The sequence below is a fragment of the Janibacter anophelis NBRC 107843 genome, assembly GCF_001570945.1.
In the GTDB taxonomy this organism is placed as follows: Bacteria; Actinomycetota; Actinomycetes; order Actinomycetales; family Dermatophilaceae; genus Janibacter; species Janibacter anophelis.
This window is the reverse complement of the sequence record NZ_BCSQ01000025.1, coordinates 1-48,386: the sequence shown is the minus strand read 5'-3', so window position 1 is coordinate 48,386 and position 48,386 is coordinate 1. Positions and strand designations below refer to the sequence as shown.

The following is a 48,386-nucleotide window of genomic DNA, read 5'->3' as shown; positions in this document are numbered from 1 at the left end:
TGGCCGACAGTGGCGGCTTGGTGACTCAGAACCTGACGTCACCGAGCCGTACGTTGAGGTGCCGCAATTGACGATTTTGCCGTGCAAGCACCTTCATCCGCTTCGGGCCTAGATCATTCAGCATCTGCTGTATAGTTCACCAGATGCTGACCATTAATACCCGGCTGGACGCGATGCACCGTCTTGGCCGTGCACTGGCCGACCCGACCAGATCCCAGATCCTCCTGACCCTGCTCGACAGTCCCGCCTACCCGGCAGAGCTGGCCCGGGACTTGGACCTGACTCGCTCGAACGTGTCCAACCACTTGGCCTGCCTGCGCGACTGCGGCATCGTAATTGCTGAGCACGAGGGCCGCAGGACGCGCTATGAAATCGTCGACTCACATCTCGCACAGGCACTGGCGGCGCTGGTCGACATCACCCTGGCTGTCGACGAAAGCTCCCCATGCATCGATCCAGGCTGCTTGGTCCCGGACTGCTGCGCAGGAGAGGTGGACGCCTGATGCTCACCACGACACTCCAGGCCATCGGCCTGTTCATGGCCACCAACATCGACGACATCATCGTGCTGTCACTCTTCTTCGCTCGAGGCGCGGGCCAGCGCGGCACCACCACCCGCATCCTGGTCGGCCAGTACCTCGGGTTCGCTGGCATCCTCGGCGCGGCAGTGCTGGTGACCATCGGAGCCGGCGCCTTCCTGCCCTCCGAGGCCATTCCCTACTTCGGGCTCATTCCCCTCATCCTCGGTCTCTGGGCTGCATGGAACGCCTGGCGCGGCGACGATGATGATGACGACGCCAAGGTCGCTGGCAAGAAGATCGGCGCGTGGACCGTCGCCGGTGTCACCTTCGCCAACGGCGGAGACAACATCGGCGTCTACACCCCCGTCTTCCTCAGCGTGGATCCCCTAGCGGTCGTCGCCTACTGCATCGTCTTCCTCGCGCTGGTCGCCGTCTTGGTCGCACTCGCCAAATTCGTCGCCACCCGCCCACCAATCGCTGAAATCCTCGAACGCTGGGAACACATCCTGTTCCCCATCGTCCTCATCGGCCTCGGCATCGTCATCCTCGTCACCGGCGGAGCATTTGGTCTCTAGCAATGAACGAGACCGGTCAGGTCCGTCCGGTGGCGGTCCGGCACAGGATCGCCGAGGCACACGGCGGGCGTGTCGGGCTCGACTCGACCGAGGGCGAGGGGACCACGGTCACCCTCGTCCTGCCCGTCACGGACTGAGCGGACGAAGGGGGAGGACGCGTCAGTCCTCCTCCGGCACCGCCCGCTCCAGGCGCAGCCGCATCTCGGGGAAGGTCGAGGCCGCGAACCCGAAGTCGTCGTAGATGTCGCGCCCGGCCTCGGTGGCGTTGAGCGTGATCAGCTCGACGTCGGTCTCCTCCTCGAACCACTCGAGCAGGGCCCCGAGGACGGCGTGGGTGAAGCCCAACCGGCGGTGTCGGGGGAAGGTCGCGACGTTGGTGACCAGGCCCCCTTCGCCCTGCCGGCCGGGCGCGGGCATGAGGTCGAGCACCTGGCCGATGGCGCACGAGACGACGGTGCCGTTGGCCTCGGCCACGACGACGTGGGTGCGCTCGTCGTGGAGGTGCTGCTGCAGCCAGCGGGCGGCATCCTGCTGCCAGGCCATGTCGGAGATCTGCTCCGCGAGCGTGCCCATGGCCTCGAACATCAACGCCCGCAGCGCGACGATCGTCGCGATGTCGCCGGCGACGGCCGGGCGGATGACGGAGCCCTCGACGGGGCCGGGGACCGGCTCCCTTCGTCGGTCACGGGCGGCGCGGCGTGGCAGGCGGTGGGAACGAGGAGCCATGGGGCCATCCTGCCGCGTCGCTGGCTGAGGTGCGACGGAGGAGCCTCGAAGCCTGGGTCTCGAGGCTCGGGCGCGGACGCCCTCGCACCGCCCACGCGAACGTGGGACCCAGACCCACGTGGGGAACAACCGTGGCCTCGGCGCTGTTTGGAACCCCTGTGTCAGGTCTGGCACAATCCCATGGTTGGTCCGGTTCACGGCAGGCGGCACAGATGCCCGCAGTCGTGGGTCCCGCAGAGGGCGCGACGCCGACCCGGACACTCAGACACCGAGGAGCACCACGTGAAGAAGGACATCCACCCCACCTACGAGACCACGACCGTCTCGTGCACCTGCGGCAACACGTTCACGACCCGCAGCACCAAGTCCGACGGCCAGATCAAGGCCGAGGTCTGCAGCAACTGCCACCCGTTCTACACGGGCAAGCAGAAGATCATGGACACCGGTGGCCGCGTGGCCCGCTTCCAGAAGCGCTACGCCAAGAAGGCCGAGGCCAAGTAGTTCTTCCGATGCGCCGGTCAGCCCACTGCGGGCTGGCCGGCGCATCTGCGTCTCCACCCACCACCCGTCGCCCCGGAGGTCCCCGTGCTCGAGTCCGTCGAGTCCCTGCTCGCCGAGCACGCCCGCCTGGAGGCATCGCTCGCCGACCCCGACGTCATCGGCGACCCCGACCGGCTGCGTGACGTCAACCGTCGCTACGCCGAGCTGACCCCGGTCGTCACCGCGCAGCGCGAGCTCGACTCCGCGAGTGGCGACCTCGAGGCGGCGCGCGAGCTGGCCGCCGAGGACGCGGCCTTCGCCGAGGAGCTGCCCGTCCTCGAGGAGGCGGTCGCGACGGCCGAGGACCGGCTGCGCCGGCTGCTCATCCCGCGCGACCCCGACGACGACCGCGACGTCATCCTCGAGATCAAGGCGGGCGAAGGGGGAGAGGAGTCCGCCCTCTTCGCCGGCGACCTGCTGCGCATGTACCTGCGTCACGCGGAGAAGCGCGGCTGGCGCACCGAGCTGCTCGACTCCACCGAGTCCGACCTCGGCGGGTACAAGGACGTGCGCGTGGCCGTCTCCGCGAAGGGGGCGAGCGAGCCCGGCTCCGCGCCGTGGGCCCGCCTCAAGTACGAAGGGGGAGTCCACCGCGTCCAGCGCGTCCCCGTCACCGAGAGCCAGGGCCGCATCCACACCTCGGCCGCGGGCGTGTGGGTCATGCCCGACATCGAAGACACGGCCGACGTCGACGTGCTGCACCCCAACGACCTGAAGATCGACGTCTACCGCTCCTCCGGCCCGGGCGGGCAGTCGGTCAACACGACCGACTCCGCCGTGCGCATCACCCACCTGCCGACCGGCACCGTCGTCTCCTGCCAGAACGAGAAGTCCCAGCTGCAGAACAAGGAGTCGGCGATGCGCGTCCTGCGCGCCCGCCTGCACCAGATGGCGATGGAGGAGGCCGCGGCCGAGGCCAAGGAGGCGCGCGCCTCGCAGGTGCGCACGGTCGACCGCTCCGAGCGGATCCGCACCTACAACTTCCCGGAGAACCGGATCAGCGACCACCGCACCGGGTTCAAGGCCAACCGGCTCGACGCCGTCCTCGACGGTGACCTCGACGCGGTCGTCGACTCCGCGGTGCAGGCCGATGAGGAGGCGCGCCTCGCGGCCCTCGCGGGGGAGGGGGAGTGACCACCTCCCTTCGCTCCGCCGTCGACGCGGCCACCGCCACGCTGGACGAAGGGGGTGTCCCCACCCCTCGTATCGACGCGCTCGTCCTCGCCGGGCACGTCCTCGGCTGCGACCGGGGCGAGGTGGAGCGCCGGATGCTCCTCGGGGGTGAGGTCGACGCGGGGTTCGTCGATCGCTTCGCCGGTCTCGTCGAGGAGCGCGCGACCCGGGTGCCGCTGCAGCACCTGACGGGCAGCGCCCCCTTCCACCACCTGGAGCTGCACGTCGGGCCGGGGGTCTTCGTGCCGCGACCCGAGACGGAGCAGGCCGTCGACCACGCGCTCGCCGCCCTCGACGGCATCGCCGAGCCGGTCGTCGTCGACCTGTGCACGGGGTCGGGGGCGCTCGCGTTGGCGGTCGCCGACGAGGCGCCGCACGCGCGGGTGGCTGCCGTCGAGCTGAGCGAACTCGCCCTCGCCTGGGCCGCACGCAACATCGAGACGACCGGGCTGCCTGTCGAGCTCGTGGCAGCCGATGCGACCGCCGACCCCGCGAGCGTCCCTGCGCTCGCGGACCTCGTCGGTCGGGTCGACGTCGTCGTGAGCAACCCGCCGTACATCCCCGTCGGGATGGTGCCGCTCGACCCCGAGGTCGCCGAGCACGACCCCGACATCGCGCTCTACGGCGGCAGCGAGGACGGGCTCGCGATCCCGCTGGGGGTCGCCGCCACGGCCGCCACCCTGCTGCGGCCGGGGGGCCTGCTCGTCATGGAGCACGCCGATGGTCAGGGGGAGTCGCTGCCGCGGGCGCTCGCGGCCACGGGTGCGTGGGTCGAGGTGTCCGACCACGACGACCTCGCCGGGCGGCCGCGCACGACGACCGCCCGGCGAGCTCAGTGACCGCTCAGAGGATGTAGATGAGCAGGGCGATGATGAGCAGGACACCGACGATCGTCCAGATCAGGCTGGATCCACGCATGTTGTTCCTCCTGTGGTGCGAGGGGACAGGTCCTGCCCGCACTACCCGCTCCACGCGCGGGTATGCATGGCGTCGGGTGGGAGCACGAAGTCCGGAGTCATAGGGTGGGGCCCATGAGTCCAGTCGTCGATGCGACCTCCGACGAGCGCGCCGCGAGCGTCGCCACCACGGTCGACGCCGTCCGCCGCGGCGAGATCGTCGTCATCCCCACCGACACCGTCTACGGCATCGGGGCCGACGCCTTCGACGTCACCGCGGTGGCCGACGTCCTCGAGGCGAAGGGGAGGGGCCGGGAGATGCCCCCGCCGGTCCTCATCCCCGACACCCGCACCGTCGACGGCCTGGCCCGGGCGGTCCCGGACTGGGCACGTCGGCTCATCGACGAGCTGTGGCCCGGCCCGCTCACCCTCGTGCTCCACGCGCAGCCGTCGCTGCACTGGGACCTCGGCGAGACCGCCGGCACCGTCGCGCTGCGCATGCCCGACGACGAGATCGCGCTGGAGGTGCTGCGCGAGACCGGCCCGATGGCCGTGACGAGCGCCAACCGCACCGGCGAGCCGGCCGCGACGACCGTCACCGAGGCCGCGGTCGCACTCGGCCCGGCCGTGAGCGTCTACCTCGACGGCGGACCCCGCAGCACGCAGGAGCCGTCGACGATCATCGACTGCACCGGCGAGGTGCCCGAGGTCCTGCGGCTCGGCGCCATCGGGCGCGAGCGGCTCGAGGAGATCCTCGGCGCGGACTTCGACCGGGCACCGGCGGCGGCCGCGGACGTCACGGATGTCGCCGACGACGAGGCGGCTCACGTCGACGAGCCCGGCGAGGTCGACGAGGTGACCCGGGCCGACGAGGTCGGCGAGGTCGACGACGAGCCCTTCGACGACCCGCAGCCGGGCGACCGGCCCGAGTTCCACGACGAGGACCCGGTGGTCGCCGCTGCCGAGGAGGAGCGCCTGCGCGCCGAGGCGCGCTCGTCCGGCACGGACGACACGGCCGCCACCTCGCAGGGGTGGGAGGATCTCCCTTCGACCGCCGACGACGGCCCGCACGACCCCACGACCGACCCGATCACCCACACCCCCAGCGACACGGAGGCCCAGCGATGACCGACGACACCTTCTACGGCTCCGACTTCGGCGCCCTGAGCGCCTTCGACCCGGAGATCGCGGGTGTGCTCACCAGTGAGCTCGACCGCATCCGCGGCGGACTGCAGCTCATCGCCAGCGAAAACATCTCCTCGCCGGAGGTGCTCACCGCGCTCGGGTCGACGCTGAGCAACAAGTACGCCGAGGGCTACCCGGGGCGTCGCTACTACGGCGGCTGCTCCGAGGTCGACAAGGCGGAGAACCTCGCGATCGAGCGGGCCAAGAGCCTGCTGGGTGCCGAGCACGCCAATGTCCAGGCCCACTCCGGCGCGAGCGCCAACCAGGCCGTCTACGGCGCCTTCCTCCAGCCGGGGGAAAAGATCCTGGCGATGTCGCTGCCGCACGGTGGCCACCTGACCCACGGCACCAAGGTCTCCTTCTCCGGCAAGTGGTTCGACGCTGTCCACTACGGCGTGCACCCCGAGACCGAGGACGTCGACTACGACGAGATGGAGCGCCTGGCCAAGGAGCACCGGCCCAAGGTCATCTGCTCCGGTGGTTCGGCGATCCCGCGCCTGATCGACTTCGAGCGGATCCGCGCGATCTGCGACGAGGTCGGCGCGATCATGTGGGTCGACGCCGCCCACTTCATCGGCCTGGTCGCCGGCAAGGCGATCCCGAGCCCCGTCCCGCTGGCCGACGTCGTGACCTTCACGACGCACAAGGTGCTGCGTGGCCCCCGCTCCGGCGCGCTCGTGTGCAAGGAGGAGCACGCCAAGGCGCTCGACAAGGCGATCTTCCCGATGATGCAGGGCGGCCCGCAGATGCACACCATCGCGGCCAAGGCGGTCAACTTCAAGGAGTGCGCGACCCCCGAGTACCAGCAGTACGCCCAAGACGTCATCGCCAACTCCAAGGTGCTGGCCGACGAGCTGCTCCAGCGGGGCATCCGGCCGACGACCGGCGGCACGGACACGCACCTGTCGCTGCTCGACCTGCAGGGCGTCGGGGTCACCGGCGTCGACGCCGAGGCGCGCTGCGACGCGGCCGGCATCACGCTCAACAAGAACGCCATCCCCAACGACCCGCAGAAGCCGTCGATCGCCTCCGGCATCCGCGTCGGTACCCCCTGCGTCACGACGCAGGGCATGGGCACCGACGAGATGGTCAAGATCGCCGAGCTGATCCACACCGCGGTGACGACGGGTGACGCCGACCCCGAGCACGAGGTCTCCCGCGCGGTGCGGGCCGAGGTCACCGACCTCGTGACCCGCTTCCCCGCCTACCCGCGCTGATCCCGCTCGCAGCCGGAGGAGGGGTGCCGTGAGGGAGTACGTCTTCGTCTTCCTCGTGGCGCTCGTCTCGACCTACCTGCTCGTCCCGCTCGCCCGCACGGTGGCCATCCGCGTCGGTGCCTTCACCGAGGTGCGCGAGCGGGACGTGCACGTCGTGCCGATCCCGCGCATGGGTGGCGTGGCGATGTTCCTCGGCTATGCCGTCGCCACGCTCGTCGCGTGGCGGATGCCCTTCCTGCGGCAGGTCTTCGAGTCCGGTGAGCTCGTCGGCATCCTCATCGGGGCCGGAGTCGTGTGCCTCGTCGGCGCGATCGACGACATGCGAGAGCTCGACGCGCTGACCAAGCTCGGCGGCCAGCTCGTGGCCGCAGCCGTCATCGCCTTCTCCGGCGTGCAGCTCTTCTCCCTGCCGCTCGGGGTCGTCACGGTGCTGCCCGCGCCGCTGCTCGTGCTCATGACGATCTTCATCGTCGTGCTGTGCATCAACGCGGTGAACTTCATCGACGGCCTCGACGGGCTGGCCGCCGGACTCGTCGCCATCGCCGCGGTCGCCTTCTTCATCTACAGCTACCTCATCTCGGCGAGCTACGCGCCGCCCAATGTCTTCTCCTCGGCGACCTTCGTCTCCGCGGCGCTTGCCGGTGCCTGCCTCGGCTTCCTGCCCCATAACGTCTTCCCGGCGAAGCTCTTCATGGGCGACTCCGGCGCCCTGACGCTCGGCCTGCTCCTCGCGGCCGCGACGATCCTCAACGTCGGACAGATCAACCCCGCGCAGGTCAGCCAGCTCGGCGCCAACCAGCTCGCCGCGACCGTGCTGCCGCTGCTCATCCCCATCTCGATCATGATGCTGCCGCTCATCGACGTCCTCTGGGCCGTCGTGCGGCGCACCGCGCGCGGCCAGCGCCCGTGGCAGGCCGACAGCCAGCACCTGCACCACCGGATGCTCAAGATCGGGCACGGGCACCGTCGCGCCGTGCTCCTGCTGTGGCTGTGGGCCTTCGTCGTCGCGATGGGCTCGGTGAGCTTCGTCGTCCTGCCGTGGTACGTCGCCGCCGGCGCGGGAGTGGTGATGCTCGCGCTCGCCGCCGGCCTGACCGCCTGGCTGCCGCGGTTCTCCGCCCCCGGCCACCGGCCCAAGGAGTACGACACCAAGGGACGCCGCCTCGACGCGTAGGTCTGGTCTCGAGGTTCGGGCCCGGGGGCCCTCACACCTCGACCAGCGTGGAAAGGCGCAGGCGCCCGGGGAAATGCGCGCAAGGGCGCGCAGGCGCCCGGGGAAATGCGCGCTTGGAGGTGCAGGATTGGTGGGCCTCCGGGCGCTTGTGTAAACTTTCACAAGCGCCCGCCGGACCCTGTGGTCCGACCAGCAGAGCACCTCGTGCTCCCGTCCCGAAGTGAGCCGATGACGACGACTCAACGCCGCAGCCCCGTGCAGGGCATGCGCCGCGGCGTCCTCGTCGCCGGGCTCTGCGGCACGGTCGCCCTGACCGTCGCCGGAGCGGTGGCGAAGGGGGCCGACGGTGCCCTCAGTGCCCTCGCCGGAGCGCTCCTGTCGTTCGTCGTCCTGCTGCTCGGCCTCGTCGCGATCTCCGCGGTCGTCGCAGGGGACCCCGGCGCCTCCATGGCGGGTGCCGGACTGGTCTTCATGGGCCAGCTCATCGTCCTCGTCGCCGCGATCGCGCTGCTGCGCCAGCAGCCATCCCTCGACGGGCCGGTCATCGCGGCCGCCGCTATCGTCCAGGTCGTCCTCATCCAGGTGGCCCAGCTGCGTGGGTACGTCCGTGCCCGGCACGCCATCGACCCGCAGGCAGGCCGCGCATGAGCGCGCTCACGCGGCGGAGCCCGGACCGGACCCCCCGTCTGGTCACCAAGGCCGACGCCGACCCGGAGCAGGTGCGGGCGGTCAGCGAGCGCTACGCCCACGACCCGAGCCGACCCAACCCCACGGCCCAGGCCGATGCCATGGGTTCGACCGTGCTGGCCTACCTCATCACCGGTCCGCTGCTCTTCGGCGCGATCGGCTGGGGCATCGACCGGTGGCTGGGCGTGACGGGTTTCATCGCGGCCGGGATCATCGCCGGGATGGGTCTGTCGCTCTACACCATCTGGCTCCGCTACGGTACGTCCCAGGCACCCACGCACGATGACCCCGAGCAGGGGTCGACGACGGCTGCCCAGCCACACAACGAGGAGATTCAGTGACCCTGCCTGCGCTCACTTCTGCGCTGCCCGCTGCCGGTGGCGGCGAGGGCTACCAGCCCCCGACGCCGGAGATCTTCTGGCAGCCGCTCTTCGAGATCGGTGGCCTGACCGTCACCAACCAGATGGCGTGGGCCGCCATCATCACCGCGGTGCTCTCGATCGGCCTGGTCGCCCTGAGCAAGAACGCCTCGGTCGTCCCGAGCAAGGCCCAGTGGCTGCTCGAGGGTGCCTACAACTTCCCGCGCAACTCCATCGCCCGAGACATGATCGGGACCAAGGAGTTCAAGAAGTTCGTGCCCCTGCTGGTCACGCTCTTCTTCATGGTCCTCTTCTACAACTTCGCCGGTTCCTTCTTCGGCGCGATGAACCCGGTCAACGGCAAGATCGGCTTCCCGATCGCCCTGACGCTCGTCGTCTACGTCGTCTACCACTGGGTCGGCTTCCAGAAGATGGGCTTCGTCGGCTACTTCAAGCACATGGTCCCGCCGGGCCTGCCGGGGTGGATCGCACCGGTCATTTTCCTGCTCGAGGTCATCACCTACTTCGTGACCCGTCCGCTGACGCTCGCGCTGCGACTCTTCGGCAACATGTTTGCCGGCCACATGATCATCTACCTCTTCGTCACCGGAGCCTTCTACTTCCTGCTCCACGGCGACGGGATCCTCATGCAGGCGATGTCGCTGCCGACCTTCCTCATGGCCGGCATCATGCTGATCTTCGAGCTCCTGGTCCAGTTCCTCCAGGCCTTCGTCTTCACCCTCCTGGCGGCCAGCTACATCGCCGGCGCCGTCGCCGACGACCACTGATCGTCGACCTCGTACCCACAACTGCATAGCACCCACCCAGTACTTCCCCGCGGGACAGACCTCGCGGCGGATCACAGAAACACGAAAGAGGAATCATCGTGGAAATCACCGGCTCGCTCTCCCTGATCGGTTACGGCCTCTCCGCCATCGGCCCGGCCATCGCCGTCGGCCTGATCTTCGCGGCGTACATCAACGGTGTCGCCCGCCAGCCCGAGGCCCGTGGCCTCCTGCAGCCGATCGCCATCCTCGGCTTCGCCCTCGCCGAGGCCCTCGCCATCTTCGGTCTGGTGCTCGCGTTCGTCCTCTGATCTGCCGGTCACGGCACCAGTCATCGGCACCAGTAACTAGGAGTACCCGTGCACATCACCGCAACCGTCTCATCGGTCGTGGGGCTCGCCGCGGCGGGTGAGGGCGAGACCATGCCCCTCATCCCGCACTGGGAGGAGCTCGTCTTCGGGTTGATCATGTTCGCGATCCTCTTCTGGGTCGTCGCGAAGAAGGTCGCCCCGAACCTCGAGAAGGCCTACGAGGAGCGCCACGCTGCGATCGAGGGTGGCATCGCCCAGGCCGAGAACGCCCAGGCCGAGGCCGAGGCCGCCAAGGCCCAGTACGAGTCGCAGCTGGCCGAGGCCCGTGCCGAGGCCGCGAAGATCCGTGAGGACGCGCGCGCCGAGGGCGCCGCGATCGTCGCGGAGATGCGCGGTCAGGCCCAGGACGAGGCCAACCGGATCACCGAGTCGGCGCACAAGCAGATCGAGGCCGAGCGCCAGCAGGCGTCCGTCCAGCTGCGCGGTGAGGTGGGTCGTCTGTCGACCGACCTGGCCGGCCGCATCGTCGGTCACGAGTTGCAGGACTCCTCGAGCCGCCAGGGTCTGATCGACCGCTTCCTGGCCGAGCTGGAGTCGGGTCAGGTCCAGCCCGAAAAGGTCGGGGCGTCCGCCGCGACCACGCCGGAGCAGGGCCAGCTCGACCTCGGCGACGCGGGTCGTGACGCCTGATGCGAGGTTCCTCCCGCGCCGCCGTCCACGAGGGACGCCAGTCCTTCGAGACGGCACTGATGTCCGGTGACCCGGCTGTCGTGTCGGACGAGCTCTTCGCCGTGACCGCGCTGCTCGACGACAACGCGACCCTGCGTCGCAGCGTCGCCGACCCCTCCCGTGAGGGCAAGGACAAGTCCGAGCTGGTCACCCGACTGCTCCACGGCAAGGTCTCCAACGAGACCGTCGGGATCGCCTCCGTGCTCGTCGCCCAGCGCTGGGCCCAGGAGCGCGACCTCACCGACACGTTCGAGCGCTTCGCCGTCGAGGCTGCCCTCAAGGGCGCCGAGGCCGGCGGGGTCATCGACCAGGTCGAGGACGAGCTCTTCCGCTTCGAGCGGGTCGTCGCGGGCAACCCCGAGCTGCGGGACGCCCTGGCCAACCGCCTCGGTGACCCCGCGGGCAAGGCCGACCTCGTCGGTGGGCTGCTCGAGGGCAAGGCGCGGCCCGAGACGGTCCGCCTGGCCCGCCGGTCGGTGCTGGCCCCCCGGGGCCGTCGCTTCGACCGGACGATCGAGGCCTACCTCGACATCGCCGCCGAGCGCCGCCAGCAGCTGACCGCCGTCGTGACGACCGCGGTCGACCTCACCGAGGAGCAGCGCACCCGCCTGGCCGGCGCGCTGCAGCAGATCTACAGCAAGCCCGTCCAGCTGCAGATCGTCCACGACGAGGACGTCATCGGCGGCATCCGGGTCCAGATCGGCGACGAGGTCGTCGACGGGACCGTCCTGCGACGTCTCGACGAGGCGAAGCGCCACCTGGCCGGCTGAGCCACCAGCCCAGACCCCATGCAGACCACATATTCGGCCATCACAGCGGCCGGCAACGAGGAGAAGACAACATGACGGAGCTTTCGATCCGTCCGGAGGAGATCCGGGACGCCCTGGACGGCTACGTGCGGTCCTACAACCCGGGCGCGGCCTCCCGCGAAGAGGTCGGCCGCGTCACCGACACCGGTGACGGCATCGCCCACGTCGAGGGACTCCCTTCGGCCATGACCAACGAGCTGCTCGAGTTCGAGGACGGAACCCTCGGCCTCGCGCTCAACCTCGACGTCCACGAGATCGGTGTCGTCGTGCTCGGCGACTTCTCCAAGATCGAGGAGGGCCAGGCGGTCAAGCGCACCGGCGAGGTCCTCTCCGTGCCCGTCGGTGACAACTTCCTCGGCCGCGTCGTCAACCCGCTGGGCCAGGCCATCGACGGCCTCGGCGACATCGAGTCCGAGGAGCGCCGCGCGCTCGAGCTGCAGGCCCCCTCGGTCGTCCAGCGCAAGTCGGTGCACGAGCCGCTGCAGACCGGCCTGAAGTCGGTCGACGCCATGACCCCGATCGGCCGTGGCCAGCGTCAGCTGATCATCGGTGACCGCCAGACCGGCAAGACCACGGTCGCGGTCGACACGATCATCAACCAGAAGCAGTTCTGGGAGACGGGCGACCCGCAGAAGCAGGTGCGCTGCATCTACGTCGCCATCGGCCAGAAGGGCTCCACGATCGCGTCCGTCAAGGGCACGCTCGAGGAGGCCGGCGCGATGGAGTACACGACGATCGTCGCGGCCCCCGCGTCCGACGCCGCCGGCTTCAAGTACCTCGCCCCGTTCACCGGCTCGGCCATCGGCCAGCACTGGATGTACCAGGGCAAGCACGTCCTCATCGTCTTCGACGACCTGAGCAAGCAGGCCGAGGCCTACCGCTCGATGTCGCTGCTGCTGCGCCGCCCGCCGGGCCGCGAGGCTTACCCGGGTGACGTCTTCTACCTGCACTCGCGTCTGCTCGAGCGCTGCGCCAAGCTCTCCGACGACATGGGCGCGGGCTCGATGACCGGTCTGCCGATCATCGAGACCAAGGCCGGTGACGTCTCGGCGTACATCCCGACCAACGTCATCTCCATCACCGACGGCCAGATCTACCTGCAGGCCGACCTCTTCAACTCCGACGTCCGCCCCGCCATCGACGTGGGTGTCTCGGTCTCGCGTGTCGGTTCGGCCGCGCAGACCAAGGCGATGAAGTCGGTCTCCGGTCGCCTCAAGCTCGACCTGGCCCAGTACCGCGCGCTCGAGGCCTTCGCGATGTTCGCGTCCGACCTCGACCCGGCGTCGAAGCAGCAGCTGGCCCGAGGCGCCCGCCTCGTCGAGCTGCTCAAGCAGAAGCAGGCCGACCCGTACCCGGTCCCGGAGCAGGCCGTCGCCATCTGGGCGGGGACGACCGGTGAGCTCGACCCGATCGCGGTCGAGGACATCCGTCGCTTCGAGTCCGAGTTCCTCGACCACCTGCGTCGCAACAAGAACGACCTGATGCAGGGCATCCAGGAGACCGGCAAGCTCGAGGACTCGACGATCGAGGCCCTCGAGGCCGAGATCAAGAGCTTCCGCGACAGCTTCGTCCCCTCCAACGAGGACAACGTCCCGGTCGGGTCCGCGGAGGAGTCGGGCGATGACGCCCAGGACTCCGAGCAGGTCCAGATCGTCAAGCAGAAGCGCTGACCACCACCGGTCGGGCGTCGCCAGCGGCGCTCGACCGGCACAGCACCACCGTTCGGCCACCGGCCGTGAGCCGACCACAGACCACCAGAGAGGCGGAAGCACATGGGAGCGCAGATCCGGGAGTACCGGCAGCGCATCCGGTCCGTCAGTGCGACCAAGAAGATCACGCGCGCCATGGAGCTCATGGCGGCCTCCCGCGTCGTCAAGGCCCAGCAGGCGGTGCGTGAGTCCACGCCGTACGCCCGCGCGCTGACCCGGGCGGCCTCGGCCGTGGCCACGTACTCCGACGAGGACCACCCGCTGACGACCGAGCCGGAGAACGTGCGCCGGGCGGCGCTGCTCGTCATCGCCGCCGACCGCGGTCTCGCGGGCGGGTACAACTCCAACGTCCTCAAGGAAGGGGAGCGGGTCGCCGCCGCCCTTCGCGACCAGGGCAAGGAGGTCGTGCCGTACCTCGTCGGTCGCCGCGCGGTCTCCTTCTACTCCTTCCGCAAGCGCGAGTTCGCGGCGGAGTGGACCGGCAGCTCCGAGAAGCCGACCTTCGACAATGCCCGCGAGATCGGCGAGCGCCTCGTCGCGGACTTCGTCAAGGACTTCGAGGACGGCGGCGTCGACGAGGTGCACGTGGTCTTCACCCGCTTCGTCTCGATGGTGACGCAGGAGGCGGAGGTCATCCGTCTGCTGCCCCTCGAGGTCGTCGAGGGTGTGGAGGAGCCGGCGCAGGACGAGCTCTACCCGCTGTACGAGTTCGAGCCGAGCGGCGAGGAGCTGCTCGACACGCTGCTGCCGCGCTACGTCAACGCGCGCATCTTCAACTGCCTCCTCCAGGCGGCCGCCTCCGAGCTCGCGGCGCGCCAGCGCGCCATGAAGTCGGCGACGGACAACGCCGAGGAGCTCATCAAGAAGTACACCCGACTGGCCAACCAGGCCCGTCAGGCCGAGATCACCCAGGAAATCTCCGAGATCGTCGGTGGCGCCAGCGCCCTCGCCGATTCCAAGTGAGAAGGTAGAGAGAACCCATGACTGCCACCGTCACCGAAGAGAACACCACCCAGGCGGGTGGGGTCGGGCGCATCTCCCGCGTCATCGGCCCCGTCGTCGACGTCGAGTTCGGCGCCGACACGATGCCCGACCAGTACAACCTGCTCACCACCGAGGTGACCACGGGTACCGACACCCGCACGCTGAACCTCGAGGTCGCCCAGCACATCGGCGACAACATGGTGCGCGCCATCTCCCTGCAGCCGACCGACGGCCTCGTCCGCGGCGCCCAGGTGCAGGACACCGGCGGCCCGATCACCGTTCCCGTCGGTGACGTCACCCTCGGCAAGGTCTTCAACGCGACCGGCGTCTGCCTCAACCTCGAGGAGGGCCAGACCCTCGAGGTCAACGAGCGCTGGGGCATCCACCGTCCCGCCCCGGCCTTCGACCAGCTCGAGTCGAAGACGCAGATGTTCGAGACCGGCATCAAGGTCATCGACCTGCTGACCCCCTACGTGCAGGGTGGCAAGATCGGCCTCTTCGGTGGTGCCGGTGTCGGCAAGACCGTCCTCATCCAGGAGATGATCGCCCGTGTCGCCCGCGACCACGGTGGTGTCTCCGTCTTCGCCGGTGTCGGTGAGCGCACCCGTGAGGGCAACGACCTCATGGTCGAGATGGAGGAGGCCGGCGTCCTCGGCCAGACCTCCTTGGTCTTCGGCCAGATGGACGAGCCGCCGGGCACGCGTCTGCGCGTCGCCCTGTCCGCGCTGACCATGGCGGAGTACTTCCGCGATGTGCAGAAGCAGGACGTGCTGCTCTTCATCGACAACATCTTCCGGTTCACGCAGGCCGGCTCGGAGGTCTCCACGCTGCTGGGCCGTATGCCCTCCGCCGTGGGGTACCAGCCGACCCTCGCGGACGAGATGGGCGTCCTCCAGGAGCGCATCACCTCGACGCGTGGTCACTCGATCACCTCGATGCAGGCGATCTACGTGCCCGCCGACGACTACACGGACCCGGCCCCGGCGACGACCTTCGCCCACCTCGACGCGACGACCGAGCTCAACCGCGAGATCGCGTCCATGGGTATCTACCCGGCCGTGGACCCGCTCACCTCGACGAGCCGGATCCTCGACCGTCGGTACATTGCGGAGGACCACTACAACACCGCGGTCCGCGTGAAGTCGATCCTGCAGAAGAACAAGGAGCTGCAGGACATCATCGCGATCCTCGGTATCGACGAGCTGTCCGAGGAGGACAAGATCCTCGTCAACCGCGCGCGTCGCATCCAGCGGTTCCTCTCGCAGAACACCTACGTCGCCAAGCAGTTCACCGGCATCGAGGGCTCGACGGTTCCGCTCGCGGACACCATCGAGGCCTTCACCAAGATCTGCGACGGTGAGTACGACCACATCGGCGAGCAGGCCTTCTTCATGTGTGGTGGCCTCGACGACGTCGAGCGCCAGTGGGCGGAGATCCAGAAGAACCTCTGATCCGGCCCGACCGATCACGCTGCGGCCGCTCCCTTCGCCACGAAGGGGGCGGCCGTCGCCGTCGGCGGGGGCATTGGGGGAGTGGGCGGGTGCGCACCTACACTGAGGCCATGACGAACTCCGGCGAGCAGTACAACCCGCCCGGGCAGCCCCAGGGTCCGCCGCCCCCGCCCGGGCAGTCGCAGGGCCCACAGGGACCGCAGGGCGGTTACCCGCAGCACCAGCAGCCCGGCCAGCAGTACGGCGGCCAGCAACAGGGCGGCTACCAGCAGGCGCCGCAGGCTCCGGGCATGCAGCTGCCGTCCTCCGGTCGCTACCACCTCAACGTCATGGGCCAGGACCACGGCCCCTACGACCTCGGCCAGCTCGCCGGCATGGCGGCCAACGGCCAGCTCAAGGGCGACACCCCGGTGCGCGGCGAGGGGCAGGACGGCTGGTTCCCGGCCTCGCAGGTCCCCGGGCTGTTCTCCAGCCGGGAGTGGATGACCACCCTGCTGCTGTCGATCTTCGTCGGCGGCTTCGGCGTCGACCGCTTCTACCTCGGTCAGACCGGCCTCGGCGTGCTCAAGCTCCTCACCTGCGGTGGGTTGGGCATCTGGTCGATCATCGACGTGATCTTCGTCGTCATGCGCAAGATGGTCGACGTCGACGGGCGCCCGCTGCGGTGACCCTGCCTCCAGCCCCGCCGGCCGAGCGCCGGGTCCACCTCGCGCGTGGGTTGAGCCTCACGCAGCGGGCGATCGTGCCCGTCCTCGCGCTGCTCAGCCTCATCGGGCTCGTCGTCGCGCGGGTCTGGCCGGTGCAGTCGGTGGACTCGGGGCAGCCGACGTGTCTGCTGCGTCTCACCACCGGGATGCCCTGCCCCGGCTGTGGCATGACCCGCTCCTGGGTGCACCTCGCCCACGGGGACGTGGCGACCGCCTTCGAGTACAACTTCTTCGGGCCGATCGGCATGGCGATGGCTGCCGGGCTGGTCGTCTACACCGTCGTCGCGCTCGTGCGTCGACGACCCACCGAACGCCTCTTCGACCAGCTCAACCCGAAGTTCCTCATGGTCGGCATGGGGCTGTGGCTCGGCTACTCCGCCGTGCGGATCGTCAGCCTGGCGCTCGGTCAGGACTACTTCGCGCTCGTCGTGGCCTGAGGCGCGCGCAGACCCATCAGCGCGGCGGGCTACGATTGTGTCCCTGCCGCCGTAACCAGACGAAGGACCCCCAGTGAGCTCCCTCAACGTTGAACTCGTCGCCGCCGACCGCAAGGTGTGGTCCGGTGAGGCCTCGATGGTCCGCGCCCGCAGCACGGAGGGTGAGATCGGCATCATGCCGGGCCACACGCCGCTGCTCGGTGTCCTCATCGAGGGTGACGTCGTCATCCACGCCACCGACGGGGACCAGACCGCGACCATCGACGGCGGATTCCTGTCCGTCGACCACGACAACGTGACGATCGTCGCCGAGACCGTCCAGGCCCCGGCCAAGGGCTGACCCGTCCATGTCGGCCCTGCAAGTGGTGGAGATCGTCCTCCTTGCAGGGTGTCTGCTCGTCGCGCTCTGGCTGGTGCTGCTGTGGCTGCGCCGCCGTGCACTCGCCGCCCACGGACCTGTGAGTCCCTGTGCCGTCCGGCTGCCCGGGTCGCCCCGCTGGCGACTCGGGCTGCTGCGTCTGAGCTCCGGGCAGCTCGACTGGTTCAGCGTCAGCGGGGTGACGACCAGCCCGACGATGTCGTGGGCCCGGGAGGGCCTGGACATCTCCACCCCGTCCATGGAGACGGTCTCCATCCCCGGCCTGGCCACCGCGGTCTGCCTGACCCTCTCGGGGGAGTCGGGCGACCTCGCCGACCTGGCCCTCGAGTCGAAGATCTACCCGGCCGTGCGCTCGTGGTTGGAGTCGGCGCCACCCGGCCGCGGGGTCAACGTCACCTGACCCCCGGCTCACCTGACCCCGCGCTCAGGCGCGGGATTCCCCCTTCGTCGGCTTGGCCTCACGCCCGCCGCCGGGCTGCCAGAGCACGTCGCCACCGATCGACAGGTTGGCGACCCGGGCGAGGATGAAGAGCAGGTCGGACAACCGGTTGAGGTAGGTCGTCGTCAGCGGGTTGACCCCACCGGCCCCGCGCTCGTCGGCGACCTCCGTGCCGTAGGCCTCGCGTGCCGCCCAGGCCGAGCGCTCCGCACGCCGTACGACGGTCGTCGCGTGGTGCAGGTGGGCCGAGCCGGGGGTGCCGCCCGGGAGGATGAACGAGCGCAGCTTTTCCACCCGGGTCAGGTAGTGGTCGCAGTCCGCCTCGAGCTCGTCGATCCACTCCTGCTTGACCCGCAGCGGCGGGTACTCGGGATCGGCGAGAAGGGGGGTGGACAGGTCCGCGCCGAGGTCGAAGAGGTCGTTCTGCACCCGGGTGAGCGTCGCGACGACGTCCTCCTCGAAACCACCCGTCGCGACGGCGACCCCGATGACGGCGTTGGCCTCGTTGGCGTCGGCGTAGGCCTGCAGCCGAGGATCGGTCTTCGACGTCCGGCTGAAGTCGCCGAGGGCGGTCGTGCCCTCGTCGCCGGTGCGGGTGTAGATCTTCGTCAGGTTGACCATGGACCCATCGTCGCAGAGCCGCGGTGACCCCCCGGTGGCATGTCCATGACCGACTACTGGTAATGGCGTGATCACATCGTGATTGCCGGGTGCGTGCCAACGCCCGTCACGCCGGTCACACTGGATCCCAACGGACGCAGCATTCAGGGGAAGGCAGGTGACCGTGATGAGCGCAATGACCGCGCTGACGCCGGTGGGTGGCGAGGGGTCCACCCGAGTGCGGGTGCTGGTGCCCTTCGACCTGAGGCACAGCGCCGACCTGCGACAGGGTTTCGTCACCGCGATCCGCGAGGGCCACGACCTGCTCGTCGACATCTCCGGGTCGACGGTCGTCGACCAGGTGGGCTTCGCGACGCTCGTGGGGGCGCACGCCCGCGCCGCCCGCGCCGGCCGTCGCCTGCGGTTCACCGGGGCCGACGAGCGCACGACGCGGCTGCTGCGCCGGGCCGGCCTGATCCGGTTGCTCCAGGACGCCCCGACGCCGTCCGGGCGCCGGCGCCCCTCGCTGGCCGTCTGAGCCATCGGCGGACCACGGCGATATCCTCTGACCCATCCGCGCCTGGACTCCGGGCTACGTCGATCGCCGGAGGCAGCGTGACCCAGCACAGCGACCGTGTCCGAGAGCTGCCCTGGGACACCGGCCGCGACCCGGCCGTCGACCTCGTGCGAGGCATCGCCGTCATCTGCATGGTCATCGCCCACGTGAGGGTGTGGGCTCCGACGGAGGACACCCTCGTCAAGATCGTCCTCACCCTGGTCAACAACGTCGCGTCTCCGCTCTTCGCCCTCGTCATGGGTGTCTCGGCCGGCATCGTGCTCACCCGACGCTCACGACCGGTGCAGGGCAGGATCTTCGTCGAGCGCAACCTCGTGCGCGGTCTGATCCTCATCACCATCGGTCTGGCCCTGGAGCAGCTCGGGACCTTCGTCGCCATCGTCCTGATGTCGCTCGGGGCCACGCTGATGGTGGCCGCCCCCTTCGCGCTCCTGCCGGTGCGGGTGCTCGCCGTGGTGACCGTGGTGGTCTTCGCCGCCGGCCCGGCCGTCAACGCAGCCGCGCGTGGGGCCTTCGACCCCGCCCGGGTCCACTCGCCCGCGATCGTCGACCAGGTACTGCAGTGGTTCGTGCTGTCCACGCACTACCGGGTGGTCAGCCTGTTGCCCTTCGTCCTGGCCGGCGTGCTGCTCGCTCGGGCCGGCCTGACGGCTCGCGCGGCCCTGACGAGTCTCGTCATCGGGATCGCGGCCGGCGTCGCGGTCGCCGCGCTGCGCCTCGCCGGGCACGGGATCGGCGTCAGCGACATCGTGTCCGGCGGGGTGCCTGACGCGCTCCTCGACGTGGCGCTCGCCGCCTCTGCCCTCGGCGCGATCGTGCTGGTCGCACGGTGGGCCCCGGCCCGGCCCGTCGTGACGGCGCTCGCGCCGGTCCGGGCCGTCGGGGCCCTCGCGCTCAGCGCCTACGTGCTGCACGTCTGCCTCATCGCGATCGCCCAGCGGGTGGGGGACCCGAGGGCGCCCTACGACTCCTGGCCGATCTACGCCGGCGGGATCCTCGTGGTGACCGTGCTCGCGTGCTGGGCCTGGTGGCGCCTGCTGGGCAAGGGACCGGTCGAGAGCCTCATGGCGCTGGTGACCGACCGGATGGAGTGAGCGCCGCGGATGTGGCGGTATTCACCGCGGACAGGTCTGCTCTCGTCACGCGCTCGCGGGTACCTTGCCACCTATGGCCGACAGCACCGATGCCCCGACCCCCGCAGCCGAGGCTGCGCGACCCGAGCGCGACCGCCCCTGGGTGATGCGCACCTACGCGGGTCACTCCAGCGCCGCGGCGTCCAACGAGCTCTACCGACGCAACCTGGCCAAGGGCCAGACCGGTCTGTCCGTCGCCTTCGACCTGCCGACGCAGACCGGCTACGACCCCGACCACGTGCTCAGCCGTGGCGAGGTGGGCAAGGTCGGTGTGCCGATCAGCCACATCGGTGACATGCGCAAGCTCTTCGACCAGATCCCGCTCGGCGAGATGAACACGTCGATGACGATCAACGCCGTCGCGATGTACATGCTCGCGATGTACCAGGTCGCCGCGGAGGAGCAGGCCGAGGCGGCTGGCCAGGACCCGGCCGAGGTGCGCGCGCGCCTGGCCGGCACGACGCAGAACGACATCATCAAGGAGTACCTGAGCCGGGGGACCTATGTCTTCCCGCCCGGGCCCTCGATGCGGTTGATCACCGACATGGTCACCTACACCGTCGGCGAGATCCCGAAGTGGAACCCGATCAACATCTGCAGCTACCACCTGCAGGAGGCCGGCGCGACGCCGGTGCAGGAGATCGCGTACTCGATGTCGACGGCGCTCGCCGTGCTCGACGCCGTCCGCGACTCCGGCCGGGTGCCGGAGGCCGAGTTCGGCAAGGTCGTCGCCCGCATCTCCTTCTTCGTCAACGCCGGCGTGCGCTTCGTCGAGGAGATGTGCAAGATGCGCGCCTTCGTCGAGCTGTGGGACGAGATCTGCCGTGAGCGCTACGGCGTCACCGACGCCAAGCAGCGCCGATTCCGCTACGGCGTCCAGGTCAACAGCCTCGGCCTGACCGAGGCCCAGCCGGAGAACAACGTCCAGCGCATCGTCCTCGAGATGCTCGCGGTCACGCTGAGCAAGGACGCCCGCGCCCGCGCCGTGCAGCTGCCGGCGTGGAACGAGGCGCTCGGCCTGCCCCGACCGTGGGACCAGCAGTGGGCCCTGCGCCTGCAGCAGGTGCTCGCCTTCGAGTCCGACCTGCTCGAGTACGACGACCTGTTCGCCGGCTCCCCGGTGGTGGAAAAGAAGGTGGCCGAGCTCGTCGCCGGCGCCAAGGCCGAGATCGAGCGCATCCAGGACATGGGTGGCGCTGTGCCGGCCGTCGAGTCCGGCTACATGAAGAACGCCCTCGTTGCGAGTCACGCCCTGCGTCGCCAGCGGATCGAGGCCGGCGAGGACATCGTCGTCGGGGTCAACAAGTTCGAGACGACCGAGCCCAACCCGCTCACGGCCGACCTCGACACCGCGATCCAGACCGTCGACGCCGACGTCGAGGCCAAGGCCATCGAGGCCGTGCGGGCCTGGCGCTCCGAGCGCGACGCCGACCCGCAGAGCGCCCGGGCCGCCGCCGACTCGCTGGAGCGGCTGAAGGAGATCGCCGCCACCGACGAGAACCTCTTCGAGGCATCCCTCGTCTGCGCCCGCGCCGGTGTCACCGTCGGCGAGTGGGCCCAGGCCCTGCGTGAGGTATTCGGTGAGTTCCGCGCTCCCACCGGGGTCTCCGGCTCGGTCGGCGTGGCCGACGGCGGCTCGGCCGACCTCGTGGCCGTGCGCGACCGGGTGCGGGCCACGGCCGAGGAGCTCGGCGGGGCGCTGCGCGTCCTCGTCGGCAAGCCCGGCCTGGACGGCCACTCCAACGGCGCCGAGCAGATCGCCGTGCGCGCCCGCGACGCCGGATTCGAGGTCATCTACCAGGGCATCCGCCTCACGCCCGACCAGATCGTCTCGGCGGCCGTCGCCGAGGACGTGGACCTCGTGGGCGTCTCGATCCTCTCCGGCTCCCACATGGAGCTCGTGCCCGACGTCCTCGAGGGCCTCAAGGCCCAGGGCGCCGGTGACATCCCGGTCATCGTCGGCGGCATCATCCCCGAGTCCGACGCCGTGCGGTTGCGCGAGATGGGCGTCGCCGCCGTCTTCACGCCCAAGGACTTCGGGCTCAACGAGATCATGGGCCGATTCCTCGACATCATCCGTGACAGCCGGGGTCTGCCCGCCCTCGAGACCGCGGACGCGTGAGCCGCCACGGGGTCCAGCCCCGGCGTGGTGTCTCGTGGGTCCACGCGGTCGTCGCCGTCCCGGTGGCGGCGATCGCGTGGGTCGTGCTCACCGCCGTCCTCACGATCACGCTCGGCGACGCAGCACTCGCCGGCATGATCGCGATCGGCGTGGTCGTCGGAGTGGGTTGCGTCCTGCTGCTCCTCCCTTCGTCCTCGGCGAAGGGAGCCGGTCTCGGCGCGATCGTCACCACCGTGCCGTGCGCGATCGGTCTGGCCCTGACCCTCATGTGACCGGCCTACGATGGCGGGATGGCCCTGCACTGCCCGGCGACGCTCCTGATCGCCCCGGTACCCCGCGACGCGAAGGGGGTCGGTGACCTCACCGCGTCCCTGGCCGGCGAGCGGGTGCTCGCGGTCGTGCGTGAACCCGGTGACGAGGTCGCGGTGCACGTCGCCGCGGCGCTCGACGTGCCGCTCGAGGACGAACCGGAGCTGGCCGAGGTCGACGCGGCCGGACCGCACTCAGCCCTCCACGCGATCGCCGACCTGCACCGCGGCGAGACCGTCGTCGTGCTGGTGCCGGGTCTCGCGGCGGGGGAGACCCCCTTCGACCGCCGTGAGCTGGACTGAGCCGCTCAGAAGAGGCGGTGCATGCTCGTGTCGATGCCCTTGAGCTCGTCGTAGTCGAGGGTGACGCAGCGGATGCCGCGGTCCTCGGCGAGGGTGCGCGCCTGCGGCTTGATGACCTGGGCGGCGAAGACGCCGGTGACCGGCCGCAGCGCCGGGTCGCGGTTCATCAGCTCGAGGTAGCGGGTCAGCTGCTCGACGCCGTCGATCTCACCGCGGCGCTTGATCTCGACGGCGACGCTGACCCCCTTCGCGTCCTTGGCGAGGATGTCCACGGGACCGATGGCGGTCATGTACTCACGACGCACCAGCGTGTAGCCCGCGCCCAACGTCTCGATGTGCTCGGCGAGCAGACGCTGCAGGTGGGCCTCGACGCCGTCCTTGACCAGACCCGGGTCGACGCCCAGGTCGTGCGCGGAGTCGTGGTGGACCTCGTGGAGCTTGACCCGCAGGCGGTCCTCGGACTTGGCGTGCTGGACGTTCCACACCGCGATCGCGCCCTCGGCGGCCTCGGCCTCGTCCGGCTCGACCTCCGCCATGGAGCACGGCGGGGCCATCCAGTTGAGCGGCTTGTACGAGCCCCCGTCGCTGTGCACGAGGACCGAGCCGTCCGCCTTGACGATGAGCAGACGGGACGCCAGGGGCAGGTGGGCGTTCAGCCGCCCCTCGTAGTCGACGCTGCAGGTCGCAATCACCACTCGCACCCCGCAGACCCTACGCGCACATGGCTTTGCCGGGCGATCGCCCTGTGCGGACCGTCACGCCGCGAACCCCTACCAGCCGGTCAGGAGGGCTGCGATAGTGCCTGTCATGTCAGACTCCCGCGCCCTCGCAGACGCCCTCGTCTTCCCGTACCTGAACCACGCCGCCTCGATGTTCGACGAGCAGTACGCCTCGCGCGAGGACATCGACAACGGCATGCGCTTCGGCTGCGGCCTGCCCCGGGGTCCGCTCGCCGTCATCGACGAGCTCGGCCTCGAGACCGTCCGCGACTCGCTCGCTGCGCGCTTCGCCGAGACCGGTGACCCGCGCCACGAGCCCAACCCGGCCATCGAGCGGCTCATCGCCGAGGGGCGCACCGGTCAGGCCGCGGGCAAGGGCTTCTACACCTACGAGGGTGGCGAGGTCGTCGCCGACGAGCTGACCCCCTCCGACACCGGCCATGGCGACGCCCGACCGATCAAGACCGTGGGTGTCGTCGGCTCCGGCACGATGGCCACCGGCATGATCGAGGTCTTCGCGGCCAACGGGTTCCCCGTGACCTACATCGCCCGCAGCCAGGACAAGGTCGACGCCGTCGCGGCGAAGATCGAGAAGAACCTCTCGCGCCAGGTCAGCAAGGGCCGGCTCGAGCAGGGCGACGCCGACGCGATCCTCGGCCGCCTCACCGGCGCCACCCAGCGCGAGGCCCTGGGCGACGTCGACATCGTCGTCGAGGCGATCGCCGAGGAGATCGGCATCAAGAACCAGCTCTTCGCCGACCTCGACCGCATCTGCAAGCCGGGCGCCGTGCTCGCCACGACCACCTCGTCGCTGTCCATCGCCGACCTCGCCGCGCAGACCAAGCGCCCGCAGGACGTCGTCGGCATGCACTTCTTCAACCCCGCCCCGGTGATGAAGCTGGTCGAGGTCATCAACCACCCGACGACCGGTCAGGACGTCCTCGACACCGTCCTCGACCTGTGCCGCAGCACCCGCAAGGTGCCGGTGCGCTGCGCCGACCGGTCCGGGTTCATCGTCAACGCGCTGCTCTTCCCGTACCTCAACGACGCCATCAAGGCGCACGAGGAGGGCGCGGAGCTCGACACGATCGACAGCGCCATCACCGAGCACTACGGCTACCCGATGGGTCCCTTCGCCCTGCTCGACGTCGTCGGCAACGACGTGGCCCTGGCCATCGAGGAGGAGCTGCTCGCCGAGTTCGAGCACGAGTCGCTCACCCCCGCCCCGCTGCTGCGGGAGCTCGTCGGCGCCGGCAAGCTCGGCCGCAAGACCGGTGAGGGCTTCCGCGCCTACTGACAGCCGTGCACAGGAGGGACTCCTATGGCATTACGTGGCTGGATCTGCCACGTGGTGCACCGGGAGTCCCTTGTGTGTACACCCCGGGGCCGGGTGGCTCAGTGGGGCCGCTCGGACGGGGCGATGAGCATCTCCGGCGGCACCTGCCCGGCCCCGACCACGCCGCTGAGCAGCATCGGGTCGACGCGCTCGCCGCGACGCAGCACGCTGATGGTCCCCGAGGGCTCGAAGGTCACCGCCACGACCTCGTCGAAGTGCCGCACGCCGGCCAGGCGCAGCCGGGACTGCAACTCGCCGGGCAGGACGTGGCAGCGGCGCATGTGCTCCTCGATGACGTGCGGGCCGGCCATGAGCAGCACCGGCGGGTTGACCACGACGTGCTGCACGCCGGCGCGTTGGCGCAGGATGCCGACGACGCCTTGGATCGCGATGAGGGTCGTCAGGGCGACGAACCCGCCGGCCAGCACGGGGATCTCGCCCAGCGCAGCCCGGCCGATGATCGAGCCGAAGGCGATGACCGCCACGAGGTCGAAGCTCGACATCGATGACAGGACCCGCTGACCCAGGACACGCACCAGCACGAGCATGCACAGGTACATGCCGACGGTGGCGATCGCGACGGCGAGCGCCTCGAGCGGGCTGATCCACAGCAAGTCGGTCACGGGGTCTCCTCCTCGGGTGGCGTCGGCCCCATGGTGCACCCTGCGTCAACTCCTCTGGGACGATGGGTACATGCCTCGCGCCAATCGCCGCCGACGCGACGAGCACCGACCGCTCGCGCTCGGTCGGGCTCCGCAGACGCGAGTGACCTGGATGGGCCGGGCGTGGATCGTGCGGCAGTTGACCGGACAGACCTCGACCCGGGTCTACACCTGCCCCGGCTGCACCCACGAGATCCGGCCGGGTACCGCGCACGTGGTCGTCTGGCCGGACGACGGGCTCGGGGGAGCGGACGACCGGCGCCACTGGCACAACGCCTGCTGGAAGGCCCGGGACCACGGCCGCTACGGGCGCTGACCTCCCTTCGCCCTCCTGACCGCGCATCCGCCCGGGGAGGGGTTTGCCTTCGAGACGGTTGCTGCGCAACCTGCCTCAGGCAGCGTGAATGTCACCGGTTGGGGAGATGCGTGCACGGTGCAAGAATCGTCCGGTGCTACCACGCCTCGTCCGCCGCCACCTGAGCGGCACGGGTGGTCGGGTCGCGGCGCTGCTCGCCCTGCAGATGGTCGCCACCCTCGCCTCCCTCTACCTGCCCAGCCTCAACGGCGAGATCATCGACAACGGCGTGGCCACGGGCGACACCGACTACATCGTGCGCCACGGCGGGTTCATGCTCGCGGTCTCGGTCGTGCAGATCGTCACGACGGTCGCGGCGACGTGGATCGGCGCCGGTCTCTCGGCGACGATGGCCGCCCGGCTGCGGGCCGCGGTCTTCTCCCGCGTCGGCAGCTTCAGCGCGCAGGAGGTCGCGCGGTTCGGCGCCCCGACGCTCATCTCGCGCACGACCAATGACGTCACCCAGGTGCAGCTGGTCACCAACATGGCGCTGACGATGATGGTCACCGCGCCGATGATGATGATCGGCGGCATCATCATGGCGCTGCGCGAGGACCTCGGGCTCAGCTGGCTCGTGGCCGTCGCCGTCCCGCTGCTCGCCGTCTCGGTGGGGCTGGTGGTCCGGGCGATGGTCCCGAGCTTCCGCCGGATGCAGACGAGCGTCGACACGGTCAATCGCATCCTGCGCGAGCAGATCACCGGCGTGCGGGTCGTGCGTGCCTTCGTGCGCGAAGGGAGTGAGCGCGAGCGTTTCGAGCTGGCCAACACGGAGTACACCGGGTCGGCGATCGCGGTCGGGCGCCTGATGTCGCTCGCCTTCCCGATCGTCATGGTCATCCTCAACGCGTCGACGGTCGCCGTGCTGTGGTTCGGCGCGCAGCGTGTCGAGGCCGGGCAGATGCAGGTCGGAGCGCTCACCGCCTTCATGACCTATCTCATGCAGATCCTCATGTCGGTGATGATGGCGACCTTCATGATGATGATGGTGCCGCGGGCGGCGGTCTCCGCCGGCCGCATCGACGAGGTGCTCTCGACCGAGACCAGCGTCGTGCCACCGACGCACCCGCGGCCGATGGAGCAGGCACGACCGTCCGTCGTCCTCGAGAACGTCGAGTTCTCCTACCCGGGTGCCGACGAGCCGGTGCTGTGCGACGTCGACCTGCGCGCCGAGCCCGGGCGCACGACCGCGATCATCGGCTCGACCGGCGCCGGCAAGACGACGCTGCTCGACCTCGTGCCGCGGCTGCACGACGTGACCGGCGGGCGGGTGCTCGTCGGTGGGGTCGACGTGCGCGAGCTCGACCCCGACGAGCTGTGGCGCAGCATCGCCGTCGTCCCGCAGAAGCCCTTCCTCTTCACCGGCACCATCGCGACCAACCTGCGCCAGGGGCGCCCCGACGCGAGCGACGACGAGCTGTGGGAGGCCCTGCGGATCGCGCAGGTCGAGGACTTCGTCCGCGCGCTCGACGCCGGGCTCGACGCGCCGATCGCGCAGGGCGGGACCAACCTGTCCGGTGGGCAGCGGCAGCGGCTGTCGATCGCCCGAGCCCTCGTGCGACGCCCGGCGATCTACCTGCTCGACGACGCCTTCTCCGCGCTCGACCTGACGACCGACGCGCGGCTGCGCGCCGCCCTTCGTCCCGTCGTGGCCGACAGCGTCGTCCTCGTCGTCGCGCAACGCGTCTCCTCGATCGTCGACGCCGACCACATCGTCGTCCTCGACGACGGGCGGGTCGTCGGCGACGGCACGCACGAGGAGCTGCTCGCGACCTGCCCGACCTATGTCGAGATCGTCGAGAGCCAGGCGGCGCGGGAGGAGGCGGCATGAGCGAGGTGCCCACCGCCGAGGAAAAGGCGGCCGCCGCCCGGCGCGGCCCCGGCTCCGGCCCGCGTCGTGGCCCGATGAACGTCGGGACGCCGGGGGAGAAGTCGAGGAACTTCTGGCCCTCCGCGAAGCGCCTCGTGGGTCGGCTGCGGCCGGAGCGCACCCGGGTGCTCACCGCGATCGCGCTGACGCTCGTCTCCGTCGCGCTCAGCGCGCTCGGGCCGCTCGTCCTCGCCCGCGCGACCGACCGGATCTTCGCCGGTTGGATCGGCGCGCAGCTGCCCGCCGGCGTGCCGGTCGCGACGGTCGTCGAGCAGCTGCGATCGGCGGGGGAGGACCGGCAGGCCGACATGATCGCGGCCATGCCGTACCTCGTGCCCGGGCAGGGCATGGACTTCGGCGCGATCGGCCGGATCCTGCTGCTCGCGCTCGGGCTCTACGTCGTCGCCGCGGTGCTGTCGTGGCTGCAGGGGCGGGTCATCGTCCACGCGGTCAACCAGGTCGTCTTCGACCTGCGAGCCCAGGTCGAGGCCAAGCTGCACCGGCTGCCGTTGCCGTACTTCGACCAGCAGCCGCGCGGTGAGCTGCTCAGCCGGGTCACCAATGACATCGACAACGTCGCGCAGTCGCTGCAGCAGACCCTCAGCCAGCTGCTGACGAGCCTGGTCACCGTCGTCGCGATGGTCTCGATGATGGTGTGGATCTCCCCGCTGCTCGCGATCATCGCGCTCGTGACCATCCCGATCTCGATCGTGCTCACCGGGGCGATCGGCAAGCGCAGCCAGCGGCACTTCATCCAGCAGTGGAAGTCCACCGGTGAGCTCAGCTCGGTCATCGAGGAGACCTACACCGGGCACTCGCTCGTCAAGGTCTTCGGCCGGCAGGCCGAGGTCGACGCCGCCTTCGCCGAGCGCAACGAGCAGCTGCGGGCGGCCGGCTTCGGCGCGCAGTTCGTCAGCGGCATCATCATGCCCGCGATGATGTTCGTCGGGAACCTCAACTACGTCGTCATCGCCGTCGTCGGTGGCCTGCGGGTCGCCTCCGGCACGATGACGCTCGGTGACGTGCAGGCCTTCATCCAGTACTCGCGCCAGTTCACCCAGCCGCTCACGCAGGTCGCGTCGATGGCCAACCTCATGCAGTCCGGCGTGGCCTCGGCCGAGCGGGTCTTCGAGGTGCTCGACGCGCCCGAGCAGGTCGCCGACCCGAGCGGGCCGTCCGTGGCCGGCGCGGGGCACGGGCGGGTGGAGTTCGAGGACGTCTCCTTCAGCTACGACCCCGCGCGGCCGCTCATCGAGGGGCTCGACCTGGTCGTCGAACCCGGTCAGATGGTCGCGATCGTCGGCCCGACGGGTGCCGGCAAGACGACGCTGGTCAACCTCATCATGCGCTTCTACGAGCTCGACTCGGGCCGGATCACCATCGACGGCGTCGACATCACGCGGATGTCGCGCAAGGAGCTGCGCTCGCGGACCGGCATGGTCCTGCAGGACACCTGGCTCTTCGCGGGGACGATCGGCGACAACATCGCCTACGGGCGACCCGGTGCCACCCGGGAGCAGGTGCGGGCGGCCGCGGAGGCGACCTATGTCGACCGCTTCGTCCACTCGCTGCCCGACGGGTACGACACGCACCTCGACGACGAAGGGGGCAACATCTCCGCCGGCGAGAAGCAGCTGGTGACGATCGCCCGCGCCTTCCTCGCCGATCCGAGCCTGCTCATCCTCGACGAGGCGACGAGCTCGGTCGACACCCGCACCGAGCGGCTCGTGCAGCAGGCGATGGCCGCGCTGCGCGGCGACCGGACCAGCTTCGTCATCGCGCACCGGCTGTCGACGATCCGCGACGCGGACCTCATCCTCGTCATGGAGGCGGGGCGGATCGTCGAGCAGGGTTCGCACGAGCGGCTGCTCGCTGCCGATGGCCCCTACGCCAGGCTCTACCGCAGCCAGTTCGCCGCCGCCGTCACGGAGCTGGACACCTCGGTCAACCTGGCCTGACCTCCCTTCGTCGCGCCGCCTGCCCCTACGAACTGTGGCTGGCCACAGCTACGCAGGTCAGCCACAGCACGTGCTGTGGCCGACCATCCAAGGTGTAGCCAGCCACATTTCGTGCGGGCGGGCGGAGGCCGGAGGCCGGACGAGGAGTGCCGCGGACCCGGGCACGACGAAGGGGGTGTGGCCGGACGAACCCGGCCACACCCCCTTCGCGGTGAATCGGTCGATCAGACCGCCTGGAAGCGGTTGATCTCCTTCTCGAACTTGGCGCGCTTCTCGGTGTTGCTCACACCCAGGCCCGGCTCGGGGGCGAGGGCGAGGACGCCGACCTTGCCCTGGTGCTTGTTGTGGTGCACGTCGAGGGTGGCCTGGCCGACCTCCTCGAGCTTGTACGTCTTGCTGAGCGTCGGGTGCACGAGACCGCGGTTGATCAGCTCGTTGGCCTCCCACGACTCGCGGTAGTTCGCGAAGTGGCTGGAGATGATGCTCTTGAGGTTCATCCACAGGTAGCGGTTGTCGTACTCGTGCATGTAGCCCGAGGTCGACGCGCAGGTGATGATCTTGCCGCCCTTGCGGGTGACGTAGACCGAGGCGCCGAAGGTCTCGCGGCCCGGGTGCTCGAAGACCATGTCGACGTCGTGGCCACCGGTGAGCTCACGGATCTTGGCGCCGAGGCGCTTCCACTCCTTGGGGTTCTGCTCGGTGCCGTCCTCGTTCCAGAACTTGTAGCCCTCCGCGTTGCGGTCGATGATCAGCTCGGCGCCCATGGCGCGGCAGATCTCGGCCTTCTCCGGGGAGGAGACGACGCAGATCGGGGTGGCGCCGGCCGCGAGGGCCATCTGCGTGGCGTAGGAGCCGAGGCCACCGGACGCGCCCCAGATGAGCACGCGGTCGCCGAGCTTGAGGGCGCCACCGTTCTTGGAGATCAGCTGGCGGTAGGCGGTCGAGTTGACCAGGCCGGGGGAGGCGGACTCCTCCCAGGTGAGGTGGTCCGGCTTCGGCATCAGCTGGTTGGCCTTGACGATGGCCAGCTCGGCGAGGCCGCCGAAGTTGGTCTCGAAGCCCCAGATGCGCTGCTGCGGGTCCATCATCGTGTCGTCGTGGCCGTCCGCGTCCTCGAGCTCGACGGACAGGCAGTGGGCGACGACCTCGGTGCCGGGCTTCCACTTCGAGACGTGCTCACCGGTGCGCAGGATGACGCCGGAGAGGTCGGAGCCGACGATGTGGTACGGCAGGTCGTGCCGCTTGGAGTACTTGTTGAGGCGGCCGTAGCGCTCGAGGAAGCCGAAGGTCGAGACCGGCTCGAAGATCGAGGTCCACACCGTGTTGAAGTTGATCGCGCTGGCCATGACGGCGACGAGCGCCTCGTCGGGGGCCAGCTCCGGGATCGGCACGTCGTCGATGTGCAGCGACTTGCGCGGGTCCTTGTCGCGGCTCTTGAGGCCCTTGAACATCTCGACCTCGTCCTTGTGGACGGTGGTCGCGCGGTAGGTGTCCGGCAGGGGCAGGTTGGCGTAGGTCTCCTCGCTCCGGTCACCGGAGAGGATCGCGTCGCGGATCTGGTCGATTGCCATGGTGGTGGGGGCTCCTCGGCCTCGTACGGGTGGGTCGGGGTCGTGCGTTCAGTGCAACCTAGGTCGTCATGACCCCGCGCGGGACGGGCTCATGACTGAGTTCACACATGGGTTTGTGGTGCCCGGCCACACAGGCGGGGCGAAGGGAGGGGATCAGTGCCCGGCGTCGGCGGCGGGCTCGACGAGCTCCACGAGGATGCCGCGGGCGTCCTTGGGGTGGATGAAGTTGACCCGCGAGTTGCTCGTGCCCCGCTTGGGGGTGTCGTAGAGCAGGCGCAGGCCGCGCTCGCGCAGGGTCGCGCACACGGCGTCGATGTCGTCGACGCGGTAGGCGAGCTGCTGGATGCCCTGACCGTTGCGGTCGAGGAACTTCGCGATCGTCGACTCGGGGCTCAGGGGGGCGAGCAGCTGGATGCACGAGCCGGAGTCGCCGACGCGCATCATCGCCTCGCGCACGCCCTGCTCCTCGTTGGTCTCCTCGTGGGCGAGCTCCATGCCGAGGGTGTCCCGGTAGAAGGTGATGGCCTCGTCGAGGTCGGGGACGGCGACACCGACGTGGTCGATGGCGGTGAAGAGATCGTTCATGATCGGCAGCCTAGAGACACGAAGGGGGAGCGCGCGCCCCCTTCGTCTGTGAGGCGAGACACCGCTGTGGCGTCCCCCACGAAGGGAGGCCCTGCCCTCCCTTCGTCCACGTCGCTAGGGTGAACGACAGAGCCGTGGCGCCGGGACCGGCGCCGCGGGACCCCGATCATTGTGGAGGCACCCTGATGTCCGATCGTCCCGTGTCCGTCATCGTCGCCGGAGCGCGCACCCCGATGGGTCGCATGAGCGGCTCCCTCAAGGGCTTCTCGGGCTCCGACCTCGGCGGCTTCGCCATCAAGGGCGCCCTCGACAAGGCCGGCGTCAAGGGCGAGGACGTCGACTACGTCATCATGGGCCAGGTGCTCACCGCGGGGGAGGGCCAGATCCCCGCGCGCCAGGCCGCGATCAAGGGCGGCATCCCGAAGAACGTCCCGGCCCTGACCGTCAACAAGGTCTGCCTCTCCGGCATCGACGCCATCGCCCTGGCCGACCAGCTGATCCGCGCCGGCGAGTTCGACATCGTCGTCGCCGGTGGCCAGGAGTCGATGACCAACGCCCCGCACCTGCTCCCCAAGAGCCGCGAGGGCATCAAGTACGGCGACACCAAGCTCAAGGACTCGATGGCCTACGACGGCCTGCACGACGTCATCACCGACCAGGCGATGGGTGCGCTCACCGAGGCCAAGAACGCGGAGAACTCCGACTTCACCCGTGAGCAGCAGGACGCCTTCGCCGCCGCGAGCCACCAGAAGGCCGCGAAGGCTTGGGCCGACGGCAAGTTCGCCGATGAGGTCGTGCCCGTCGAGATCCCGCAGCGCAAGGGCGACCCGGTCGTCTTCGACACCGACGAGGGCGTGCGTGCCGACACCACGGCCGAGTCGCTGGGCAAGCTGCGTCCCGCCTTCGCCAAGGACGGCACCATCACCGCCGGCTCCGCCTCGCAGATCTCCGACGGTGCCGCCGCGGTCGTCGTCATGAGCAAGGCCAAGGCCGAGGAGCTCGGCCTGACCTGGCTCGCCGAGATCGGCGCCCACGGCGTCGTCGCCGGCCCCGACTCCACGCTGCAGGCCCAGCCGGCCAACGCGATCGAGGCCGCTGTGAAGAAGGAGGGCATCTCCGTCTCCGACCTCGACGTCGTCGAGATCAACGAGGCCTTCGCGGCCGTCGGCCTGGCCTCCGCCCAGCAGCTGGGCCTGTCGGACGAGCAGGTCAACCCCAACGGTGGCGCCATCGCCATGGGTCACCCGCTCGGCATGTCCGGTGCCCGCATCACGCTCGCGCTCGCGCACGAGCTCAAGCGCCGCGGTGGCGGCGTCGGTGCGGCCGCGCTGTGCGGTGGCGGCGGTCAGGGCGACGCCCTGATCATCCGCGTGCCGAGCGCCTGAGCTTGACCCGTCACGTCGACGTCCCCGGCCTGGTCGAGGAGGCCAGGACGGGGACGTCCCGCGCTGTCGGCCGGCTGATCTCGCTCGTCGACGACCAGCACGCCGCACTGCCCGAGCTCATGGCGGCCCTCGCGCCGCACACCGGCGGCGCGCACGTCATCGGCATCACCGGTGCCCCCGGCGTCGGCAAGTCCACGACGACCAACGCGCTCGTGCGCGCGCTGCGGGCCCAGGGCCGTCGGGTCGCCGTCCTCGCGGTCGACCCGTCCTCCCCCTTCTCCGGTGGGGCGCTGCTCGGCGACCGGATCCGGATGAACGACTCCGCGGCCGACCCCGGCGTCTACATCCGTTCGCTCGCCAGCCGCGGGCACCTCGGGGGCCTCTCGGTCTCGACGCCCCAGGCGATCCGGGTGCTCGACGCGGCCGGCTTCGACTCGATCCTCGTCGAGACCGTCGGCGTGGGGCAGTCCGAGGTCGAGATCGCCGGAGCCGCCGACACCACCCTCGTCCTGCTCGCGCCCGGCATGGGGGACGGCATCCAGGCGGCCAAGGCCGGCATCCTCGAGATCGGCGACGTCTTCGTCGTCAACAAGGCCGACCGCGACGGCGCCGACTCGACCGTGCGCGACCTGCGGCACATGATCCAGCTCGGTGAGGGCACCGCGCCCGGGGGCTGGCGACGCCAGGTCGTCAAGGCCTCGGCGATGGACGGCACGGGCGTCGACGACATCGCCGACGCGATCGCGACCCACCTGGACTGGCTCGCCTCGAGCGGCCACCTGCGTCGCCGTCGCACCGCCCGCGCGCGCGACGAGATCACCGCCCTGGTCATCGCCCGGTTGCGGGCGCGGATGGGCGACCTCGGCTCGGGCGGGACGCTCGAGACCCTCGCCTCGCGCGTCGTCGACGGCGTGAGCGACCCCTATACGGCGGCCGAGGAGCTGCTGGAGACCTTGGGCGTCTGACCGCTCAGAGGCGCACCTGGCCACACACGTGAGCGGCGCCCACCCGATCGGGTGGGCGCCGCTCACGTGTCAGGGCTCAGAAGCCCTCGGTCACGCGGATCTCGTCCGCGTCGTCGATGTCGTAGATCGCGCCGACGCAGGTCGGCGAGTACTCGGTCTGGCCGGCATCGAGGAAGCCGGTCGTGCACGTGATGTCGTCGAGCACGTTGCCGCCCTCGAGGAAGTAGAACGTCAGGTAGAACGAGTTGCTCGAGCCGCTGTCGTTGCGCACGGTCAGGCCGGAGATGTCGTCGCCGATGACGCTCCAGCCGGACTGCACCGCAGCGCCCTCGACGTTGACCGAGCCGCCCTCGCTGACGACGAGGCCGTCCTCGGCGTCGGCGTTCTTCGACGCGTTGGCCGAGGAGCTGTAGCTGGAGATGCCGTCGCTCGCCTCGTTGGCGCCCCAGATGAGGACGCCGCCGACGGCGCAGCAGCAGAGGAGGACGACTGCGGCGATGATGCCGAGGATCCACCAGAGGGTGTTGTCCTTCTTCGGCGGCGGCCCCGTCGGGCCACCGGAGCCGTAGGGCGTGCCCTGGTACGGGTTCGGGCTGCCGGAGCCGCCGGGTGGCGGCGGGGCGGGATAGGACATGTCGGGATTCCCCCTGCAAGACGTGGCGATTGGAGCGGGTCCGTACCCGCGCGTAGGAGTCTACGTGCCGGTGGCACAGCCCGAGCATCTACGCTGGCCGGGACATGACTGACGACACGACGCCCGGGCTGATCGGCGGCCGCTACGAGACCCAGCGGCCGATCGGTCGCGGTGGGATGGGCACCGTCTGGCTCGCCCGCGACACCGTGCTCGGCCGTCAGGTCGCGCTCAAGCAGATCGGTGACTTCCCCGGTGAGAGCGAAGGGGAGACCCGTCGCGCCATGCGCGAGGCACGGGCCGCGGCGGCCCTGAACCACCCCAATGTCGTCGCCGTCTACGACGTGACCGAGCACGACGGCACCCCGTGGCTCGTCATGGAGTACGTCGCCGGTCCCACCCTGTCCTCCGCGATCCGCGAGCGCGGACCGATGACGCCGAAGGGGGCGGCGGACCTCGGCGCCCAGCTGGCCGGAGCCCTGGCCGCCGCGCACAAGGCCGGCATCGTCCACCGGGACGTCAAGCCCGCCAACGTGCTCATCGGGGGTGGCCGACCCAAGCTGGGCGACTTCGGCATCGCGCGCGCCGGCGCCGACGACCAGCTGACCCAGACCGGGCTGGTCACCGGCACCCCCAGCTACATGGCGCCCGAGGTCGCTGTCGGAGGGCACCACGGCGAGGCCGCCGACGTGTGGGCGCTCGGCGCGACGATCTACTTCGCCGTCGAGGGCAAGGACGCCTACCCCTCCCAGGGCAACGCGCTCGCCACCCTCCGCAGCATCGCCTCCCACCCGCCGCGACGCCCGGAGCGGGCCGGTCGGCTCGAGCCGGTGCTCGCCGACATGCTCTCCCGTGACACCACCCGTCGGGGCACCATGGCCCAGGTCCTGCGGCGACTGGAGAGCATCGCCGCCGGGGGTACCGGCGGCACGCCCGTGGCGGCCGCTCCGACGACCGCCGGGCCGCCCCCCTTCGTCCCCGCTGCGCCGACCGGTCAGCCGTACGCACCGCAGCAGCCGCCCCCTCGCCGTGGTGGCGGATGGCTCTGGGCGCTCTTGGCCGCCGGGGTGGTCGCGCTCCTCGTCGCGGGGATCGCCTTCGCGGTGTCGCGCTCCGAGGGCAACGACGCCGGCTCGCAGACGACGAGCACGGCCGGCACGACGAGTGCGCCGACGACGACCAGCGAGCCGAGCACGACGACCGAGACGACGACGCAGACGCAGACCACGAGCGAGACCTCCGAGCCGTCGGAGTCCTCCACGTCCTCCGAGGGGGACGACATCTCGCAGGACGAGGCGCGCACCTTCATCGAGGACTACTTCTCGACCGTCACCTCCGACCGCGACGCCGCGTGGGACATGCTCGGGCCGAAGCGGCAGACCGACCGTGCGGGCTACGACGAGTTCTGGAGCGGCATCGAGTCGGTCGAGACGAGCGACATCAGCGTGAGCGACGACGGCCGCGAGGTCTCCGTCACCCTCACCTACCAGCCGAAGGACCGGGACGAGAGCGTCGAGCAGCACACCTACGAGCTGACCCGGATCGACGGATCCATCCGCATGACCAAGTGACCCCGGAGGTCCCCGTGCTCCTCGCCTTTTCGATCGCCCCCTCCTCGCCCGACGGCGACGGCTCCTACGCCGAGGCGGTGGCCGCCGCCCTGCGCGTGGTCCGTGACAGCGGCCTGCCGCACGACCTCGGGTCGATGTTCACGACGATCGAAGGGGAGTGGGACGAGGTGATGGCGGTGGTCAAGGGCTGCGTCGACGCGATGGAGCCCTACGGCGACCGGGTCGGCCTCGTCATGAAGGCCGACATCCGGGCCGGTCGCACCGGGCAGATGGCGGCCAAGGTCGAGCGTGTCGAGGGCCTGCTCGCCGCCGACTGAACGTTTCCGCGTCCGTGACCGATTTGTGACATTCAGGCAGGTTTGTCATGGTTGATCGTCCGCCGCAGCGGTGGACACCTCCTTGATCTCCCACGGAAAGCACTGATGTGAGCACGCTCATCCAGCGCGTGGCCGGCGTGGTCCTGGCCCTCCTCGGCCTCGCCGCCGCGGTCCTCGGCGGTTGGTTCCTCGCCAACCTCGGGACCTCCGGCACGGCCACCTTCACCGCCGAGCCCGGCCAGCGCGTCGTCGTCCTCGACCCCGACGTCCTCAACCGCGTCGACCACCCGGTGGCCGTCACCGCCACCGGCGAGGGTGAGCTCTGGAGCGGTACGGCACGCCCCTCCGACGTCGAGGCGCTCCTCGACGACGGGGCCCGCGCCGAGGTCACCGGTGTGGAGGTGCGCGACTGGGCGCTCACCACCGGTGAGGTGGGCTCGGGCGAGGCCGTCGACCCCGGCCGCCTGGACATCTGGCAGGAGTCGACCACCGGAGCCGGTGAGATCGAGCGCACCATCGAGCAGGCCGACGCGCCGCAGACCCTCGTCGTCGCCGCCCCCGAGGGCTCCGAGATCGACTCGGTGACGATGACCATCGAGGACGACGGCTGGGGGACCACCGCCCTGACGACCCTCGTCGTCGGCCTGCTGCTCCTCGCCGCCGGGCTCGTGCTGCTCGTGCGCACCCGCTCCGCCGCCGCGATCCGATCGCGCCTGTCCCGCACCCCGCGTGAGGAGGGCTCCGCATGAGCCGCCGCAAGACCCCCTTCGTCGCCGCTGTCGTCGCCCTCCCCGTCCTCCTCGGCGGGTGCGGGATCGGCAGCTCCATCGCCGGGATCCACGACGCACCCGCCGAGCGCACCGGGGGTGCCTCGGTCTCGTCGGGCACGGCCCGTGAGGTCTCCGACCGCGTCGTCGCCGAGGCGATCTCGGTCACCCGCAAGGACGGCAAGAGCGAGGACGAGCAGCGGGCCGAGGTCCTCTCCGGACCCGCCCTGCGCGAGGTCTCGGCCGCCGTCACGAGCAAGGACCGCACGAGCCGCACCGGCAAGGACGTGGCGGACCTGCAGGTGCTCGCCGTCAGCCGCGGCACCGAGTGGCCGCGCGCCGTGCTCGCGACCTCGCGCAGCAAGGACGTGCAGTACCTCCACGTGCTCGTCGCGCAGGCCGCCGACCAGCCGTACACGCTCTTCGCCGACGTGCCGATGGCCGCCGGTGCGAGCGTGCCGGCGTTGGCGCCGGTGGAGGAGGGCTCCCCGGTGCGCCTGTCCACGTCGCCGTCCAAGGAGGTCCTCGACGTCGCTGACGCGTGGGCCGAGGGCGTGACCTTCCCCGCCGGCGAGCAGCCGACGAAGGTCTCCGTCGGAGACGCCTTCTCCACCGCGCTGCGCAAGAACGCGCAGCAGACGGACAAGGAGCTCGGGAAGCTCGCCGACTACCGCCAGCGCCAGTCGGTCACCGAGGCCGAGACGATCGAGTTCGAGCTCGCCGACGGCGGCAGCCTGGCCTTCGTCCCGATGACCCGCACCGACACGATCAAGGCGACGAAGAAGCTCAAGGAGCTGAAGCTCGAGCAGAACGCGCTGCGGCACATGCTCGAGACCTCGAAGGTCAAGAAGTCCCTGTCCGTGCGGCACGCGCAGACCGTCGCCTTCGTCGTCCCGGCGAAGGGGAAGGGCCAGGTCGTCGGCGCCAGCGACGTGCTGGAGTCGGCTGCGGGCCGCTGAACCCCGCGCCGGTGCGTGGGAGACAATGTCGACATGAGTGATCCGACCCGAGCCCTGCGCGGTGCCGTCGACCTGTCCGGCCTCGGCGCTCCCGCCCGCCCCGCGTCCACGCCCGCCGCTCCCGGTGCGCCGGCCGGCGGACCCGGTGGGCCGGCGCCATCCGGTGCACCCGGTGGGGCTGCCGGCCCCGAGGGGACGCAGCCCCCGGCCGCCCGTGGCACGGGCGCCATCGACGGGCCCGTCGTCGAGGCCACCGACGCGACCTTCAACCAGGTCGTCGGTCGCACGAGCATCGTCCCGGCCGTCGCAGTCGTCTGGTCCTCGCAGCACCCGCAGAGCCGGGCGCTGCTCGAGGACGCGATCGACATCGCCGCCGGACTCGAGGGGCGGATCCAGGTCGTCGGCCTGGACATCGCGACCAACCCGGGCATCATGCAGGCCATCCAGCCGCCGGAGGTCCCGGTCGCGCTCGGTCTCGTGAGCGGGCAGCCGGTGCCGCTCTTCAGCGGGATGGTCGACAAGGAGCAGTTCCGCGCGGTCATCGACCAGCTGCTGCAGCTCGCGGTGCAGCACGGCGTCACCGGCCGGGTCAGTGCGGCGCAGGAGTCGGCGCCCGTCGACGAGGAACTGCCGCCGCTGCACCAGGAGGCCTACGACGCCATCGAGCGCGACGACCTCGACGCAGCGACGGCGGCGTACGAGCAGGCGATCGCCGCCGACCCCAAGGACACCGACGCCCAGCTCGGGCTGGCCCAGGTCGGGCTGATGAAGCGCACCCGTGGCGTCGACCTGCAGGCCGCCCGTGCGGCCGCCGCGGGCGACCCCACCGATGTCGACGCGGCCCTCGTCGTCGCCGACATGGACGTCCTCGGCGGGCACGTCGAGGACGCCTTCGTCCGACTCATCGACCTCGTGCGCGTCACCGCGGGTGACGACCGGGAGCGGGTCAAGACCCACCTGCTCGACCTCTTCGCCGTCGTCGGCAACCAGGACGAGCGTGTCCGCAAGGGCCGCACGAGCCTGATGAGTGCCCTCTTCTGAGCCGAGCTCCCTTCACCTTCACGCCGAGCGCCCCGACGCGCCCGACCCAGCCCTTCCGCACGACACCCGAGACCGCGCATTTCCCCGGGGAAATGCGCGGTCTCGGGTGCATTTCCCCGGGGAAAAGCGGAGTCAGGGGGTCGTGGTCGCGGGGGTGAGGTAGACGGCGCCGAGGGCGGCGACGCGGACCTCGGCCGACCACGGCTGGTCCTGCCAGGGGTGCTCCTGCGCCTCCACGACCACCCCGGCCTGGCTGGGCGAGCCCTCGGCGTCGAAGCCGGAGGTGTCCAGCCGCACCTCCCAGCGCCCCGGGCGCGGCAGCCCGATGCGCAGCGGGGCGCGGTCGACCCCACCGAAGTTGACGACGACCGCCACGACGTCGTCGTCGGCGAACCGGAGGAAGGCGACCGTGTTGCCGTGGTTGTCGTCGGCGTCGAGCCAGCGGAACCCGGCGGGGTCGGCGTCGCGGGCCCACATCGCCGGGTGGGCCGCGGCGAAGGAGTTGAGCTCGGCGACCAGCTCGGCCGTGCGCCGGTGCACCGCGTGGTCGAGCAGGTGCCAGTCGAGCGAACGGCTCTCGGCCCACTCGCTCGTCTGCCCGAACTCGGTGCCCATGAAGACCAGCTGCTTGCCGGGGAAGGCCCACTGGTAGGCGAAGAAGGCCCGCAGGGTGGCGAAGCGCTCGACGTCGTCACCGGGGATCTTGTAGGGCATCGAGCCCTTGCCGTGCACGACCTCGTCGTGGCTGATCGGCAGGAGGTAGTTCTCCGCGTAGGCGTACATCATCGCGAAGCTGAGCAGCGTGTGGTGGTGCTGCCGGTTGACCGGGTCCTCGCCGAGATAGCGCAGGACGTCGTTCATCCAGCCCATGTTCCACTTCAGGCCGAAGCCCAGCCCGCCCTCGTCGGTGGGGCGGGTGACGCCCGGCCACGCGGTCGACTCCTCGGCGACCGTGACGACACCGGGGGAGCGGCGGTAGGCCGTCGCGTTGACCTCCTGGAGGAGCGCGACCGCCTCGAGGTTCTCCCGACCGCCGTGCACGTTGGGCACCCACTCGCCGGGCTCGCGCGAGTAGTCGAGGTAGAGCATCGACGCGACGCCGTCGACGCGCAGCCCGTCGACGTGGAACTCCTCGAGCCAGTACAGCGCGTTGGCGACGAGGAAGTTGCGCACCTCCGGCCGACCGAAGTCGAAGACATAGCTGCCCCAGTCCGGCTGCCACCCGCGCCGCGGGTCCGGGTGCTCGTAGAGCGGCAGCCCGTCGAAGCGCACGAGCGCCCACTCGTCGGTCGCGAAGTGCCCCGGCACCCAGTCGAGGATCACCCCGACCCCGGCGCGGTGGAAGGCGTCGACGAGGAAGCGGAAGTCGTCGGGCGAGCCGAAGCGCGAGTTGGGCGCGAAGTAACTCGTCACGTGGTAGCCCCACGAGGGCGGGTACGGGTGGTCCATGACCGGCATGAGCTCGACGTGCGTGAACCCGTGCCTCACGACGTGGTCGACGAGCTCGGTGGCCATCTCGCGCCACCCCAGACCCTGCCGCCACGAGCCGGGGTGCACCTCGTAGATGCTCATCCGGCCGGTGTGCGGGTCGCTCGCCGCGCGCTGCTCCAGCCACGCCTCGTCCTGCCAGACGTGCCGGGCGGCGGTGACGACCGATCCGGTCGCCGGCGCGGTCTCGGCCAGCCGCGCGAGCGGGTCGGCCTTGTGCCGCAGCACGTCGTCGGCGCCGCGGATGGCGAACTTGTACACGTCCCCTTCGCCCGCGCCGGGCACGAAGAGCTCCCACACCCCGGACGTGCCGAGGGCCCGCATGGGGTGCGCCAGCTCGTCCCAGCCGTTGAAGTCCGCGATGACCGCCACCGCCTTGGCGCGCGGTGCCCACACGGCGAACGAGACGCCCGCGACGGTGCCCATCGGGCCGTCGTAGGTGCGGGGGTGCGCGCCGAGCACGGTCCACAGCTGCTCGTGGCGTCCCTCGTTGATGAGGTGCAGGTCGACCTCGCCGACCGTGGGGACGAAGCGGTAGGGATCGTCGCCGACGTGCTCGACGCCGTCCTGCCACGTCGTGAGCACCCGGTAGTCCATCGTCCGGGTCGCACCGGGGCGCAGCCCGGCGAAGATCCCGTCCCCCTCATGCTCGAGGTCGACCACCACGTCGTCCTCGAAGCGCACGGCCACCCGCGTGGCGAGTGGTCGTCGCACCCGCACCCGCAGCCCTGCGTCCTCGACGTGCTGCCCCAGCACGTCGTGCGGCTGGGCGCTGCGGCCGTGGGCGATCGCCCACAGGGCGCCGGGCAGAGCGGGGTCGGGGACGGGGCTCACGTGCTGACCTCCAGGAGTCGGTCGACGGCGGTGACGGGCAGGGAGAGCCACCCGGGTCGGTGGCGGGCCTCGTAGACGACCTCGTAGAGCGCCTTCTCGAGGACGAAGGCGGTGAGCAGCCCGCCGTGCCCGCGCGGGTCCTCGCCGATCTCGGCGTAGCCGTCGAGGAAGGCGGTCTGGGCGGCGGTGCACCACGCCCGGGCGTCGACCGGTCGGTCGGAGCGCTCGAGCGTGCCCGCGACGTAGTCGAGCGAGCGCAGGATCCCCGCGACGTCACGAAGGGGGCAATCCAGGTCATTGCGCTCGGCCAGCGGCCGCAGCGGCTCGCCCTCGAAGTCGATGAGCACCCACCCGCGGTCGGGGACGTCGAGCACCTGGCCCAGGTGCAGGTCGCCGTGGATCCGTTGCAGCGCAGGCCAGTCCGCCGTCGCCGCGGTCTCGAGGACGGCAGCGACCCGGGCGTCGTGCGCGGACAGGCTCGGGACCTCGCTCGTGGCGAGCGCCGCCCGGCGCCGCATCACCGCGACCTGCCGATCGATGTCGGCCGGCTCCGGTGCACGGGCCGGGAGTGCCCGGGCGAGCGTCTCGTGGACGTGCGCGACCGCGCGGCCCAGCTCGCGCGCCCGGTCGCCGAAGTCGGTGCCTGCCGCCGCCATCTGCAGCGCGGACCGCCAGGCGTCGGTCGTGCCCTCGAGGTACTCCTGGGCGAAGGCCAGCTGGCCGAGGTCGCGGCCGGGGGCGCCGCCCTTCGCGTCGTCGCGCTGCCAGGCTCCGGCCACGTGACCCACGCTCGCGGGGACGAAGGGGGAGTGCGACGCGGCGAGCGCGCCCTGCAGCGTGATGTCCGGGTTTTCCCCGGAGGAGAGCGTGCGGAAGAGCTTGAGGATCACCGGCCCGCCCGTGCCGGGGGTCGGGGTGATGATGATCGAGGTGTTGGACTGCTCGCCGGCCAGCACCCGGCTGGAGCCGACGACCGGGTCGCCGCGCCACGCGGGGTGCGGAGCGCCGACGATGTCGGGGTCGACGGTGTCGGAGACCGAACCCGCCTGTGCCGCAACGCGTCCGCGCAGCAGCTCGAGCATCTGGGTGACGTAGACCGGGTCGTGCGGGGCGTCGTAGACCCACCGGTGACCGAGGACCGAGTGGTCGGTCTCGCCGACGAGCGCGGCCTCGGCGCCGGGCAGCGGCGCGCCCCGGTAGGTGAGCGGCACCTGGTAGACGACCGGGGTCGTGCCCGCCTCGTCGAGCACGACGAGGGTCTCGACGCCGACCTCGCCCTGCGGGTCGTCGAGTCGCCACGAGTCGAGCTTGCGCAGGCGCGGGCGGCCGTGCCCGACGTACCAGCGCTGCCCGCTTATCCACTCGGTGAGCAGCTCCAGTTTGGTGGGGGTGATGTCCGCCCCGCTGTGGATCGTGGCCATCAGGGCTGCCGCACCGAGACGATGTGCACGGGCTCGGTCTCGACGCCCAGGCGCACGTAGGTGGCCTCGCCCCAGTCCCACCGGGCGCCGGTGACGAGGTCCTCGACCTCGAGCCGGTCGCCCCAGTCGCGGCCGAGCGCGGCCATGTCGAGGCGCAGGGTGGACTCGCGGGTCGAGTGCGGGTCGACGTTGGCGACGACGATGACGGTGTCGGTCGTGCCGTCGGGCAGGGTGCGCGACTTCGAGTACGCGATGAGGTTCTCGTCGTCGACGTGGTGGAAGGTGAGGTTGCGCAGCAGCTGCAGGCTCGGGTGCTCGCGGCGGATCCGGTTGAGCATCGTCAACCAGTCGATGAGCGAGCCGCCGGCCTCGACGACCTGGTCCCAGCGGCGGTCCTTGAGCTCGTACTTCTCGTTGTCGATCTGCTCCTCGGCGCCGGGACGCGCGACGTGCTCCATCAGCTCGTAGCCGGCGTAGATGCCCCACGTCGGGACCATCGTCGCGGCGAGGGCGGCGCGCACCTGCCACGCCGCTCGGCCACCGAACTGCATGTAGGGCGTGAGGATGTCGTGGGTCGTCGGCCAGAAGCTCGGCCGCATGTACGCCGCGGCCTCGCCGCTCACCTCGGTCCCGTACTCGACGAGCTCGGGCACGGTGTTGCGCCAGGCGTAGTAGGTGTAGCTCTGCTGGAAGCCGACCTTGGCCAGGGTGTGCATCATCGCCGGCTTGGTGAAGGCCTCGGACAGCCAGATGACATCAGGATGCGACGACGCGACATCACTGATCAGCCACTGCCAGAACTCCACCGGCTTGGTGTGCGGGTTGTCGACGCGGAAGATCTTGACCCCGTGGTCGATCCACACCTGCACGACGCGGCGCACCTCGGCGTAGATGCCCGCCGGGTCGTTGTCGAAGTTGATCGGGTAGATGTCCTGGTACTTCTTCGGCGGGTTCTCCGCGTAGGCGATCGTGCCGTCGGCGCGGGTGGTGAACCACTCGGGGTGCTCGGTGACCCACGGGTGGTCGGGTGAGCACTGCAGCGCCAGGTCGAGCGCGACCTCGAGCCCCTGACGGGTCGCCTCGGCGACGAAGTCGTCGAAGTCCGCGAAGGTCCCGAGCTCGGGGTGGATCGCGTCGTGCCCGCCGTCGGGGGAACCGATCGCATAGGGCGAGCCGGGGTCGTCGGGCCCGGCCTCGAGCGTGTTGTTGGGTCCCTTGCGCGCGGTCGTGCCGATCGGGTGGATCGGGGTCAGGTAGACGACGTCGAAGCCCATCCCCGCGATCGCCGGCAACCGCTGCGCGGCCGTGCGCAGCGTGCCCGTGACCCAGCGTCCGGTCGCCGGGTCGACGTGGGCGCCCTCGCTGCGGGGGAAGATCTCGTACCACGAGCCGAAGAGCGCCAGCTCGCGCTCGACGAGCAGGGGCAGGTCGCGGCTCGGGCTCACCAGCTCGCGGTGGGGCGTGGTGGCCAGCTCGACGGCGGCCGTGCCGGTCGTCACGAGGTGGAGCGCGGCGGTAGCCCGGTGGCCCTCCTCGTCCCGCAGGATCGCGGCGGCGGAACGAAGGGCGGCGCGCCCCCCTTCGTCCCGGTCCGGGTCCGCGGCGGCCCGGTCGAGCACGAGGGCGCCCTCGGCGCGCATGAGGGAGGCGTCGATGTCCGCCGGGATCTTGATCGAGGCGTCGTGCACCCACGTGGCCCACGGGTCGGACCAGCCCTCGACGCGGTAGGACCACAGGCCCTCCGTGTCGGCGACGACCTCGCCCGCCCACTGGCTCAGCCCGGGGTTGGTGCAGGTCATCGGCAGGTGGCGCTCGGTGCCGTGGGGGTCGGTGAGCACGAGGGTCGCGTTGACCGCGTCGTGCCCCTCGCGGAAGACCTCGGCCGTCACGGTGAAGGGCTCACCGACGACCGACTTGGCCGGGCGGGCGCCGTGGTCGACGCACGGACGCACGTCCTGCACGGGGATGCGGCCGAGGGGGTGCTGCGGCGGCCCGGAGACCGGGACCGCCTCGATGGGGGACGGGGCGACGGTGAAGTCGGTGCTCACCACCACAACGTTACCCGCGTGGCCACCCGCAGGACTTGGCACGCTCGCTCGCGACCCCCCAAGATGGGAGGGGTGAAGGCCATTCGACGTTTCAGCGTCCGCACAGCCCTGCCCGAGCCCATCGCCGCCCTAGGCGACCTCGCGATGAACCTGCGGTGGAGCTGGCACTCCCCGACGCGCGAGCTCTTCGCCGGGCTCGACCCGCAGCGCTGGGACGAGGTGCACCAGGACCCCGTGCGGCTGCTGTCCACCTTCAGCAACGCCGAGCTCGAGGAGCTCGCGACGGACGGCGACCTCGTCGCCCGGGTGGGGGAGGCCAAGGCCAACCTCGACCGCTACCTCACCTCCCAGCGGTGGTACCAGGAGGCCTCGGTCCCTGAGGAGCGAGGGACGAGCCTCGAAGGGGGGAGCCTCCCATCCTCGATCGCGTACTTCAGCCCCGAGTACGGCATCACTGCGGTGCTGCCGCAGTACTCCGGCGGGCTCGGCATCCTCGCCGGCGACCACCTCAAGGCCGCCTCCGACCTCGGTGTCCCGATCGTCGGGGTGGGCCTGTTCTACAAGACCGGCTACTTCAAGCAGAGCCTCGACCAAGCCGGCTGGCAGCAGGAGACCTACCCGGTCCTCGACCCGCAGGGGCTGCCCCTGCACCTGCTCCGGGAGGACGACGGCACCCCGTGCGTCATCACGGTCGCGATGCCGGGCGGTGCCTCCCTTCGTGCCCACGTGTGGCGGGCGCAGGTCGGCCGGGTGCCGCTGCTGCTCCTCGACTCCGACGTGCCGGGCAATGATGATGCGATGCGCGCGGTGACCGAGCGCCTCTACGGCGGTGGCGGCGAGCAGCGGCTGCAGCAGGAGATGCTCCTGGGCATCGGCGGCGTGCGCGCGCTGCGCCTGTGGTCGCGCCTCACCGGGGCGCCCGAGCCCGAGGTCTTCCACACCAACGAGGGCCACGCCGGGTTCCTCGGCATCGAGCGGATCAGCGAGTTCACCCAGTCGGCCGGGATGGGCTTCGAGGAGGCCATGGAGGCCGCCCGCGCCGGCACCGTCTTCACCACGCACACCCCGGTCCCGGCCGGCATCGACCGCTTCGACGTCGGGCTCCTCGAGCGCTACTTCGGTGGGCCGCAGGAGCTGCCGGGCGTGCCGCTCGACAAGCTGCGCGAGCTCGGTGCCGAGACCTACGAGGGCGGGTCCGAGGGCGTCTTCAACATGGCCGTCATGGGGCTGCGCCTGGCCGAGCGGGCCAACGGCGTCTCGCAGCTGCACGGCGTCGTCTCGCGGGGGATGTTCGACGGGCTGTGGCCGGGCTTCGACGACGACGAGGTCCCGATCACCTCGATCACCAACGGCGTGCACGCCCCGACGTGGGTCGACGACGCCGTCTACGACATCGCCGCCCAGCACCTCGGCGGCCGCGACGTCGAGGCCTCCGACCGGTGGGACGCCATCCCGGACGTGCCGGGCGAGGCGATCTGGCAGGCCAAGGCGCAGATGCGCGCGCGGCTCGTGCAGGACGTGCGCAACCGCCTGCGCGCCAGCTGGGCCAAGCGCGGCGCCACCGACGCCGAGCTCGGCTGGACCGAGGGCGTCCTCGACCCCGAGGTGCTGACGATCGGTTTCGCCCGCCGCGTGCCGACCTACAAGCGGTTGACGCTCATGCTGCGCGACCCCGAGCGGCTCAAGGCGCTGCTGCTCCACCCCGAGCGGCCCGTGCAGCTGGTCATCGCCGGCAAGTCGCACCCCGCTGACGACACCGGCAAGCAGCTGATCCAGCAGATGGTGCAGTTCGCCGACCAGCACGACGTGCGCCACCGCATCGTCTTCCTGCCCAACTACGACATCGCCATGGCGCGCACCCTCTACCCGGGCTGCGACGTGTGGCTCAACAACCCGCTGCGTCCCTTCGAGGCGTGCGGCACCTCCGGCATGAAGGCCGCGCTCAACGGCGGCCTCAACCTCTCGATCCTCGACGGCTGGTGGGACGAGTGGTACGACGGCGGCAACGGCTGGGCCATCCCCACCGCCGACGGTGTCGCCGACGAGGCCCGCCGCGACGACATCGAGGCCGCCGCGCTCTACGACCTCATCGAGACCGAGGTCGCGCCGCGCTTCTACGACGTCGACGACGCCGGGCTGCCGCAGCGGTGGCTGTCGATGCTGCGGCACACCCTCACCACCCTCGGGCCCAAGGTGCTGGCCACTCGGATGGTGCGCGACTACACCGAGCAGCTCTACGCCCCGGCCGCCGCGCACAACGCCCGGGTCAACGCGGATGACCACGCGGGCGCCAAGGCGCTCGCCGACTACAAGGCCCGCGCCCGCGCCGGCTGGTCCTCGGTCCACGTCGACCACGTCGAGGGCTCCGGCGTCTCGGACAGCCCGCTCGTGGGGGAGTCGCTGCACGTCGACGCCTACGTCGCGCTCGACGGGCTCGCCCCGGACGAGGTCGACGTCCAGGTCGTCGCCGGCCGCGTCGCCCTCGGCACCGACGACCTCGTCGAATGGGACGCCACCTCCCTCTCGCTCGTCGAGGGCTACGAGGACGGCAAGGCCAAGTTCTCCGGCGACGTCCCCATCGAGCGGCCCGGTCAGTTCGGCTGGACCGTGCGGGTGCTGCCGCGGCACGAGCTCATGGCCTTCCCTGCGTCGTTGGGGCTTGTTGCGAACGCTTGATCTTCGGTCCGGCACTGCCCGCTCGGTGGTCCTGCACGACCCGCTCGGCCGGCTTCGTGCGCGGGCTGTGGGAGGGGCGTGACGCTGGGGAAAAGTCCGGACCGCTCTCCCTTCGTCGTGCGTCGGGTGGGCCGTCCGGACTTTTCCTTGAGTCGCGCCACGCCCCTCCCGCCTCCCGCTCCCTTCGTCCCCGCCCGCTCCTCCCGCCCGCTTCGTCCCCTCCCGATCCCTGCCGTCCGGGCCGGCCTTCGGCTCCCTTCGTCCCTCCGCCGGCCTCATCCCTCCCGTTGCTACTCGCGGGTACGACGACATGCTGGGCGGGTGCGGAGGCAGGGATGCCTGCGGATCCGAGGCTGCTGGGGGTGCGGCGGGGCGAGCGTGTCGTCGTACCCGC

Annotated in this window: 49 protein-coding genes; 39 read left to right on the top strand and 10 right to left on the bottom strand. The window is 70.7% G+C overall.

Features of this window, described 5'->3' with window-relative positions:
• Positions 1-143 precede the first annotated feature (143 nt).
• Genes cmtR through JAN01S_RS17680 form a run of 3 tightly spaced genes read left to right on the top strand, consistent with a single transcriptional unit; the run spans position 144 to position 1,233 of the window.
• Complete coding sequence (gene cmtR / locus JAN01S_RS08525) at positions 144-503, top strand: Cd(II)/Pb(II)-sensing metalloregulatory transcriptional regulator CmtR (RefSeq protein ID WP_068316623.1); 360 nt, start codon at positions 144-146, stop codon at positions 501-503.
• On the top strand, positions 500-1,096 hold the full coding sequence (locus JAN01S_RS08520) for a cadmium resistance transporter (protein ID WP_068316641.1): 597 nt from the start codon (positions 500-502) through the stop codon (positions 1,094-1,096). Before cmtR ends, JAN01S_RS08520 begins: the two co-directional genes overlap by 4 nt.
• A gap of 2 nt (positions 1,097-1,098) precedes the next feature.
• Positions 1,099-1,233: a hypothetical protein gene (locus JAN01S_RS17680; RefSeq protein ID WP_275887995.1), complete on the top strand. Its 135-nt coding sequence runs from the start codon at positions 1,099-1,101 to the stop codon at positions 1,231-1,233.
• 22 nt (positions 1,234-1,255) lie between these two features.
• Here the strand turns inward: JAN01S_RS17680 and JAN01S_RS08515 are convergent, their stop codons facing one another.
• The gene (locus JAN01S_RS08515; RefSeq protein ID WP_068316621.1) at positions 1,256-1,822 is read right to left on the bottom strand and encodes a GNAT family N-acetyltransferase; all 567 of its coding nucleotides are present in this window, start codon (positions 1,820-1,822) and stop codon (positions 1,256-1,258) included.
• A 282-nt stretch (positions 1,823-2,104) separates the two neighbouring features.
• On the opposite strand from JAN01S_RS08515, the gene rpmE reads away from it, so the two are divergent.
• The 19 genes from rpmE to JAN01S_RS08420 all read left to right on the top strand — a co-directional run bounded on the left by rpmE (position 2,105) and on the right by JAN01S_RS08420 (position 17,754).
• Complete coding sequence (rpmE, locus tag JAN01S_RS08510) at positions 2,105-2,323, top strand: 50S ribosomal protein L31 (protein ID WP_068316620.1); 219 nt, start codon at positions 2,105-2,107, stop codon at positions 2,321-2,323.
• A gap of 84 nt (positions 2,324-2,407) precedes the next feature.
• Positions 2,408-3,496: a peptide chain release factor 1 gene (gene prfA, locus JAN01S_RS08505; RefSeq protein ID WP_068316618.1), complete on the top strand. Its 1,089-nt coding sequence runs from the start codon at positions 2,408-2,410 to the stop codon at positions 3,494-3,496.
• Positions 3,493-4,374, top strand: a complete 882-nt coding sequence (gene prmC / locus JAN01S_RS08500; RefSeq protein ID WP_068316616.1) for a peptide chain release factor N(5)-glutamine methyltransferase — start codon at positions 3,493-3,495, stop codon at positions 4,372-4,374. Before prfA ends, prmC begins: the two co-directional genes overlap by 4 nt.
• Before the next feature lie 192 nt (positions 4,375-4,566).
• Positions 4,567-5,559, top strand: coding sequence for an L-threonylcarbamoyladenylate synthase (locus JAN01S_RS17715; protein WP_084360113.1), 993 nt, complete (start codon positions 4,567-4,569; stop codon positions 5,557-5,559).
• Positions 5,556-6,833, top strand: a complete 1,278-nt coding sequence (gene glyA / locus JAN01S_RS08490; protein ID WP_068316614.1) for a serine hydroxymethyltransferase — start codon at positions 5,556-5,558, stop codon at positions 6,831-6,833. Before JAN01S_RS17715 ends, glyA begins: the two co-directional genes overlap by 4 nt.
• Positions 6,834-6,861: 28 nt before the next feature.
• Positions 6,862-8,007: a glycosyltransferase family 4 protein gene (locus JAN01S_RS08485; protein WP_068316612.1), complete on the top strand. Its 1,146-nt coding sequence runs from the start codon at positions 6,862-6,864 to the stop codon at positions 8,005-8,007.
• Between the two features lie 228 nt (positions 8,008-8,235).
• Positions 8,236-8,655, top strand: coding sequence for a hypothetical protein (locus JAN01S_RS08480; protein WP_157075668.1), 420 nt, complete (start codon positions 8,236-8,238; stop codon positions 8,653-8,655).
• Complete coding sequence (locus JAN01S_RS08475) at positions 8,652-9,035, top strand: AtpZ/AtpI family protein (protein ID WP_068316607.1); 384 nt, start codon at positions 8,652-8,654, stop codon at positions 9,033-9,035. Before JAN01S_RS08480 ends, JAN01S_RS08475 begins: the two co-directional genes overlap by 4 nt.
• The gene (gene atpB, locus JAN01S_RS08470) at positions 9,032-9,841 is read left to right on the top strand and encodes a F0F1 ATP synthase subunit A (RefSeq protein WP_244884790.1); all 810 of its coding nucleotides are present in this window, start codon (positions 9,032-9,034) and stop codon (positions 9,839-9,841) included. Before JAN01S_RS08475 ends, atpB begins: the two co-directional genes overlap by 4 nt.
• Before the next feature lie 98 nt (positions 9,842-9,939).
• Positions 9,940-10,149 (top strand): ATP synthase F0 subunit C, encoded by a 210-nt coding sequence (locus JAN01S_RS08465; protein WP_174522284.1) that lies wholly within the window; start codon positions 9,940-9,942, stop codon positions 10,147-10,149.
• 48 nt (positions 10,150-10,197) lie between these two features.
• Positions 10,198-10,839 carry a F0F1 ATP synthase subunit B gene (locus JAN01S_RS08460; protein ID WP_084360112.1) on the top strand — a complete coding sequence of 214 codons (642 nt, stop codon included), beginning with the start codon at positions 10,198-10,200 and terminating at the stop codon, positions 10,837-10,839.
• Positions 10,839-11,648 carry a F0F1 ATP synthase subunit delta gene (locus JAN01S_RS08455; protein ID WP_068316604.1) on the top strand — a complete coding sequence of 270 codons (810 nt, stop codon included), beginning with the start codon at positions 10,839-10,841 and terminating at the stop codon, positions 11,646-11,648. The genes JAN01S_RS08460 and JAN01S_RS08455 overlap by 1 nt, the downstream gene beginning before the upstream one ends.
• 71 nt (positions 11,649-11,719) lie before the next feature.
• Positions 11,720-13,357 (top strand): F0F1 ATP synthase subunit alpha, encoded by a 1,638-nt coding sequence (gene atpA / locus JAN01S_RS08450; RefSeq protein WP_068316603.1) that lies wholly within the window; start codon positions 11,720-11,722, stop codon positions 13,355-13,357.
• Positions 13,358-13,459: 102 nt separating this feature from the next.
• Complete coding sequence (locus tag JAN01S_RS08445; protein ID WP_068316601.1) at positions 13,460-14,359, top strand: F0F1 ATP synthase subunit gamma; 900 nt, start codon at positions 13,460-13,462, stop codon at positions 14,357-14,359.
• A gap of 17 nt (positions 14,360-14,376) precedes the next feature.
• Positions 14,377-15,831, top strand: coding sequence for a F0F1 ATP synthase subunit beta (atpD, locus tag JAN01S_RS08440; RefSeq protein ID WP_068316597.1), 1,455 nt, complete (start codon positions 14,377-14,379; stop codon positions 15,829-15,831).
• Positions 15,832-15,941: 110 nt separating this feature from the next.
• Positions 15,942-16,499 (top strand): NINE protein, encoded by a 558-nt coding sequence (locus JAN01S_RS08435; RefSeq protein ID WP_218000016.1) that lies wholly within the window; start codon positions 15,942-15,944, stop codon positions 16,497-16,499.
• Positions 16,496-16,975: a DUF2752 domain-containing protein gene (locus JAN01S_RS17385; RefSeq protein WP_068316596.1), complete on the top strand. Its 480-nt coding sequence runs from the start codon at positions 16,496-16,498 to the stop codon at positions 16,973-16,975. The genes JAN01S_RS08435 and JAN01S_RS17385 overlap by 4 nt, the downstream gene beginning before the upstream one ends.
• Positions 16,976-17,048: 73 nt before the next feature.
• The gene (locus JAN01S_RS08425; RefSeq protein WP_068316595.1) at positions 17,049-17,315 is read left to right on the top strand and encodes a F0F1 ATP synthase subunit epsilon; all 267 of its coding nucleotides are present in this window, start codon (positions 17,049-17,051) and stop codon (positions 17,313-17,315) included.
• A gap of 7 nt (positions 17,316-17,322) precedes the next feature.
• A complete protein-coding gene (locus JAN01S_RS08420; protein WP_084360111.1) occupies positions 17,323-17,754 on the top strand; it encodes a DUF2550 family protein in 432 nt (143 codons plus the stop codon).
• Positions 17,755-17,778: 24 nt separating this feature from the next.
• Here JAN01S_RS08420 and JAN01S_RS08415 read toward each other — a convergent pair whose 3' ends face one another.
• Entirely contained in the window at positions 17,779-18,414 is a 636-nt protein-coding gene (locus JAN01S_RS08415; protein WP_068316591.1) for a cob(I)yrinic acid a,c-diamide adenosyltransferase, read from the bottom strand.
• A gap of 166 nt (positions 18,415-18,580) precedes the next feature.
• Here JAN01S_RS08415 and JAN01S_RS08410 point away from each other — a divergent pair, with 166 nt between their 5' ends.
• The 5 genes from JAN01S_RS08410 (at position 18,581) to JAN01S_RS08390 (ending at position 22,836) form a co-directional block, all read left to right on the top strand.
• Entirely contained in the window at positions 18,581-18,931 is a 351-nt protein-coding gene (locus JAN01S_RS08410) for an STAS domain-containing protein (RefSeq protein WP_157075667.1), read from the top strand.
• A 77-nt stretch (positions 18,932-19,008) separates the two neighbouring features.
• A complete protein-coding gene (locus tag JAN01S_RS08405; RefSeq protein WP_068316587.1) occupies positions 19,009-20,064 on the top strand; it encodes a DUF418 domain-containing protein in 1,056 nt (351 codons plus the stop codon).
• Between the two features lie 73 nt (positions 20,065-20,137).
• Positions 20,138-22,225 carry an ethylmalonyl-CoA mutase gene (locus tag JAN01S_RS08400; protein ID WP_068316581.1) on the top strand — a complete coding sequence of 696 codons (2,088 nt, stop codon included), beginning with the start codon at positions 20,138-20,140 and terminating at the stop codon, positions 22,223-22,225.
• Positions 22,222-22,497, top strand: coding sequence for a hypothetical protein (locus JAN01S_RS08395; protein ID WP_068316576.1), 276 nt, complete (start codon positions 22,222-22,224; stop codon positions 22,495-22,497). Before JAN01S_RS08400 ends, JAN01S_RS08395 begins: the two co-directional genes overlap by 4 nt.
• Positions 22,498-22,515: 18 nt before the next feature.
• The gene (locus JAN01S_RS08390; protein WP_068316575.1) at positions 22,516-22,836 is read left to right on the top strand and encodes a hypothetical protein; all 321 of its coding nucleotides are present in this window, start codon (positions 22,516-22,518) and stop codon (positions 22,834-22,836) included.
• Positions 22,837-22,841: 5 nt separating this feature from the next.
• On the opposite strand, the gene nucS is transcribed toward JAN01S_RS08390, so the two are convergent.
• Entirely contained in the window at positions 22,842-23,537 is a 696-nt protein-coding gene (nucS, locus tag JAN01S_RS08385) for an endonuclease NucS (protein WP_068316574.1), read from the bottom strand.
• Positions 23,538-23,643: 106 nt separating this feature from the next.
• On the opposite strand from nucS, the gene JAN01S_RS08380 reads away from it, so the two are divergent.
• Positions 23,644-24,852 carry a 3-hydroxyacyl-CoA dehydrogenase family protein gene (locus tag JAN01S_RS08380; RefSeq protein WP_068316572.1) on the top strand — a complete coding sequence of 403 codons (1,209 nt, stop codon included), beginning with the start codon at positions 23,644-23,646 and terminating at the stop codon, positions 24,850-24,852.
• Between the two features lie 98 nt (positions 24,853-24,950).
• On the opposite strand, the gene JAN01S_RS08375 is transcribed toward JAN01S_RS08380, so the two are convergent.
• Positions 24,951-25,514, bottom strand: coding sequence for a DUF421 domain-containing protein (locus tag JAN01S_RS08375; RefSeq protein WP_068316570.1), 564 nt, complete (start codon positions 25,512-25,514; stop codon positions 24,951-24,953).
• Between the two features lie 70 nt (positions 25,515-25,584).
• On the opposite strand from JAN01S_RS08375, the gene JAN01S_RS08370 reads away from it, so the two are divergent.
• The 3 genes from JAN01S_RS08370 (at position 25,585) to JAN01S_RS08360 (ending at position 29,733) form a co-directional block, all read left to right on the top strand.
• Positions 25,585-25,869: an Rv1322 family protein gene (locus JAN01S_RS08370; protein WP_068316565.1), complete on the top strand. Its 285-nt coding sequence runs from the start codon at positions 25,585-25,587 to the stop codon at positions 25,867-25,869.
• A gap of 133 nt (positions 25,870-26,002) precedes the next feature.
• Positions 26,003-27,736 (top strand): ABC transporter ATP-binding protein, encoded by a 1,734-nt coding sequence (locus JAN01S_RS08365; RefSeq protein ID WP_068316561.1) that lies wholly within the window; start codon positions 26,003-26,005, stop codon positions 27,734-27,736.
• A complete protein-coding gene (locus JAN01S_RS08360; RefSeq protein ID WP_068316556.1) occupies positions 27,733-29,733 on the top strand; it encodes an ABC transporter ATP-binding protein in 2,001 nt (666 codons plus the stop codon). Before JAN01S_RS08365 ends, JAN01S_RS08360 begins: the two co-directional genes overlap by 4 nt.
• A gap of 224 nt (positions 29,734-29,957) precedes the next feature.
• Here the strand turns inward: JAN01S_RS08360 and ccrA are convergent, their stop codons facing one another.
• Complete coding sequence (ccrA, locus tag JAN01S_RS08355) at positions 29,958-31,298, bottom strand: crotonyl-CoA carboxylase/reductase (RefSeq protein ID WP_157075669.1); 1,341 nt, start codon at positions 31,296-31,298, stop codon at positions 29,958-29,960.
• Between the two features lie 159 nt (positions 31,299-31,457).
• Positions 31,458-31,889: a methylmalonyl-CoA epimerase gene (mce, locus tag JAN01S_RS08350; protein ID WP_068316550.1), complete on the bottom strand. Its 432-nt coding sequence runs from the start codon at positions 31,887-31,889 to the stop codon at positions 31,458-31,460.
• 185 nt (positions 31,890-32,074) lie between these two features.
• On the opposite strand from mce, the gene JAN01S_RS08345 reads away from it, so the two are divergent.
• Together JAN01S_RS08345 and meaB are read left to right on the top strand one after the other, a co-directional pair.
• A complete protein-coding gene (locus JAN01S_RS08345; protein WP_068316547.1) occupies positions 32,075-33,274 on the top strand; it encodes an acetyl-CoA C-acetyltransferase in 1,200 nt (399 codons plus the stop codon).
• Between the two features lie 2 nt (positions 33,275-33,276).
• Positions 33,277-34,239, top strand: a complete 963-nt coding sequence (gene meaB / locus JAN01S_RS08340) for a methylmalonyl Co-A mutase-associated GTPase MeaB (RefSeq protein ID WP_068316537.1) — start codon at positions 33,277-33,279, stop codon at positions 34,237-34,239.
• Between the two features lie 76 nt (positions 34,240-34,315).
• Here meaB and JAN01S_RS08335 read toward each other — a convergent pair whose 3' ends face one another.
• Positions 34,316-34,873, bottom strand: coding sequence for a hypothetical protein (locus JAN01S_RS08335; protein ID WP_068316536.1), 558 nt, complete (start codon positions 34,871-34,873; stop codon positions 34,316-34,318).
• Positions 34,874-34,977: 104 nt separating this feature from the next.
• On the opposite strand from JAN01S_RS08335, the gene JAN01S_RS08330 reads away from it, so the two are divergent.
• The 5 genes from JAN01S_RS08330 (at position 34,978) to JAN01S_RS08310 (ending at position 39,525) form a co-directional block, all read left to right on the top strand.
• The gene (locus JAN01S_RS08330; protein ID WP_068316535.1) at positions 34,978-36,441 is read left to right on the top strand and encodes a serine/threonine-protein kinase; all 1,464 of its coding nucleotides are present in this window, start codon (positions 34,978-34,980) and stop codon (positions 36,439-36,441) included.
• Between the two features lie 14 nt (positions 36,442-36,455).
• Positions 36,456-36,758: a thiamine-binding protein gene (locus JAN01S_RS08325; protein ID WP_068316630.1), complete on the top strand. Its 303-nt coding sequence runs from the start codon at positions 36,456-36,458 to the stop codon at positions 36,756-36,758.
• A gap of 107 nt (positions 36,759-36,865) precedes the next feature.
• Positions 36,866-37,507: a hypothetical protein gene (locus JAN01S_RS08320; RefSeq protein ID WP_068316532.1), complete on the top strand. Its 642-nt coding sequence runs from the start codon at positions 36,866-36,868 to the stop codon at positions 37,505-37,507.
• Complete coding sequence (locus tag JAN01S_RS08315; protein ID WP_068316529.1) at positions 37,504-38,484, top strand: hypothetical protein; 981 nt, start codon at positions 37,504-37,506, stop codon at positions 38,482-38,484. The genes JAN01S_RS08320 and JAN01S_RS08315 overlap by 4 nt, the downstream gene beginning before the upstream one ends.
• Positions 38,485-38,517: 33 nt before the next feature.
• Entirely contained in the window at positions 38,518-39,525 is a 1,008-nt protein-coding gene (locus JAN01S_RS08310; RefSeq protein ID WP_068316628.1) for a tetratricopeptide repeat protein, read from the top strand.
• A gap of 132 nt (positions 39,526-39,657) precedes the next feature.
• Here the strand turns inward: JAN01S_RS08310 and glgB are convergent, their stop codons facing one another.
• From glgB to JAN01S_RS08295, 3 genes are read right to left on the bottom strand one after another with little or no spacing between them, the layout of a single operon-like run.
• Positions 39,658-41,847: a 1,4-alpha-glucan branching protein GlgB gene (gene glgB / locus JAN01S_RS08305; protein ID WP_068316523.1), complete on the bottom strand. Its 2,190-nt coding sequence runs from the start codon at positions 41,845-41,847 to the stop codon at positions 39,658-39,660.
• Entirely contained in the window at positions 41,844-43,268 is a 1,425-nt protein-coding gene (locus tag JAN01S_RS08300; protein ID WP_068316521.1) for a maltokinase N-terminal cap-like domain-containing protein, read from the bottom strand. The genes glgB and JAN01S_RS08300 overlap by 4 nt, the downstream gene beginning before the upstream one ends.
• A complete protein-coding gene (locus tag JAN01S_RS08295; RefSeq protein ID WP_068316518.1) occupies positions 43,268-45,316 on the bottom strand; it encodes an alpha-1,4-glucan--maltose-1-phosphate maltosyltransferase in 2,049 nt (682 codons plus the stop codon). Before JAN01S_RS08295 ends, JAN01S_RS08300 begins: the two co-directional genes overlap by 1 nt.
• A 72-nt stretch (positions 45,317-45,388) precedes the next feature.
• On the opposite strand from JAN01S_RS08295, the gene glgP reads away from it, so the two are divergent.
• Positions 45,389-47,992 carry an alpha-glucan family phosphorylase gene (glgP, locus tag JAN01S_RS08290; protein ID WP_068316625.1) on the top strand — a complete coding sequence of 868 codons (2,604 nt, stop codon included), beginning with the start codon at positions 45,389-45,391 and terminating at the stop codon, positions 47,990-47,992.
• Positions 47,993-48,386 lie beyond the last annotated feature (394 nt).

Excerpts from the sequence above, each read along its gene's own strand:
- cmtR (WP_068316623.1), top strand. The coding sequence starts at position 144 with ATGCTGACCATTAATACCCGGCTGGACGCGATGCACCGTCTTGGCCGT.
- JAN01S_RS17680 (WP_275887995.1), top strand. The coding sequence starts at position 1,099 with ATGAACGAGACCGGTCAGGTCCGTCCGGTGGCGGTCCGGCACAGGATC.
- JAN01S_RS08515 (WP_068316621.1), bottom strand. The coding sequence starts at position 1,822 with ATGGCTCCTCGTTCCCACCGCCTGCCACGCCGCGCCGCCCGTGACCGA.
- JAN01S_RS17715 (WP_084360113.1), top strand. The coding sequence starts at position 4,567 with ATGAGTCCAGTCGTCGATGCGACCTCCGACGAGCGCGCCGCGAGCGTC.
- glyA (WP_068316614.1), top strand. The coding sequence starts at position 5,556 with ATGACCGACGACACCTTCTACGGCTCCGACTTCGGCGCCCTGAGCGCC.
- JAN01S_RS08480 (WP_157075668.1), top strand. The coding sequence starts at position 8,236 with ATGACGACGACTCAACGCCGCAGCCCCGTGCAGGGCATGCGCCGCGGC.
- JAN01S_RS08475 (WP_068316607.1), top strand. The coding sequence starts at position 8,652 with ATGAGCGCGCTCACGCGGCGGAGCCCGGACCGGACCCCCCGTCTGGTC.
- JAN01S_RS08455 (WP_068316604.1), top strand. The coding sequence starts at position 10,839 with ATGCGAGGTTCCTCCCGCGCCGCCGTCCACGAGGGACGCCAGTCCTTC.
- atpA (WP_068316603.1), top strand. The coding sequence starts at position 11,720 with ATGACGGAGCTTTCGATCCGTCCGGAGGAGATCCGGGACGCCCTGGAC.
- JAN01S_RS08445 (WP_068316601.1), top strand. The coding sequence starts at position 13,460 with ATGGGAGCGCAGATCCGGGAGTACCGGCAGCGCATCCGGTCCGTCAGT.
- atpD (WP_068316597.1), top strand. The coding sequence starts at position 14,377 with ATGACTGCCACCGTCACCGAAGAGAACACCACCCAGGCGGGTGGGGTC.
- JAN01S_RS08435 (WP_218000016.1), top strand. The coding sequence starts at position 15,942 with ATGACGAACTCCGGCGAGCAGTACAACCCGCCCGGGCAGCCCCAGGGT.
- JAN01S_RS08420 (WP_084360111.1), top strand. The coding sequence starts at position 17,323 with ATGTCGGCCCTGCAAGTGGTGGAGATCGTCCTCCTTGCAGGGTGTCTG.
- JAN01S_RS08415 (WP_068316591.1), bottom strand. The coding sequence starts at position 18,414 with ATGGTCAACCTGACGAAGATCTACACCCGCACCGGCGACGAGGGCACG.
- JAN01S_RS08410 (WP_157075667.1), top strand. The coding sequence starts at position 18,581 with ATGAGCGCAATGACCGCGCTGACGCCGGTGGGTGGCGAGGGGTCCACC.
- JAN01S_RS08400 (WP_068316581.1), top strand. The coding sequence starts at position 20,138 with ATGGCCGACAGCACCGATGCCCCGACCCCCGCAGCCGAGGCTGCGCGA.
- JAN01S_RS08390 (WP_068316575.1), top strand. The coding sequence starts at position 22,516 with ATGGCCCTGCACTGCCCGGCGACGCTCCTGATCGCCCCGGTACCCCGC.
- JAN01S_RS08380 (WP_068316572.1), top strand. The coding sequence starts at position 23,644 with ATGTCAGACTCCCGCGCCCTCGCAGACGCCCTCGTCTTCCCGTACCTG.
- JAN01S_RS08370 (WP_068316565.1), top strand. The coding sequence starts at position 25,585 with ATGCCTCGCGCCAATCGCCGCCGACGCGACGAGCACCGACCGCTCGCG.
- JAN01S_RS08360 (WP_068316556.1), top strand. The coding sequence starts at position 27,733 with ATGAGCGAGGTGCCCACCGCCGAGGAAAAGGCGGCCGCCGCCCGGCGC.
- mce (WP_068316550.1), bottom strand. The coding sequence starts at position 31,889 with ATGAACGATCTCTTCACCGCCATCGACCACGTCGGTGTCGCCGTCCCC.
- JAN01S_RS08345 (WP_068316547.1), top strand. The coding sequence starts at position 32,075 with ATGTCCGATCGTCCCGTGTCCGTCATCGTCGCCGGAGCGCGCACCCCG.
- JAN01S_RS08335 (WP_068316536.1), bottom strand. The coding sequence starts at position 34,873 with ATGTCCTATCCCGCCCCGCCGCCACCCGGCGGCTCCGGCAGCCCGAAC.
- JAN01S_RS08330 (WP_068316535.1), top strand. The coding sequence starts at position 34,978 with ATGACTGACGACACGACGCCCGGGCTGATCGGCGGCCGCTACGAGACC.
- JAN01S_RS08315 (WP_068316529.1), top strand. The coding sequence starts at position 37,504 with ATGAGCCGCCGCAAGACCCCCTTCGTCGCCGCTGTCGTCGCCCTCCCC.
- JAN01S_RS08310 (WP_068316628.1), top strand. The coding sequence starts at position 38,518 with ATGAGTGATCCGACCCGAGCCCTGCGCGGTGCCGTCGACCTGTCCGGC.
- JAN01S_RS08300 (WP_068316521.1), bottom strand. The coding sequence starts at position 43,268 with ATGGCCACGATCCACAGCGGGGCGGACATCACCCCCACCAAACTGGAG.